Below are 54,388 nucleotides of genomic sequence, written 5' to 3'. Positions count from 1 at the left end.
AGCCCCCACCCTGCCGCCACCCGCGCCGTTGAGCAGCCGCGAAGCCATCGCCAAGGCCGCACGCCTGAGCAGCAGCCAGGTCGGAATGATCGAAAAGATCCAGAAACAGGCCGCACCGGAATTGGTGGCAGCCGTGAAGTCGGGCGTGATCTCGATCAACACCGCAGCTGCCGTGGCCACGCTGCCGGCCGAGGAGCAGGTCTCGGCCGCGAACGCCGGCAAGGACGAGCTCAAGCAGGCCGCCAAGCGCGTGCGCGAGTCGAAGAAGAAGCCGCGTGAGGAGTCCGCCGAAGCGCATTCGGACGACGAACAACAACAAGCCAGGCCGGATGCGGTGCAGGCGCTGGAACAGCGCGTGGCCGAACTCACAGCCGAGAACGAGGCCCTGCGCAAACAAGTGGCCGAGCTGCAGGCCCGGCTCGGCCACTGAGCCCAGCAGCCTGCTACGGCTGGATTTCGCTGATCTTCGCGCCCGACAGCGAGACGCCGGCTTCCAGCCCCACGTTCGTCATCACGAAGCCCACCACGGGCTGGCGCAGCGTGTTGGTGTCGATGCTGCCGTTGGCCCCGATGGTCGCGAGCGCCACAGTGGCGTCAGCGCCCGCTGTCCAGCCCTTGCTGCTGCGGAACTTGTCCAGCGCCGCCTGCGTGGTGAACAGATAGATCACCGCCTTCGATTGCGCACCCGCCTGGAAGCCCACCGACCCGGCGGTGGTGCTGTAGTACGACTGCGTGCGCCCGTTCACGCGCAAGGCGCCCCGGCCGTATTCAGCGCCCACGCCCAAGCTGGCCCCCATCACGGCAGGAAACACCAGCACGCCGCTCGACTTGGCGACCAGCTCGCGTGAGCCTCTCACGGAGTCATACAGCTTGGACAGCGAGGCATCGACCTGGGCGTCGATGGAAGTGCGCGAAGACGCGCTGCTGGACTGATCCTGCGGTCGCGTGGTGGTGCACCCGACAAAGGCCAGGCTGCACGCCGCCACGGCGGATGAAAGCGCCAGCATGCGGAAGTTCATGGTTTTCATGACGAAATCCTTTGCAAAAAACATGAGTCGGCGAAGAAATCTCTGCCTTCGACAGCAGATTTGCTCATGCTAAGTCTGCAAAACCGGCACAAATCGGGTTGGAGACATCGGCCTACGCAAGGTCACGGCATCGGCGAACGGTGGTGCGCCCGGGGCCGGCCTGGAGGCGGCCCAAACGCAATGTTCGTGCAATGCAGATTCATAGCATCGCAGCGACCCCACTTTGCGCACTCCCATGACATTCGACCTCGCAAGGCCGTCGCGCCACCCAGGCGCCGGTAGCACCCGCCGCCTTGAACTGCTGGACTCGCTACGCGGCTTCGCGCTGTTCGGCGTACCTCTGTTCAATCTGCGCAGTTCTTCACTGCTCGAATTCATCGTGACGTCGATCGCGCTGCTCGCCCTGCTCTTCGGCCTGGGCTTCGCGATGGAGGCGGTGCGACCTGGGGAGAAGCTCAACTCCATACGCCTGCTCGTTCGACGCATGCTGCAGGAGTCTGTCGCCCACCGGCGGCTCTGGGTTCGCCTGTTGAAGGTGGCGCTCGTCGTCAGCGTGGTCGCGACCGCGCTGATGGTGTTGTGGAGCCCCGACGGTGCGGGCATCTGGGCGATGCGCCTGCTGCACCAGATCGCGCTCAGCCTGTTCTGCATGGCGGCCTTCGTGCTGCTGTTCCAGCAGACCCGCTGGCGGCACTGGTTGCGCAAGCTCGCGCCCATGGGGTGCATGGCGCTGACGAACTGGCTCGCGCAGGCACTGCTCGGGCTGGGCCTGTTCTACGCCCTCGGGCCGAGTTTCGGCTTCTTGTTGGGCATCGCCGTGCTGCAGGCGATGCTCAGTTGCTGGTGGCTGGCGCGTTGGTCATCCGGGCAGGCGGGCCGGCCGAACACGGCCCGCCCCCTTCGCCAGCAACCGCTCAGGGCAGAACCGTAATGCGGTTCGTCGCCGGTGGTGTCAGCGGGCTGTTCGCCTTGATGTAGGCCTCCAGGGCGTCTACGTCCTGATCGCCGCCGAGCGTGTCCGTGCCCTGGTTGAAGACGGTGAAGTTGTCACCGCCGGTAGCCAGAAAGCTGTTCATCGTCACGCGGTAGCTGGTGCCGTCAGCCATCGCGGTTCCGTTGAGCGACAAGTTGCTGATGCGCGAGCCAGCGGGCGCCGAAGTGCTGTAGCTGTAGGTGAACCCTGCGGAGGGCAGCAGCACCTTCGGCGCGGCCACGGTGTTGGAGCCGCTGTTGAACTGCTGCTCCAGCACGGCCTTGATCTGCGCGCCGGTCATGGTCTTCACCACCAGGCTGTTGCCGAAAGGCTGCACGGCGAAGATCTGGCCGTAGGTCACGCTGCCGTCGCCGGCGGGCGCGAGGTCGGCGCGCACGCCGCCCGGGTTCATGAAGGCGATCTGCGCGGCGCCCTTGCCGGCCGGGCTGGTCGCTGTCAGCTGTGCGTCGGCTATCAGGTTGCCCAGCACGCTTTCCTTCGACGCGGTCTGCGTGCGCGTGGCCGTTGCGGTGAGCGAGCCCACCACGCGCTGCACCAGCGGTCCGGCGATGGTGAGGTACTGGTTGATGAGCGCAGCCACTTCCTGGTTCTTGTCGAAGGTCGGGTACTGGTCGGTCAGCGCGACGGTGGTGGTGCCGCTGGTGTAGGCCTCGCCCTGCACGATCACGTTGTCGGCCGCCTTGGCCGTCACCTTGCGCGTGCGGGTGTCGATGGTCAGGTTGATGTCGGTCAGCAGCGTGCCGTACTGGCCGGCGCTGGTCAGCAGGAAGGGCTTGGCCGGGTTGGTCTTGCCGTAGTCGCACACGTACGAGCGGTGCGTGTGACCCGAGATCACGATGTCGACCGAGGTGTCGAGCTTGTTGAGGATCGGCAGGATGTCGCCGCTCAGGCCGGCGCAGCTCTTGTCGTTGTAGCCCACGGTAGTGGTGCCGCCTTCATGGATGACGACGACGATGGCGTCCGCGCCCTGCGCCTTCAGCTGCGGGATCAACGCGTTGGCGGTGTCGGCCTCGTCCTTGAAAGTCAGGCCCGCGACGCCGGCCGGCGTCACGATGTTCGGCGTGCCCTTCAGCGTCATGCCGATGAACGCCACCTTCACTGTGGCGCCGTCCTTCGTGAAGGTCTTCATGCCGGTGGCGGGGAACAGCGTGTTGCCGTCGCCCTTCACGGTGTTGGCCGCGAGAAAGCCGAAGTTGGCGCCCGGAAAGCTCTTGTTGACGCGGCAGGGTTCGAGCGCGGTGTTCTTCGCGCAGCCGCCGTTCTTCATGCGCAGCAGTTCGGTCTGGCCCTTGTCGAACTCGTGGTTGCCGACCGCGTTGAAGTCGATCTTCATCGCATTCACGGCTTCGATGGTCGACTCGTCGAGGAACAGCGCCGAGACCAGCGGCGAGGCGCCGATCATGTCGCCGGCCGATACCACCGCGTTGTTCGAGTTCTTGGCCTTCAGCGAAGCGATGGCCGAGGCCAGGTAGGCCGCGCCACCGGCGGGCACCGGCACCGTGCCGCCGCCCTTGGCAGGCGCATTGATCGACAGCTTCGGCGGCTCGAGGTTGCCGTGCAGGTCGTTGAAGGCGATGAGCTTCACGTCCATGGTGCCAGGCACGGCGGGCGACGCCGGCGGCGGGTTGGTTGCCGCGGGCGGTGGCACGAAAGGAATGAAATTGTTTGAGTTGTCGCTGCCGCCGCAGGCAGTCAGGGTGGCGGCCACCACGCCGGCAACGGCAAGGCGCTTGAACGATGGATGCCTGGGAACCTCTCTCCTCTGTTTTGAATGCAGCGGATGCTGGGGACAGCACATGACGGTGCCGTGAAGGCCCCTTGAACCCGCAAGGAGATCGCCCGCTCAGGGCAGGAGCACGAGACGCATCGCAACGCCAGGGCCGAAGGCGGCCTGCAGCAGCGCATTTGCCTGCACACTGCGCTCGTCGGTCAGCGATTGCACGGCGAGCCAGCCCTCGGTCGGCCGCCGCTGCAGGTGCCAGCCTTCCTGCCCAAGGAGGATGAGCCGGGCGAGCGATGCGGCATCGGCCACCGGCAGCGCCGCGGGCGTGATGTCGAGCCAGTCGGTCACCTGATCGCTCTCGCCACCCAGGCGCGCGGCTGCGCCGTCCGCCAGTGCGTGCTGCGTGGCGACGTCCTGCACCGCGCCCTGCAGCACGATGCCGCCGCCGTGCCAGCGGATTTCGAGCGATGGGGCTGCATCCGCCATGCGAGCCTGCGCATCGCTGCCGGCAGTCAGTCGCCACGCGACGGCTGCCGCCAGGATCGCCAGGCAGGCCACCGACACAGCAACAAGAATTCTGAAACGCTTCGTCATTCGAGGCGCGAGCGTGCCACGCCGCGCGTTACGCCGATGTGACGGCGCTTCCGATGGACGTTCGCCTACACGCATCGCCGCAGCGCGATACCCCACGAGTCGCCATATCCGATACGCTTGAGGCCCGCCCCCGCATTCCCCAACATCCCGAGGAACGAAACCATGGCAGCGAACGCGAAAGTCACAGGAAATGTCGAATACCGGGCCGGCGACGGCCCCCTGATCCTCATTCCCCAAGGGCCGATAGAGGTCCAGTTGGCGCCCGACAGCGCCGTGCTGAGTTGGGGCGATGGCGGCAGCACGCAGACGACGGCGATTCCCATTGCCGAATACCAGCGCTATCTGAGCGAAGGTGTGATCGAACCCGACTGAAGCGGCGCATAAATGCGCCACCAAATAAAAAACGGCCCCTAGGGGCCGTTCTTGTTTCTGCATTCGCAGCTTCTTACTTCTTCTTGGCAGCCACGGCCTTCTTGGCGGGTGCTGCGGCCTTCTTCGCTGCTGCGGGCTTGGCAGCCACTGCCTTGCTGTCGGCCTTGCGCTTTGCAGCCTTCGGGTCCACGGCGGCCTTGAAGGCAGCGCCCGGCACGAACTTCGGCACCTTCTGTGCGGCGATCTTGATCTTGGTGCCGGCGCTGGGGTTGAAGCCCGAGCGTGCGGCGCGCGCCACTTGCTTGAAAGTGCCGAAGCCGACGATCTGGACGGGGTCACCCTTCTTCACTGCGGCGACGATCGAGCCGGTAACGGTCTCGAGAATGCGCGCGGCTTCTGCCTTGCTGACGTTGTGGGCGGTGACGATTTTTTCGACGAGTTCGATGCGGTTCAACTGAGTTCCTATTAGGTTTGATTTCGCCATGTTGCCTATGGCGGCGCAGCACGAATACAAGCTGCAAGCGGGGCGGAGTTTATTCGACTGCGAGAGCCCGGATGTAACGCGGTCGCTTCAGGCCTTCATCGATCAGTCTTCGATGAGGCCTTCGGCCCGCATCGCAGCGCGCACGGAGGGGCGTTTTGCAACCAGTTCCATGTAGTGGCCTATCGCCGGCCATGAGGAAAAATCGAGTCCCGCATGACGGCCGAGGCGCAGGATCGGATAGAGGTACGCATCCGCGACAGTGAAGTGTTCGCCGAGGATGTACGGCCCCGGCTGCACCAGCGATGCGATGCGATCGAAGGCGCGTGTGTCCGCGATCAGGCTGTGCTTGTAGCTTGCCGGCACGTCGGGATCGAACATCGGCGCAAAGCCTTTGTGCAGTTCGGTGGCCACGAAGCTCAGGGCTTCGGCCAGGCGATAGCGGGCCATGGTGCCGGCAGCCGGCGCAAGCCGCGAGGCTGGCGCGAGATCGGCGAGGTATTGCAGCACGGCAAGGCCTTCGGTGAGCACCGCGCCGTCGTCGAATTCGAGCGCGGGCACCTTGCCCATGGGGTTGATCGGCAGATAGCTCTGTCCGGTGGCGGGCAGCGTCTTGGTCTCGAGGTCGACGCGGACCATCTCCGCGGTCAGACCAGCCTCGCGCAGCACGATATGCGGGGACAATGAAGAAGCACCGGGGCTGTAGAAGAGTTTCATGATCGGCTCCTGTTGGTGGTCAGACGGGGTTGTGTTGACGTGATCGATGTGCACGCCACGAATGGTGGCCGCGAGGGGCTTCATGAAAAAGCGGGTTGAGGGCACAAGATTGATGAGCCGGACTCACGAGTTGCCAATCTCGGAGGCCGATGCGCGCGTATTCGTGACCGTGGCCGATGCGGGCAGCTTCACCGCCGCAGCGGCACTGCACGCGATGACGCCATCGGCCGTGAGCAAGGCCATTGGCCGGCTCGAAAGCGATCTCGGCGTGCAGTTGCTGGCGCGCACGACGCGGGCCTTGCATCTGACCGAGGAAGGCATGGCGTTTCACGAGCGTTGTGCGCGGGCCTTCGACCTGCTGGCCGAAGCGGCGGAAGAAGCTGGCGCGGGCACGCGCGCGGTGGCCGGCACGGTGCGCATGGGGTTGCCGCCGCTCTTCGGAACGTTTCTCGTGGCGCCGCTGCTACCAGCACTGCTCGCGCGGCATCCGAAGCTGCGCATCGAGATCGTGTCGACCATGCGGCTGTCAGACATCTTCGACCTGGGACTGGATGTCGCGATCGCGGTGGGCGCCCTGCCCGACTCGAGCCTTGTGGCACGGCCGCTTGGATACGGTCAGTTCGTCACCGTTGCGGCACCTGCCTGTTTCAAAGAGATGTCGCGGCCATCACGGCCCGAAGAGCTTCTTGAGCATCGATGCATTGCCTACACGCGGCCAGATGGTCGCGAGGATCCGTGGAATTTCAAGACGTCGGAAGGCCCGCTGCAGATCGAGCCACGAGCCGCAGTGCGGTCGGACGACATGCACCACCTCGCGGCAATGGCGGTGGCCGGGTTGGGCATCGCGCACCTGCCGATGTTCGTTGTGGGCGAGCACCTCGCCAATGGCCGGCTCGAAAGATTGCTGCGAGACTTCGAGCCCGCGCCAAAGCTCGCATCACTGGTCTATCCCGCGAGCCGGGCGATGCCTCGGCGCGTGCGCGTCTTCATCGACTTCCTGCTGTCGAACGAGCAGCAACTCGCAGGCGTGACACGCCCCGAAGCAGCAAGATGAAGTAATTGCGTGGGGAAGCCAGAAAGTGAAAAGCCCTTGCAACTCATTGAGCTGCAAGGGCTTCTGACTGGCGGAGTGGACGGGACTCGAACCCGCGACCCCCGGCGTGACAGGCCGGTATTCTAACCAACTGAACTACCACTCCTGGTAGACAACGTTCGCTCGTTTGACGGAGCCAAGTGTTGCCACTTGTGCCTGCTTCACCGAAGTGAAACTGGCGACCCTACGGGGATTCGAACCCCGGTAGCCACCGTGAAAGGGTGGTGTCCTAGGCCTCTAGACGATAGGGTCAAAACCTTGGACGTGCTGCGATCAGCACTTCATACCTTCTCGACACTTTGATGGTGGAGGTAAACGGGATCGAACCGATGACCTCTTGCATGCCATGCAAGCGCTCTCCCAGCTGAGCTATACCCCCGTGTGGGTGTCGAGCCTCGAATTATAGCCCGATTTTTCAGGCCTTTTTCAATCGCTCGATAACTTTTTCGCGGGAAAAAATTTCGAGCACTGAATCGAGGGACGGTGTCTGCGATGTTCCCATCACAAGCACTCGTACTGGCATCGCTAACACCGGCATTTTCAATGCATGTGTCGCGAGAACTTCTTTGATGATAACTGCGATCGAGGCCTTATCCCAGGCAGCCGTCGTCAATTTTTCTGCGAGCGTTGCGATCGCTGGCTTCACTGCATCAGTGATGTGCTGCGCGCGATCGGCATCGCTCACGTTGATGTCCGCATAGAACGCCGCAGCCCAGTCGGCCAATGCCACCGTGGTGTCGCAACGGTCCTTGAACAGCGCGCAGATCGCAGGCAAACGCTCGTCGGCCGCAATGCCACGCTTTTGCAACTGTGCTGCAACAAGCGGTGCGAGTTCGTCGCCGCTCTTCGCCTTGATGTACTGCGCGTTGACCCATGCGAGCTTGGCTGCATCCCACTGCGCGGGGCTCTTCGACAGGTGCGAACCGTCGAACCAGCTCACCATCTGTTCGCGCGTGAAGAGCTCGTCGTCGCCGTGGCTCCAGCCGAGACGCGCGAGGTAGTTGAGCATCGCTTCGGGCAGGTAGCCGTTGTCTTCATAGGCCGTGACGCTCACGGCGCCGCGGCGCTTCGACAGCTTCTGCCCGTCGTCGCCGAGGATCACGGGCACATGGCCGAACTCGGGCAACGGTGCGCCGAGCGCACGGAAGATGTTGATCTGCCACGGCGTGTTGTTGATGTGCTCGTCGCCACGGAACACGTGCGTGATGTTCATGTCCCAGTCGTCGACTACCACCGCGAAGTTGTAGGTGGGCACACCATCGGGCCTCAGGATGATGAGGTCGTCGATCTCGCGATTGTTGATGGTGATCTCGCCCTTGACGAGGTCGTTCCACGTCACGTCGCCTTCGGGCGGATTGCAGAAGCGCACCACGGGCGGCACGCCTTCGGGCACGGGCGGCAGCACCTTGCCCGGCTCGGGGCGCCAGCGGCGGTCATACAGCGTCTTTTCGCCGCGTGCGCGTTGCGCCTCTCGCATCTCATCGAGCTCGGCCGGCGTGCAGTAGCAGTGGTAGGCCGTGCCGGCCGCGAGCATCTGCGCGATCACTTCGCGATACCGCTCCAGGCGCTGCATCTGGTAGATCGGGCCTTCGTCGTAATCGAGGCCCAGCCAGTGCATCGACGCGAGGATCTGGTCGGTCGAGTCCTGCGTGGAGCGGGCCACGTCGGTGTCTTCGATGCGCAGCACGAACTCGCCGCCGTGGTGGCGCGCATAGGCCCACGAGTAGAGCGCAGTGCGGGCCGTGCCCAGGTGAAGAAAGCCGGTGGGAGACGGTGCGATGCGGGTGCGAACTTTGCCGGTCATGAATCAATCAGGTTGTCAGGGTGCTCAGGCCGCGCTGCAGGTCGGCCGTGATGTCGTCGATGTACTCGAGGCCGACCGCGAGGCGGATCAGCCCCTGGCTGATGCCTGCGGCCTGGCGCTGCACTTCGGTGAGGCGCCCGTGCGAGGTCGTGCCGGGGTGCGTGATGATGGTCTTGGTGTCGCCAAGGTTGGTCGCGATGCTGACCACGCGCGTGCTGTTGATCACGTGGAAGGCATTGGCGCGCGCCGTCTCGGGGTCGTTGCCGACCACGTCGAAGGACACGACCGCCCCGCCCTTCCCCGCCTGCTGGCGCATCGCCAGTTCATGCTGCGGATGCGAAGCGAGCCCCGGGTAATAGACGCGTGCGATGCCCGGCTGCGCTTCGAGCCATTTCGCAACGGCCAGTGCGTTCGCACATTGCGCCTGCATGCGGATGCCCAGCGTTTCCATGCCCTTGAGCACGACCCACGCATTGAACGGCGACAGCGCCATGCCGGCGGTGCGCACCACGGGGCCGAATACGTCGACGATGAGCTTCGATGGCCCGCAGATCGCGCCAGCCATCACTCGGCCCTGGCCGTCGAGGTACTTGGTGCCCGAATGGATGATGAGATCGGCGCCCAGTTCAGTGGGGCGCTGCAGCGCCGGCGTGCAGAAGCAGTTGTCTACGGCCAGGAGCGCGCCCGCGCCGTGTGCCAGATCGGCGAGCGCCCGGATGTCGCACACCTCGGTCAGCGGATTCGTCGGCGTCTCGGCAAACAGCAGCTTGGTGTTGGGCTTCAGCGCCGCGCGCCATTCCGCCACGTCGGTCTGCGAGACGAAAGTGGTTTCAACGCCGAACTTGGCGAACTCCTTGCCGAACAGGTTCAGCGTGGAGCCGAACACCGAGCGCGAGCAGATCACGTGGTCGCCGGCCTTCAGCAGGCCCATGCACATCATGAGGATCGCGCCCATTCCCGTCGAAGCGCCAATTGCCGCCTCGGTGCCTTCGAGCGCCGCAAGGCGCTGCTCGAAGCTCGCCACCGTCGGGTTGGACGTGCGCGAATAGGTGAAGCCCGCTTCGGTGCCTGCAAAGCGGCGCGCCGAGGTTTCGGCATCAGGCTGCACGAAGCCGCTCGTCAGGAACAGCGCCTCGGAGTGCTCGCCGTGCTGGCTCGGCGCCAGCCCGGTGCGCAGCGCGAGCGTGTCGCGATGCAGTCCGGGCGGCAGGGTTCGTTCGTCGGTCACTTCTTGGGCTCTTATTCGCTGTGGTTGGGGAGCGCGAGACGCGAAGAATCTTCTTCGGTCTCTTCGACGCGGGGACGGTTGCCGTTCATGCGCGAGATGGCGTCGGTGTCGATGTCGCCGGTCACGTACACACCGTCGAAGCACGAGGCGTCGAAGCCGTCGAGCTTGGGGTTGAGCGAGCCAATGGCGCGCTTCATGGCGTCGACGTCCTGGTAGATCAGCGCGTCGCAGCCGATCAGTTCGCGGATTTCTTCAATGGTGCGGTCGTGCGCCACCAGTTCGTCCTTGGTCGGCATGTCGATACCGTAGACGTTGGGGTAGCGCACCGGCGGCGCGGCGCTGGCCAGGTAGACCTTGCGGGCGCCGGCGTCGCGCGCCATCTGCACGATTTCGCGGCTGGTGGTGCCGCGCACGATCGAGTCGTCGACCAACAGCACGTTGCGGCCCTTGAACTCGCTGGCGATCACGTTGAGCTTCTGGCGCACCGACTTCTTGCGCACGCCCTGCCCCGGCATGATGAAAGTGCGGCCGACGTAGCGGTTCTTCACGAAGCCTTCGCGGTACGGCACGCCCAGCAGGTGCGCGAGCTGTGTGGCGCTCGGCCGGCTCGATTCGGGAATCGGGATGATCACATCGATCTGGTTCGGCGGCACGGTCGACACCACGCGCTTGGCCAGCGTTTCGCCGAGGTTCAGACGCGCCTGGTAGACCGAGATGCCGTCGAGCACCGAGTCCGGACGCGCGAGGTACACGAATTCGAAGATGCAGGGGTTCAGCGTCGGCGCTTCGGCGCACTGCATCGAATGCACGTTGCCTTCGAGGTCGATGAACACAGCCTCGCCCGGGTTGATGTTGCGTTCGAACACATGGCCCGAGCCTTCCAGCGCGACCGATTCGCTCGCCACCATCACTGTGCCGTCAGCGCTGCGGCCCATGCACAGCGGGCGAATGCCGTAAGGGTCGCGGAAAGCGAGCAGGCCGTGGCCGGCAATCAGCGACACCACGGCGTACGAGCCGCGCAGGCGCTTGTGCATGTTCTTGACCGCGGCGAACACTTCGGCCGGGTGCAGCGGCACGCCGCGCGAAGAGCGCTCGAGTTCGTGCGCCAGCACGTTGAGCAGCACTTCGGAGTCGCTCTCGGTGTTGGTGTGGCGGTGGTCCGTGGAGAACAGCTCCGAACGCAGCGCATGCGCGTTGGTCAGGTTGCCGTTGTGCACGAGCACGATGCCGAACGGCGCGTTCACGTAGAAGGGCTGGGCCTCTTCCTCGCTGTACGCATTGCCGGCGGTCGGGTAGCGCACCTGGCCCAGGCCCACATTGCCCGGCAGCGCACGCATGTTGCGCGTGCGGAACACGTCGCGGACCATGCCCTTGGCCTTGTGCATGAAGAACTTGCGTTCGAGCAAGGTCACGATGCCAGCGGCATCCTGGCCGCGATGCTGCAAGAGCAGCAGCGCGTCATAGAGCAGCTGATTGACGGGTGCGCTGCTGACAACGCCGACGATTCCACACATGAACGATTCCTCTCAGGGCAGGTAGCTTGCCAACTTTTCAGGCAGCGAGGGTTTGAGGCCCTGCAATGCCGCATCGAGAACAATGGCGCTGCGCGACTCGTGCCACCAGGCACTGTCGCTCAACACCAGCAAATGAACAACGACGGCCAGCACGAGCAGGGCCACCGCACCCCGCGCCGCTCCGAACGCTGCTCCCAAAATCCGGTCCACCGGCCGCAGACCCACGACCGTGATCAACTTGCGCGTGAGCGCGGCCACCAGGCCCACGCTGAACACCACCGCCACGAACACCAGCACGAAGGCCAGCGGATAGCGCCACGCCCCCTGCGGATCGCCGAACGGCAGCCATGCCGCCACACCGGAAGCCAGCCACTGGGCTGCAATGAAGGCTGCCACCCAGCCGATCAGCGAAATCACTTCGAACACCAGCCCGCGCATCAGGCCGAACAGCATCGACACCCCGATGAGCGCGACGGCAATCCAGTCGAGCAAGGCCACGGCAACAGCTGGCGACGGCTCTTACAACGTGAGGATCGCGGCCGACAAAGACAAGCCCTTGACCTTCTCCGCCGCGCGGTCGGCCTCGGCACGTGAACTGAAGGGGCCGACACGCACACGCGTGCGTTCGCCGTCGGCAGTCTTCGCCACGTGCACATAGGTCTTGAGTCCGGCTTTTTCGAGCTTCTGGCGCACTTCGCGCGCCTTGTCGGCATCGGCGAAGGCACCCACCTGCACCACGAAGCGGCCACCTTCATCGGAAGCGGCGGGCTTAGCAGCAGTGGTGACGGGCTTGCCTTCGAGCAGCGCACGGGCTCGGGCGCCGTCGTCCGAGGCGGCCGACTTGGGCTTCGCTTCGGGCTTGGGGTCCGGCTTGGCTTCGGGCTTCGGCTTGGGCTCTGGTTTGGGTTCCGGCTTGTGTTCGGGCTTCGGCTCCGGTTTGGGCTCGGGCTTGGGCTTCGGTTCAGGCTTGGGCTCGGCGGCCGCGACGGGCGGCGTGCTGGGCACGGGCTTGCCGGAGTCGATCACCGTGCCGTCGGCGGTCTCGGTGATCATGCCGCCGGACGAGGGCGATGCCGAGGCCACGCGCGAGCTGCTGTTGTCGGGTGCAACCGGCGCGGTGCTCGTGGCGGGTGCCGGCGTGGCGGGCACGGGCAGCGGCTTGACCTTGTTGCGGTCGGGAATCTCGATGGGAATGTCGACCGACACGGGGCGCGGCTGCGTATCGAACAGCAGCGGGAAACCGATCACGCCGAGCAGCACCAGCACCGCTGCGCCGAGGAGCCGGTGGCGCGCACGCCGACGCATGGTTTCGACACTTTCCGCGGGGACAGCGGCCGGGGCGCTGCGTCCTTCGTTGCCTTGTGGGCCGCGCGTGCGGAACTTGAAAAACGCCATGAAGTTCGATCCCTGAAGGAGTGCAGCGAGGTGGTGCCAGATGGTATGGACAGCCCGACGATCAGCCGCCTGGCAGCAGGTGTTTGGCTTGCAGCCGGGGGGTGCCGTTTTCGAGCACGCCACCCACGGTGAAGAACGATCCGAAGACCACGATTCTATCAGCGGGCCCCGCCTGCTCGATGGCTGCGCGCAACGCGTCCATCGGGCCCGCGTACACGCTGCCCGAGGCATCGGTGCGCGTGTTCTGCGCCTGCCAGCTGGCCAGCAGGTCGGCCGCCTTGGCCGCGCGCGGGGTGGGCAGGTCGGTGAAGTACCAGCGGTCGATCAGCGGCCCGATGCGCGCGAGGATCGGTGCGAGATCCTTGTCGGCCATCACGCCGAACACGCCATGCGTGGTGGGGTAGAAGCCCATCGCATCGAGGTTCTCGGCCAGCGCGGCCACGGCATGGGCGTTGTGCGCCACGTCGAGCACCAGCGCCGGTTCGCCCGGCACGATCTGGAAGCGGCCCGGCAACTCGACCATCGCGAGCCCGTTGCGCACGGCTTGCGCCGTGATCGGCAGTTGCGGGCGCAGCGCTTCGAGCGCCGCAAGCACGCCGGCCGCATTGATGAGCTGGTTGGCCCCGCGCAACGCCGGATAGGCCAGCCCGCTGTAGCGCCGCCCACGGCCCGACCAGCCCCACTGCTGCTTGTCGCCCGACACGTTGAAGTCGGTTCCGAAGCGCCAGAGGTCGGCGCCGATGGCGTTGGCATGGTCGATCACGCTCTGCGGCGGCATCGGGTCGCTCACGATGGCGGGCTTGCCCGGGCGCAGGATGCCGGCCTTCTCGAAGCCGATGCTTTCGCGGTCGGGTCCGAGGTATTCCATGTGGTCGAGGTCGATGCTGGTGATGACCGCGCAGTCGGTGTCGATGATGTTGACCGCGTCGAGCCGCCCGCCCAGGCCGACTTCGAGGATCGCCACGTCGGGCTTTTCCTCGATCATGCAATGCAGGATGCCGAGCGTGGTGAACTCGAAGTAGGTCAAGGGCATGTCGCCGCGCGCCTTCTCCACCACTTCGAAGCTTGCTATCAGTTTGGAAGCATCGACAGCTTCGCCCTTGAGCCGCAGCCGCTCTTCGAAGCGCACCAGGTGCGGCGAGGTGAATACCGCCGTGCGGTAGCCCGCGTGCGTGAGGATCGATTCGAGCATGGCGCAGGTCGAGCCCTTGCCGTTGGTGCCCGCCACCGTGATGACGGGGCAGCCGAAGCGCAGGCCGAGGCGCTGCGCCATTTCTTTGGCGCGCTCGAGCCCGAGTTCGATGTTCTTGGGATGGAGTTGCTCGGCGCGCGCGAGCCAGTCGTTAAGGGTTTCCATGGAGGCCGGCATTGTCGCCGACCCGCCGCTCGGGGCATCATCGCGGCCATGACAACCCTATACGGCATCCCGAACTGCGACACCGTCAAGCGCGCCCGCACCTGGCTCGATGAACATGGCGTGGCCTACACCTTCCACGACTTCAAGAAACAGGGCGTGCCCGAAGCCGAGCTCGACCAGTGGCTGAAGAAGCCCGGCTGGGAGGCCCTGGTCAACCGCAAGGGCACCACCTGGCGCAAGCTGGACGACGCCACCCGAGAAGGCGTGGTCGACGCCGGTTCGGCCCGCGCCGTGCTGCTGGCCAACCCCAGCCTGATCAAGCGGCCGGTGGTCAACTGGGGCCCGAAAAAGCCCGTTACGACAGGGTTCGACGCCGAATCCTGGGCTGTCAACGCCGTGTAAACCCCGGAACCCGACCTACAGCCCGGCGTCAAACCGCGATCTGCAGGAGAGACACACCATGAACAAACTCGTTTTTCGCACCCTCGCCGGCATTTCCGTGGCCGGCACGCTGGCCGCGGGCACCGGCGTCGTGCACGCCCAGCAGAACCAGGTGGTCCAGGCCCGGGTGATTTCCGCCACCCCGATCCGCGAAACGACCGGCAGCGACGTGAACTACAACGTCACCTACGAGTACAACGGACGCCAGTACACCACCCGCATGAACAGCCAGCCCGGCGCGACCATTCCGATCCAGGCCAGCGGCTACGGCGTGACGACCTCGCCGGTGGCGCCGCAGTCGCAGGTGCAGACCTATCCGGTCGAGGCCAACAACGGCGGCTACGCCCCGCAGTCCGGAGGCTCTCCCTGGGACAACGTGGTGCCCGAACCGGGCGTAGTGGTCTCCAACGCCCCCGCCCCGGTCTACCAGCCGGCGCCGGTATATGCCGATCCGGTCTACGTGCAGCCGGCCTATGCGTACCCCTATGCCTATCCTTACGTCTACCCGCCGGTCGGCATCTCGCTGAACCTCGGCTATTCGCGCGGTTGGGGCGGCGGCTACCGTGGCGGCTGGGGTGGCGGATACCGCGGCTGGCACCGCTGAGCCACCAGCCGGCGGCCCATGCCGCCCGAGCCCCTAAAATCGAGGACTTTTCCAACCCTTGACGGGTGCGCCGCTGGTGCGGTGCGTCCTCGATTTGCCGACCGCCCAGGCGCCGGCGCCACCCAATGACGACGACTACCGACACTCTGAACAGCGCCGCAGTGGCCACCAAGGCCAATGTGTACTTCGACGGCAAATGCGTGAGCCACAGCCTCACGCTCGCAGACGGCACGAAGAAATCGGTCGGCGTGATCCTGCCGTCCACCCTCACCTTCAACACCGGCGCCCCCGAGATCATGGAAGGCACCGCCGGCAGCTGCGAATACCTGCTGTCGGGCACCAGCGAATGGGTGGCCTCGGGCCCCGGGCAGAAGTTCAGCGTGCCGGGCAACTCCACTTTCCAGATCCGCGTGAGCGGCGAGCCCTACAGCTACATCTGCCACTTCGGCTGAACCGCGAACCCGGGAAACCTGACATGTCGACCATCCTCCAAAACGTTCCCGCCGGCCAGAAAGTCGGCATTGCCTTCTCGGGCGGCCTGGACACCAGCGCGGCGCTCCACTGGATGCGCAACAAGGGCGCGATCCCCTACGCCTACACCGCCAACCTCGGCCAGCCCGACGAGCCCGACTACGACGAGATCCCGCGCAAGGCGATGCTCTACGGCGCCGAAAATGCCCGCCTGATCGACTGCCGCGTGCAGCTGGCCAACGAAGGCATCGCCGCCCTGCAGGCCGGCGCCTTCCACGTGACCACCGCCGGCGTCACCTACTTCAACACTACGCCGCTGGGCCGCGCCGTCACCGGCACGATGCTGGTGTCGGCCATGAAGGAAGACGACGTCCACATCTGGGGCGACGGCAGCACCTACAAGGGCAACGACATCGAGCGCTTCTACCGCTACGGCCTGCTGACCAACCCCAACCTCAAGATCTACAAGCCCTGGCTCGACCAGGTCTTCATCGACGAGCTGGGCGGCCGCGCCGAAATGTCGGCGTTCATGCAGAAGGCCGGCTTCGCCTACAAGATGTCGGCCGAAAAGGCCTACTCGACCGACTCGAACATGCTCGGCGCCACGCACGAGGCCAAAGACCTCGAGCACCTGAACAGCGGCATCCAGATCGTGCAGCCCATCATGGGCGTGGCCTTCTGGAAGGACGAAGTCGAAGTCAAGCGCGAACCCGTCTCGGTGCGCTTCGAAGAAGGCGTGCCCGTTGCGCTGAACGGCGTTCGCTACGCCAACCTGGTCGACCTAATCCTCGAAGCCAACCGCATCGGCGGCCGCCACGGCCTGGGCATGAGCGACCAGATCGAAAACCGCATCATCGAGGCCAAGAGCCGCGGCATCTACGAGGCACCCGGCCTCGCGCTGCTGTTCATCGCCTACGAGCGCCTCGTGACCGGTATCCACAACGAAGACACCATCGAGCAGTACCGCGACAACGGCCGCCGCCTCGGCCGCCTGCTGTACCAGGGCCGCTGGTTCGACCCGCAGGCCATCATGCTGCGCGAAACGGCGCAGCGCTGGGTGGCGCGCGCCATTACCGGCGAAGTGACGGTCGAACTGCGCCGCGGCAACGACTACTCGATCCTGAACACCGAATCGGCCAACCTGACGTACAAGCCCGAGCGCCTGAGCATGGAAAAGGTCGAGGGCGCGTTCACGCCGCTGGACCGCATCGGCCAACTCACGATGCGCAACCTCGACATCGTCGACACGCGCGAGAAGCTCGCGATCTACACCCGGGTCGGCCTGCTGTCGTCGGGCGAAGGCGCTTCGCTGCCGAAGCTGGCCAACGACGGCGACGCAAGCTGATCGCCGCTCTCTGCCTCCCGCGAGGCAGAAACGACAACGGGCCCCTCGGGGCCCGTTTTTCATTGGTGCGCTGCGAAGCTCAGTCCCCGCCGCCTCCGCCGCAGCCTCCTCCACACCCGCCACCGCCGTCGGACGAGCCGCCCCCATCGCCGGAGCCGCCGTCACCGCCACTGCTCGACGACTCGCTGCCGCCGAACCCACCGGCATCACCCGCGCTTCCACCATCCGACGAAGACGATTCCCCGAAGCTGGTGCCGCATTGGGCGTCCGAGCCGATGTACCGCTCGACCGCCCGGCAGTCGGGCACGTAGTGAAAGCCGCCGTCGATCGCGAACTTGACGTCCAGCGCGAACAGCAGCGGCAGGCGCGCCGGCTTGCGCGGATCGATGCTTTCTTCCTTGCAGGCCCAGTACCAGGTGCGGCGCAGGCCGTCGTTGCGCCGGGCATCCTTGCCCAGCACCTCGGCCGGGCTGTGGTGCAGCATGCCGCCGAAGGCCGCCTTGCACCAGTTCTGGTAGCCCTGCGTGTGCAGGATGAACTCGTGCCAGGCCGTGTCGACCACCTTCGAAGGCATCGCCACGAACTTGCGCTCGCTGCGCAGGTGCGCCATGAAGAACTGGCGCAGGCCGCGCAGCACCAGCTCGGCGTCGCGCCGGCTGAGCTGCGGATGCGCCTCGCACAGCTTGCCGACAAGGAATGGCGGCAGCCGCGCTTCGCGGATGAACTGGCGCCGCAAGCTGGTTTCGAGGAACTTGAGCACCGCCGAGAACAGCAGCGCCACCACAATCACGGCCACCACCGAACCCCAGCGGCGCGAGCCCAGGAACAACGCAAGCAGCGCAATGAGCGGCACCGCCCGCCGGGCCCATAGCAGCGCGCCGATGCGGCGGCGGAAATTCAGGTGCAGGAAGTCGAGATCCATGCTGCCGTCAGACCACCACCGGCTCCGGCTCCAGCCGGATACCGAAACGCTCGTACACGCTGGTCTGGATGGCCTTGGCCAGGGTCATCACCTCGCCGCCCGTCACCGGGTTCTCGCGGCCGCCGCGGTTGACCAGCACCAGCGCCTGCCGCTCGTACACGCCAGCGTTGCCCACCGACTTGCCCTTCCAGCCGCAAGCATCGATGAGCCAGCCGGCTGCCAGCTTGATGCTGCCGTCGTCCATCGGGTAGTGAACGATCTTGGGGTCGCGCGCGATGATGTCCGCGCATTGCTCGGGCGTGACGGTCGGGTTCTTGAAGAAGCTGCCGGCGTTGCCCAGCACGCGCCAGTCGGGCAGCTTGGCGCGGCGAATCGCGCAGATCCAGTCGAAGACGTCTTGAGCGCTCGGCGTGAAGTTGCCGGTTTCCTCCATCTTTCGTTCGAGATCGAGGTAGCCGACCACGGCCTTCCACGGCTTGGGCAGGCGAAATCGCACGCGAGTGATCACCGCCCTGCCCGCCAGGCCGAAGTCGTTCGGGCCGCTGCGCACGTGCTTGAAGACCGAGTCGCGGTAGCCGAAGGCGCATTGGGCGGCGTCGAGCGTGAAGCTGCGGCCGGTTTCCAGGTCGAAGGCGTCGAGCGAATCGAAGCGGTCTTGCAGCTCGACTCCGTAGGCGCCGATGTTCTGCACCGGAGAGCCGCCCACCGTGCCCGGAATGAGAGCCAGGTTTTCAAGCCCCGGGTAGCCGTTGCGCACCATCCACTCGACGGCGTCGTGCCAGATCTCGCCGGCACCGGCCTCGACGATCCAGGCGCGCGGCGTTTCTTCCACCAGCCGCAGGCCCTTGATCTCGATCTTCAGCACCAGCGGCTTGACGTCGCCCGTGAGCACGATGTTGCTGCCGCCGCCCAGCACGAACCGGGGCGCGTCGCGCCATGCCGGATCGGCGCGCAGCGCGACCAGGTCGGACTCGCCCGCAATGCGCGCCAGATGCTGCGCACGCGCGACGATGCCGAAGCTGTTGTAGGGCTGCAGCGGGACGTTGGACTCCACGATCATGGGAGAATTGTCGCATCCAGCACCAGTGAATTCAGGAGAGAGTCCATGCCGTCCTTCGATACCGTCTGCGAGCCCAACCTGCCCGAGGTGAAGAACGCGGTCGAGAACACCGCCAAGGAAATCGGAACGCGCTTCGATTTCAAGGGCACGGCCGCCGCCGTCGAGCTCAAGGACAAGGAGATCACCATGATCGGCGACGCCGAGTTCCAGCTCGTGCAGGTGGAAGACATCCTGCGCAGCAAGCTCACCAAGCGCAGCGTCGATGTACGCTTCCTCGACAAGGGCGACGTCCAGAAGATGGGTGGCGACAAGGTCAAGCAGGTCATCAAGGTCAAGAGCGGCATCGAAAGCGAGCAGGCCAAGAAAATCACCCGCATCGTCAAGGACAGCAAGCTCAAGGTGCAGGCAGCCATCCAGGGCGACGCGGTGCGCATCACCGGCGCCAAGCGCGACGATCTGCAAGCCGCCATGGCACTCATCAAGAAGGACGTGCCGGACATGCCGCTCACGTTCAATAACTTCCGCGACTGAGCGGGCTCCCTTCATGAAAGCCCTCGTCGTCGCAGCGCAGCTGCTGGCTGTCGCTGCCGTGGCGCATGCCGCCGGCTCGGTCACCCTGACCGGCAGCATCGGCAGCCGCGCGATCCTGATCGTGAACGGCAACCCGCCCAAGACGGTGGCGGTCGGCGAGAGCTACCAGGGCGTGAAACTGCTCTCGCTGCAGGCCGAACAGGCCGTGGTCGAACTCGACGGCAAGCGCGTCAGCCTGCGCATGGACACGCCGGTCAGCATCGGCGGCGGTGGCAGCTCAGGCGGGGGCGGAAACCGTGTCGTGCTGTCGGCCGACAGCCGCGGGCATTTCATGACGCAAGGCGCCATCAACGGCCGGCCGGTCACGTTCATGCTCGACACGGGTGCGACGTCCATCGCGCTCTCGGCCGACGACGCCCAGCGCATCGGGCTCGACTACAGCAAGGGCCAGCGCGTCATGATGAACACCGCCAACGGCACGACTTCGGGCTACAAGCTGCGGCTGCAGTCGGTGCGCGTGGGCGACGTCGAGGTCTACGACATCGACGCCATCGTCTCGCCGCAGGCCATGCCCTTCGTGCTGCTGGGCAACAGCTTCATCAATCGCTTCTCGATGCGGCGCGACGCGGACCAGATGGTCCTCGAAAAACGCTATTGATTGAGCGTCAGGCCTGCGCGGCCGTCACCACGATCTCGATCTTGTAGGCCGCATTGGCCATCTTGGCCTGCACGGTGGCGCGCGGCGGCGTGTTGCCGGCCGGAATCCAGGCGTCCCACACCTCGTTCATCGCCGTGATGTCGGTGATGTCCGCCAGGAAGATCTGCGTCATGAGAATGCGCGACTTGTCGCTGCTGGCCTCGGCCAGCAGGCGATCGACCATGCCCAGCACCTGCGTGGTCTGGCCGCGGATGTCCTGCGAGGTGTCGTCAGGCACCTGGCCCGCGAGGTAGATGGTGCCGTTGTGCACGGCCGTCTCCGAGAGACGGGGGCCGACGTGGAAGCGGGTGATGGAGGCCATGGTGTTCTTTCTTCAGTCCTGTTTCTTCTTGGAGCCGAGCTTCGACTCCGTGCCGGCCGCGAGCCGGCGGATGTTTTCGCGGTGCCGCCAGATCAGCAGCAGGCTCATGACGATGAGCGCGATCAGCACTGTGCGGTCGAGCGGCCACGCGATGCCGCCGCCGATCAGATAGTAGGCCGGTGCGAAGAAGGCCGCCACCAGCGACGACAGCGACGAGTAGCGGAAGAAGACGGCGATGATCAGCCAGGTGGCGCCAGTGGCCAGCCCCAGCCAGGGCGCGACGCCCACTAGCACGCCTGCCGCCGTAGCCACGCCCTTGCCGCCCTGGAAGCCGAAGAACACCGGATACAGGTGGCCAAGAAACGCTGCCAGGCCGGCCAGGGCGGCAACGCCCTCCCCCAGCCCCCACTGCGCGCCGAACCGGTGAATCAGGAACACCGGCACCCAGCCCTTGATAGCGTCGAGCAGCAGCGTGGCCAGCGCCGCACCTTTATTACCCGAGCGCAGCACATTGGTGGCGCCGGGATTCTTGCTGCCGTAGCTGCGCGGATCGGCCATGCCGAGCGCCTTGCTTACGATGACCGCGAAGGACAGCGAGCCGATCAGGTACGACGCCACGATGGCGATGAGGGAAGGCAAGTTGAAACTCAAGACGGCACTCCGCGGGGATGGTTGTTGTTCTATTCGGCGACGAGCGCCTGGGGCGGCGATTGGATCACAACATACTGCTTGCGAAACTCGAAGCCGCGGTCGGGCCACTGTGTCACATAGGCGCGCAGGGCCTCGGCGCCGGCGGGCCAGTCCTCGCCGTTGACGCGGCAGTCGGCCTGCACTTCGCCCTCGGCGTCGCGCGCGGCGTAAAGCCGCAAGCCGTAAACGCCGTCCGATTCGATCTGCGGCTTGAAGGCGTCCCAGGTATTGGTGAACAGGCAGCAGGGGCAGAACGGGTGCTCTTCCTCAACCTCGGCCGCCGGCAGCGCCGCCCGGTGCGCCACGGGGCCGAACAGCACGCGCCGCTGCCGCCCCTCCTTCCAGCTCATGTCCATCGACGTGCAGTGGACGAGTTCACCGCCCAGCGCATCCTGGAACACAACCAGATCGACCTGCGCCCACAGGTCGAACCCGCGGGTCAGGGCCTGCTCGGTGGTTTCGCCGCCCGAATGCTGGTACTCGAAGACGCCCTGCGGCAAGAGTCCGGCATGGGCCACCTCGATGGTGCTGGAGGTGCGCACGCTGCCGTCCTCGGCGCGCGAGTAGCTCAGGATCTGCGGCAGCAGCCAGAGTCCGTCGGACAGCGTGACCCAGCCATCGCGTGCGAGCGCGGCGGCCTGGCCGCGCGCCAGCAGTGCGTCGCGCAGCAACGCCGACAGGTCGAGCGATTCGGTCCATTGGCGCTCGTCGTTGCGAAAGGCAAGTGCGAACGCCGTGCCCTGGCCCGGGTTGCCAGCGGCTCGCAGGGGAAAGAAGTCGGAAGACGAGGATGTCGCCATGGCGCCGGCTATTCTGCCAGCGCACACTGCACGGGCTTCGCGCCCAGCAACCCCACGCACACCCGCGGATCGATGCCGATCAGGTAGCCGCGGCGCCCGCCGTTGAGCACGATCCTCGGCAGTTCGAGGATGGTCGATTCCACATACACCGGCATCTCGCGCCGCGTGCCGAACGGCGAAGTACCGCCCACCATGTACCCGCTGTGCCGCTGCGCCACCTCGGGCTTGCAGGGCTCGACCGACTTGGCGCCGATCTGCCGCGCGAGGTTCTTGGTCGACACCGTGCGGTTGCCGTGCATCAGCACGATCAGCGGCTTGGCGTCCTGGTCCTGCATGACCAGCGTCTTGATGACGGTGAACGGGTCGAGCCCGAGCATCTCGGCGCCGCGCTGCGCACCGCCGTGCTCGACGTACTCATAGGGGTGCTCGGTGAAGGTGATCTTGTGCGCGCGCAGCAACTGGGTGGCGGGCGTCTCGGAGGTGTGAGTGCTTTTCTTGGCCATCTCGGTGGCAACTGCGGGTTCAGGATCGCTTCAGAAAACCTGGTGTTCCACGGCAAAAAATCTGCCGTACTACATTGAATTCCGTTCCAGCCATGCAGCATACGCCAGCCCCGGTGGCCACGGCTTCGTTCTACCTCGGGCTGGTGCTGGCCGTGGTGGCGATGCACGCGGCGGTGCTCTGGCTGCTGCTGGTCGCCACGCAGCCGCACGGCCGCGAGACCGCCCCGGTGAAGCGAATGGTCATGGAGGTGGTGCAGGTCGAAGCCCCAGTGAAGGCCGTGCCTCCCGCACCGCGGGAAGCGGCGCCGCAAACCACGACTGCGACCACACGCGCGACAACCACGCGCATGCCCCGAACTGCTCGCGGCAAGGCGATCACCGTCCCCGCTACGCCAGCCACACAGCCGCCGCAAGCCACGACAACCCCCGCGCCGCTGATCCTTCATTCGGAAAGCACCCGCCGCGCCCTGCGCGACATCGGCCGCGAGCGCTCATTCGCGGAACGCGCCGGCCAGAACCTCAACGGCACCCCGCGCTCAGCCTTTGATTCCAGGTTGAGCGCAGGCGTCGCAAGCGCTGCACACGGCGACTGCATGAAGGGCCAGTTCAAAGGCGGCAACATGGGCCTGCTGAGCCTGCCAGCCCTCGCCCTGGCCGCCGCCCAGGGCGAATGTGGCCGTTGAATTACGCAGCAGGGTCGCGAATCTCCCAGCGGATCTTGTCGATCTCCGCCAGGATTTCCGCCGACAGCGTGGTGCCGTACACGTCCAGGTCTTCTTCCAGCTGCGCCACCGAGGTCACGCCGATGATCGTGCTCGCCACCTGCCACTTCGTGTAGCAGAAGGCCAGCGCCAGCTGCGTCGGCGTCAGGCCGTTGTCGCGGGCCAGCTGGTTGTAGCGCTTGGCCGCGCGCAACGAATCGGGACGTCCCCAACGCTGCTTGCGCACCGATTCGTAGCTCGAAATCCGCGCGCCCTTGGGCGCATCCGGCCCTTCGATACCGCTCTGGTCGTACTTGCCCGTCAGCAGGCCGAAGGCCAGCGGCGAATACGCCAGCAGCGACACGCCCAGCCGGTGCATCGTCTCGTCCAGCGCGTTCTCGTGGCCGCGGCTGATGAGGCTGTACACGTTCTGCACCGTCGCCACGCGCGGCAGCCCGTGCTGCTCGGCCAGCCGAACGAATTCGTGCACGCCGTACGGCGTTTCGTTCGACAGGCCGATGGCGCGCACCTTGCCCGCCTTCACCAGCTTGCCCAGCGCCTCGAGCTGCTCGAGGATCGGCGTCTTCGAGGTTTCCTTCGCCGGGTCGTAATACATGTTGCCGAACAGCGGCACGTGACGCTCCGGCCAGTGGATCTGGTAGAGGTCGATGACGTCCGTGCGCAGCCGCTTCAGGCTGGCGTTGCACGAGGCTTCGATGTCGGCCGCCGTCATGCCGCTGCCTTCGCGCACCCAGGGCATGCCGCGCGACGGGCCGGCCACCTTGGTCGCGACCACCAGCTTCTCGCGCGCACCGGGGTTGGCGGCGAACCAGTTGCCGATGATGGTCTCGGTGACGCTGTAGGTTTCCTTGCGCGTGGGCACCGAGTACATCTCGGCGGTGTCGATGAAGTCGACGCCGCGCTCGAGCGAGCGGCTCAGGATGGCGTGGGAGGTGGGCTCGTCGACCTGTTCGCCGAAGGTCATCGTGCCAAGGCAGATCGGGGTGACGTGCAGGTCGCTTTGACCGAGTTGGATCTTTTTCATGCGCGGGATGCTACCGCCCCGCCCCACAGCCTGCTGGCCGCCCCATCAAAACCCGAGCGTTCCGCCCCCGCCCGCTGTCCTGTGCCGGACTGCGTCAGCACAAAGGCCTCTTTATCATCGACGCCCATGTACCAAGCCCTCCGCCCCTCCCGCAGCGAATTCGTGCCCGTGCGCAACCTCAGCTACCACGTGCGCCTCTGGGGCCAGCCCTCCGACGAGCGCCCGCCGCTCGTGCTGGTGCATGGCTGGATGGACGTGGCCGCATCGTGGCAGTTCGTGGTCGATGCGATGGAGGAAGACCGCTTCATCATCGCCCCCGACTGGCGCGGCTTCGGCCTGACCGACGGCGGCGGCGTCGACAACTACTGGCTCGCCGACTACCTGGCAGACCTCGAGTGGCTGCTCGACCATTACGCAGGCGAAGACGACAGTGCCCGGCAGGTCGACCTCGTCGGCCACAGCATGGGCGGCAACGTCGTAATGCACTACGCCGGCGTGCGGCCCCAGCGCATCCGCCGCTTGGTCAATCTCGAAGGCTTCGGCATGCCCGCGCGCAAGCCCGATGAAGCGCCCGCGCGCTACGGCCAGTGGATCGACGAGCTCAAGCGCCTGCATCGCGGCGAGATGGCGCTGGCCGGCTATTCGGCCGTGGACGGCGTGGCGCGCCGCCTCATGAAGACCAACCCCCGCCTCACGCCCGACAAGGCCAACTGGCTGGCCAGCCACTGGTCGGTGAACCACGCGCAGCCCGACGGCAGCGAACGCTGGCAGATCCTCGGCGAGGCGGCGCACAAGATCGTCAACGCACACATCTTCCGCGTCGACGAAACGCTGGCGCTCTACGCGCGCATCACCGCTCCGTTGCTGATGGTCGAGGCATCCGACGACAGCCTGAAAGACTGGTGGAAGAACCGCTACACGCTCGACGAATTCCACGAACGCCTGAGGTCGGTTGCCAACAGCCGCATCGAGCGCCTCGAAGACGCCGGTCACATGCTGCACCACGACCAGCCGCAGCGCGTGGCGCGGATGATCGAGGAGTTCCTCGCGAACTGAGCCGCCTCAGGCGCGGCGCGATTCGCTGTCGAGGCTCGCCATCTGCGCCGCCGCATAGCGGTCGCCGGCCGCGGCACCCTTCGGCACCGCGCGCTCGATGGCCGCGAAGTCGTCGACCGCAAGCTTCACGTTCAGCGCGCCCAGCGCTTCTTCCAGCCGCGTGCGCTGCCGCGCGCCGATCAGCGGCACGATGTCGTCGCCCTGCGCCGCCACCCATGCAATGGCAATCTGCGCGACGGTGACGCCCCTGGCCTCGGCAATCTTGCGCAGCGCATCGACCAGCGCGAGGTTGCGGTCCACGTTCTCACCCTGGAAGCGCGGGCTGTGCGCCCGGAAATCCTTCTCGCCCGCCGCATCCTTCTTCCAGTGCCCGCTGATCAGGCCGCGCGAGAGCACGCCGTACGCGGTGATGCCGATGCCCAGCTCGCGGCAGGTCGCAAGGATGTCGTCCTCGATGCCGCGCGAGATCAGCGAATACTCGATCTGCAGGTCGCAGATCGGGTGCACGGCCGCCGCCTTGCGGATGGTCTGCGAGCCGACTTCCGACAGGCCGATGTGGCGCACGTAGCCCGCCTTCACCAGGTCGGCGATGGCGCCGATGGTGTCCTCGATGGGCACGTTCGGGTCGAGCCGCGCCGGGCGATAGATGTCGATGTGGTCCACGCCCAGGCGCTGCAGCGAGTAGGTGGCGAAATTCTTCACCGCCGCGGGCCGCGCGTCGTAGCCGACCCAGCCGCCGGCCGGGTCGCGCATGGCGCCGAACTTCACGCTGACCAGTGCGGCGTCGCGCTGCGAGCCTTTGAGACCCTTCAGCGCTTCGCCGATCAGCATTTCGTTGTGGCCGCTGCCGTAGAAGTCGCCGGTGTCTAGCAGCGTGATGCCCGCGTCCATCGCGGCATGGATGGTGGCGATGCTTTCTGCGCGATCCGAAGGGCCGTACATGCCCGACATGCCCATGCAGCCGAGACCGAAGGCGGAGACCTTGGGGCCGTTCATGGCCTCGGTGCCGAGTTGAAGTGTGTTCATTGCAGTGTCCTTTCTGACTTTTTGACTGTGGCCGGTCGCGATTGCGAACGCCATGGCGCTAGTCTGGAAGGAATCGGCCCGTTCGATAATCCGTCCGGCAGCGCACGGGTTGTGCAGAAAAACGCACAATCCCGCCATGACCGATCCCGATCTTTCCGATCTCGGCGCCTTCGTTGCCGTGACCCGGGCGCGCGGCTTTCGCGGCGCCGCCACGCTGCGCGGCGTATCGCCCTCCTCGCTCAGCGAGGCCATGCGGCGGCTCGAAGCGCAGCTTGGCGTGCGCCTGCTGAACCGCACGACGCGCAGCGTCACACCCACCGAAGCCGGCCAGCGGCTGCTGGACCGCATCTCGCCCGCGCTCGACGACATCGCGGGCGCGCTCGACACGCTCAACAGCTTTCGCGACAGCCCCACCGGCACGCTGCGGCTGAACGTGCCGACAATCGTGACGCAGCGCGTGCTGCCGCCGCTGGCCAGCCGCTTCCTGGCGGAGCACCCGGGCATCACGCTGGAGATCACGACCAACGACACCTTCATCGACGTACTCGCCGCGGGCTTCGACGCCGGCATCCGCTACGACGAGAGCATTGCGCGCGACATGATCGCCGTGCCTCTGGGCCCTCGCACGCAGCGCTTCGTGGCCGCGGCGTCGCCTGCCTACCTGGCGAAGCACGGAACGCCCAGGCACCCGGCCGACCTGCTGCAGCACGCCTGCATCGCCCACCGTTTCCCGAGCGGCGTGCTCGCCACCTGGGGCTTCGTGCGCAAGGGCAAGGCCGTCAAGATCACGCCGGCAGGGCCGCTGATCGCGTCGATGCTCGACCTCGAACTGCACGCCGCCGAGTCGGGCCTGGGCCTGATCTACACCTTCGACGAATACCTGCGGCCCTCCATCGACCGCGGCACGCTGGTGCCCGTGCTCGAAGACTGGTGGCAGAGTTTTTCGGGGCCGTTCCTGTACTACCCGAGCCGTACGCACATGCCTGCGCCGCTGCGCGCGTTCGTCGACTTCCTGAAGAACGAAGGCCAGCCCGCCTGATATTTGCCGAGCGGATATAGAAGCGCACGAATCTTCGTTCGCGCCGCAGGCACCGCGACCTAGAGTGCGCAGCTCCCTCTTGCCTCCCGGAGTTGCCTGTCATGCGCTTTTCTTCGCGCGCGCCCTCGCTGGCGCGCTGGTCCGCCCCACTGCTCGGCGGCCTTGCCCTGAGCCTGCTTCTTCAGGTTTCCGCCCACGCCGCCGACCTGCGCGTGGGCTTCATGCCCGGCCCGTACCGCGATGCCTTCACGAACGGCATCGAGCCCCAGCTGAAGAAGCTCGGCTACACCGTCAAGTACGTCGAGTTCAGCCAGGGCGTGCAGCCCAACGACGCAGTCGAGCGCGGGCAGATCGACGCCAACATCTTCCAGCACACGCTGTACCTCAACGCCACCAACAAGCAGCAGGGCTTCGACCTCGTGCCGGTGGTGCATGTGCCGACGCCGCCGATGGGCCTGTACTCGCAGCGCCACAAGTCGCTCGACACGGTGCCCGACGGCGCCACGGTCACGCTGCCTTCGGACCCGGTGAACGCGGCGCGCGCGCTCAACATCCTCGCGGCCGTCGGCTGGGTCACGCTCAAGCCGGGCGTGAGTCCGCTGGCCGTGTCGGAGCGCGACATCGCCAGCAACCCGAAGCGCCTGAAGCTCGTGCCGCTCGAAGCCGCGCAGGCCCCGCGCTCGCTGGCCGATGCCGACATCGCGGCCGTGCAGGGCAACTTCGCGGTGGCCTCGGGCCTGAAGCTCACCGATGCGCTCAAGCTCGAGAACATGACGCTGCCCTACGTGAACGTGGTGGCCGTCAAGCGCAGCAACGAGCAGGCCCAGTTCGCAAAAGACATTGCGGCGGCCTACCAGTCGGCCGAGTTCCAGCGCTTCTTCAGGGCCAACCCGACATGGGCCGGCTACCGGCTGCCCGACTACTTCTCCCAATGAGCCTTTCGACCAGCCCCAAGCCCCGGCAACTGCACCTCAACGTCAACATCCTGCATTCGGGCTTCGTGCCCTCGGCATGGCGCCTGCCGGAGAGCGATCCGCGGGCCTTTGCCGACATCCGGCACTACATCCGCACGGCGCAGATCGCCGAGGCGGCCAAGCTCGATGCGGTGTTTCTCGCGGACAACGCGGCCATCGTCGACCAGATCAACTTCCGCCCGATCACCGCACTGGAACCCACGGTGCTGCTGGCCTGCGTGGCCGCGGCCACCACGCACATCGGCCTGATCGCCACTGCCTCGACGAGCTACAACGAGCCCTACAACATCGCCCGCCGCTTCGCCACGCTCGACCATGTGAGCGGCGGCCGCGCGGGCTGGAACGTGGTGACCACGGCCGACCTGCCCTCAGCACGCAACTTCGGCCTCGACGCCACGCCCGACCATGCGAAGCGCTACGCACGCGCCTCGGAGTTCACCGACATCGTGAAGGCGCTGTGGGACAGCTGGGAGGACGACGCCTTCATCGGCGACAAGGCCACTGGCAGTTTCATCGACACGGCCAAAGTGCACGCCATTGCGCATCGCGGCGAGCACTTCGCGGTGCAGGGGCCGCTGAACCTGCCGCGTCCGCCGCAAGGGCACCCGGTGCTGGTGCAGGCCGGAGCATCTGCCGACGGGCGCGAGCTGGCGTCGCGCCATGCGGAGGCGGTGTTCTCGGCCTCTCAGTCGTTCGAGGAATCGCTGGCCTACGCGCGCGCGCTGAAGACACGCGCCGCCGAACTGGGCCGCGGCCCCAACGCAGTGAAGGTGCTCGCGGGCCTGACCACCATCGTCGGCAGTACCGAGGCCGAAGCCCGCCGCCGGCGCGACGAGCTGGTCGACCTGATTCCGTGGGACTACAGCCTGACGCGCATCGCCGGAACGCTGGGCATTGCGCCCGACCGCCTGAAGCTTGACGAGCGCCTGCCTGAAGACCTTCCGTTGCCAGGCAATGGCAACGGCAACCACACCTTCTTCAATGCAGTGGTCGCGGCGGGCCGCACGCACGGCTACACGGTGCGGCAGTTGATTCGCGAACTGGCGGGCGGCGGTGGACACCGCGTGATCGTGGGCACGCCGGAGCAGATCGCGGACGACATCGAGCGCTGGTTCAGGGCCGGTGCGGCCGATGGGTTCAACCTGATGCCCGATGCGCTGCCGCATGGGCTGCAGGATTTTGTCGACGGCGTGGTGCCGATCCTGCAGAAGCGCGGGATCTTTCGCACCGAGTACGAAGGCCGCACGCTGCGCGACCATCTGGGGCTGGCGCGGCCCGCTGGTCGAGCGGCGCAACAGCGGCTGGCGGCCTGAGACCGGCCGCGCCCTTCACTCTTCGTCGGCGTCGTTACCCGTAAGGGACAGCACTTCTTCGACGAAAGCTTCGAACAGCGGCAGCGCGGCAGGCAAGCCGTCGAGCGACTCAGCCTCGCCTGCATCGAAGAAATGCGGCTTGCCAGCCGGCATGGCAGCCCACTCGCCAGCTTCCAGCAGCAGCCCCAGGTAGCCGTCGGCAGTCGGCACGTAGAACAGCCCCGCGCTGTCGAGCACGCGCTGCCCCTTCTTCTTGCCACGCCCCCAACTCACGCCCTGCCCGGCCAGGTGTTCGGTGATCCAGCCGTCGCACACATGCGTGTCGCGCCAGCTTCCCTGAGCATCGAATACGGCCAGAACGGGCATGGGAGTCCTTTTCTTGCGGGAAGAGTTATTGCAGGAAGCTGGGCTTGGCGTAGCCCTGGAACTTGCTGTCGACCACTGCCTTGAACTCCTTCGAGCGGTAGGCATCGGCGATGTCCTTGGCCCACTGGGTGTTCTTGTCGGCGGTCTTCACGGCGACCACATTCAGGTAGTAGTCGGGCGTTTTCTCGAGCACCACGGCCTCGGTGAGCTTCAGGCCCGACGAGATCGCGAAGTTGCCGTTGACGATGGCGTACTCGGTGTCGCCCAGCGAGCGCGGCAGTTGCGCAGCTTCGAGCGGAATGAACTTCAGCTTCTTCGGGTTCTCGGCCACGTCCTTTTCGGACGCGCGCAGCGGATCGATGCCGGTCTTGATGGTGATCAGCTTGTTCTGCTCCAGCAGCACCAGCGCGCGGGCCAGGTTGCTCGGATCGTTCGGCAGCGTCACGCGGTCGCCTTCCTTCACGTCGGCCAGCGTCTTGCGCTTGGTCGAGTACACGCCCATGGGCGCGATCGGGCCTTGCACCAGTTCGGCGAGGTCGAGCTTCTGGTCGGCCGCGAACTTCTTCAGATAGACCTGATGCTGGAAGAAATTGGCGTCGAGCGAGCCCTGGGCCAGCGCCAGGTTGGGCTGCACGTAGTCGTTGAACTCGACCAGCTTCACCTTGTAGCCCTTCTTTTCGAGGATGGGCACGATGCCGGCCTTGAGCTGGTCGGCGTTGGAGCCGGCGGTGCCGCCGATCACGAGGTTCTTCTTGGCGGGGTCTTGCGCGTGGGCCTGCAGCGAGAGGCCGCCGAGGGAGACGGCAGCCAGGGACAGGGCGAGAACGGAACGGCGCAGGAATGCGGTTTTCATGAGATAGGGAAAGCAGGGAAGAAAAGAGAAGGAATCAACGCTTGTCGAGCCTGCTTGCCGTGGTGTTGCCCACGAATTGCAGGATCTGTACCAGCACCACGAGCAGCGCCACGGTGAGCACCATCACGTCGGTCTGGAAACGGTAGTAGCCGTAGCGGATGGCCAGGTCGCCGATGCCGCCGCCGCCCACCACGCCGGCCACCGCCGAGTACGAGAGAAAGCTCACGGCCAGCACGGTCAGTGCCAGCACCAGCCCCGAACGGGCCTCGACCAGCAGCACGCGCCAGACGATCTGCAGCTCGGTCGCGCCCATGGCATGCGCCGCCTCGATCACGCCGCGCGGCACTTCGCGCAGGCACTGGTCGACCAGCCGGGCCAGGTACGGAATGGCCGCGAACGACAGGGGCACCGCGGCCGCCAGCGGCCCGATCGACGTGCCCGCGATCACCCGCGTGAAGGGCACCAGCGCCACCAGCAAGATGATGAAAGGGAACGAACGCACCGTGTTCACCAGCCAGTTGAGCACCAGGAACGCGGGCTTGTTCTCCAGCGACTGGCCGGGGCCCAGCAGGAACAGCAGGATGCCCAGCGGCCCGCCGATAAGCACGGCGGCCGACAGGCCGATGGCCAGCATCATGAAGGTCTGGCCGGTGGCGACCCACAGTTCGGGGAGGATGGGGGCGATGTTCTCAAACATAGGCCAGCTCCTGCGCGCCGAGCTGCGAGGGCGGGCGCGGCGAGTAGGGTTCGCGCGCCTCGCGTTCGCGGCGGCGCACCAGTTCGTCGATTTCGCGGCCCAGCGCTGTCTTGCGCTCGACGCTCGGAGCGTCGACCGCGAACTGCTCCACCAGCCGGCCCTTTTCTAGGATGGCCACGTTGCGGCACAGCACCTCGACCACCGAGAGCTCGTGCGTGACGATCACGATGGTCACGCCGATCTTCTGGTTGATTTCGCGCAGCGTTTCCAGCAGCGAGCGCGTGGTTTCGGAGTCGAGCGCCGAGGTGGGCTCGTCGCACAGCAGCACCTGCGGGCGCGGCGCCAGCGCGCGGGCAATGGCCACGCGCTGCTTCTGGCCGCCGGAGAGCTGGGCCGGGTAGGTGTCGATCTTCTCGGCCAGGCCCACGAGCGCCAGGCATTCGCGCACCCGCGCGTTGATTTCGGCCTTCGAGTGGCGGCCGTGGATCTTCAGCGGGAAGGCCACGTTGTCGAACACCGTCGCGTTCTGCAGCAGGTTGAACTGCTGGAAGATCATGCCGATGTTCTGGCGCGTATCGCGCAGCTCGCGGCGCGAGAGCGTGGTGAGGTCGCGCCCGCCGACGAAGACCTGGCCCGAATCGGGCCGCTCCAGCAGGTTGATGAGGCGCAGCAGCGTCGATTTGCCGGCGCCGCTCTTGCCGATCAGGCCGAACACGTCGCCCTGCTGGATGTCGAGCGACAGCGACTGCACGGCGTCGAACACCTCGCCGTTGGGCAAGGCGAAAGACTTCTGCACCGATTGAAGACGGATGACTGGCGCCGCGTGATTGCCGCGGCCCGTGTCAGGCGTAGGGTGGGTCATGGAAAAGAAGCGCAGCCCGCGCAAAGGCAGGTCGCGGAGGTTCGCAAAAAGGTGCCGAGTATGAAAAGAAACGCAGCGAAAGGGAACGAACAAAAAGGATGCTGTTTATACGCATATACGCATAAGGAAATCCTGTAGCGGGCAAGACACGCCATATCGATATGCGCATTGGTTCGTTCCCAAACGCTGGCGGCAATGCCACATTCGCGCCTTCTTTTTTTGATTTCGCGCAACGACATGCATACCTCTTTCCGCCGCCGCACCCTCGCCCTTGCCACGCTGGCCGCCGCCCTCTTCGCCGGCAGCGCCGCCTTCGCGCAGGACAAGAACACGCTCAAGGTCGGCGTCTCCGTCGGCAACGGCGAGCAGATCTTCGAGGTGGTCAAGAAGGTCGCCGCCAAGGACGGCCTGAACATCCAGGTCGTGGTGTTCAACGACTACCAGTTGCCCAATGCGGCGCTGGCCTCCGGCGACCTCGACGCCAACGCCTTCCAGCACCAGCCCTTTCTCGACAACCAGAACAAGGCGCGCGGCTTCGACATCGTGCCCGTGGGCCTGACCATCACCGCGCCGCTGGGCTTCTACTCGCGCAAGATCAAGTCGATCGACCAGCTGCCCGATGGCGCCTCGGTCGGCATCCAGAACGACCCGTCGAACGGCAACCGCGCGCTGTTGCTGCTGCAGCAGGCCGGCCTGATCACGCTGAAGCCCGAGGCGGTGAAGAACAACACGGCCACGCCGCTGGACGTGGTGACGAACCCCAAGAAGCTGAAGCTGGTGGCACTCGACGCGGCCCAGCTGCCGCGCTCGCTCGACGACCTGACCATTGCCTCCATCAACAACGACTACGCCGAGAAGGCCGGCCTGTCGCTGAACAAGGACGCCGTGATCAAGGAATCGCCGAAGAGCCCGTACGCCAACCTGATCGCCGTGCGCCGCGCCGACAAGGACAAGCCCTGGGCCAAGCGCCTCGTGGCCGCTTACCAGTCGCCGGAGGTAAAGAGCTTCATCGAGACCCAGTTCAAGGGCTCGCTCGTGCCGGCGTTCTGATTTCGGGTCTTGCGCCTTCCCCCAGAGGGGAAAGGCGCAATACAGGGGCACTCCCTGGCTGGCTGGCGGACCGTGAGAAAATGCCCGGTTTCCCCGAACACAGTCAGGACACCCCATGGACGCAGAACAGATCAACCAAATCGGCGCAATGCTCGCGGACCTGAGCGTCCGTACGGTCGATTTACGGAGGTATCTTTGACTACGATGCCAAAGCCGAACGTCTGAGGACGGTCAACGCATCGCTCGAAGATCCGAACGTCTGGAACGACCCGAAGAAGGCCCAGGAACTGGGCAAGGAAAAGAAGTCGCTTGACGACGTGGTCGTCACGCTCGACCGGCTCACCAACGGGCTCTCGGACAACACCGAACTCTTCGAGATGTCGAAGGAAGACGGCGACATGGACGGCCTGCAGGCCATTGCCGATGACGCCGCCACGCTCGAAGCCGACATCAAGCAGCTCGAATTCCGCCGGATGTTCAACAACCCGGCCGATCCGCTGAACGCCTTCGTCGACATCCAGGCCGGCGCCGGTGGCACCGAGGCCTGTGACTGGGCCAGCATGCTGCTGCGCCAGTACCTGAAGTACGCCGAGCGCAAGGGCTTCAAGACGCAGATCGAAGACGAAACACCCGGCGACACCGCCGGCATCAAGGGCGCGACCATCAAGGTCGAGGGCGACTACGCCTTCGGCCTGCTGCGCACCGAGACCGGCGTGCACCGCCTGGTGCGCAAGTCGCCGTTCGACTCGTCGGGCGGCCGCCACACGAGCTTTGCCAGCATCTTCGTGTACCCGGAAATCGACGACTCCATCGAGATCGAGATCAACCCGGCCGACGTGCGCACCGACACCTTCCGCGCCAGCGGCGCGGGCGGCCAGCACATCAACAAGACCGACTCGGCCGTGCGCCTGACGCACATTCCGACCGGCATCGTGGTGCAGTGCCAGGACGGCCGCAGCCAGCACAGCAACCGCGACGTGGCGTGGAAGCGCCTGCGCTCGCGCCTGTACGACCACGAGATGCGCAAGCGCCAGGAAGAGCAGCAAAAGCTCGAAGACAGCAAGACCGACGTGGGCTGGGGCCACCAGATCCGCAGCTACGTGCTGGACAACAGCCGCATCAAGGACCTGCGCACCAACGTGGAAGTTTCGGCCACGCAGAAGGTGCTGGACGGCGACCTCGACGTGTTCATCGAAGCCTCTCTCAAGCAGGGCGTGTAAAACCGATGAGCCTGAAAAGCCTGAAGGATGGTGGCAAGGTCGAAGCCTTCATCTTCGACATGGACGGCACCATGATCGACTCCATGCCCTGGCATGCGCGCTCGTGGGTAGAGTTCGTGGCGCGCCACGGGCTGAAGCTCGACGTGAGCGACATCCTCGCGCGCACCACGGGCCGCACCGGCACCGAGTGCATGCGCGAGCTGTTCGAGCGCGAGCTCTCCGACGAGGAGTGCCAGGTGCTGGTGCACGAGAAGGAAGAGATCTACCGTGCCATGTTCAGCGACAACTTCACCGAAGTGGCGGGCTTCACGGCCTTTGCCAAGGCCGCCGTTGCACGCGGCCTGAAGGTGGCGGTGGGCACTGCGGGCGACAAGGGCAACATCGAATTCGCCATGTCGCGCCTGAAGATGGACCCGCTGCCGCTGGCCATAGTGGGCGGCGACGAAGGCTTCACTGGCAAGCCTACGCCCGCCATTTTTCTCGAAGCCGCGCGCCGCATCGGCATTGCGCCCGAGCGCTGCATCGTCTTTGAAGACGCACCCTTCGGCATAGAAGCCGCCCGCCGCGGCGGCATGCGCGCCGTGGCCGTGTGCAGCACCCATACCGCCGCCGAGCTTGCCGGCCCCCATGTGATTGCCGCGGTTCGCGACTACAACGAACTCGCCCATTCGAATTTTCTGGAGACACTCGATGCTGCTACGTGACGCTCAAGGGCAACCCATTGCCATCCGCCGCGAAGACTATGCCGCCCCGGCGTACTGGATCGACACCGTCGACCTCACCTTCGACCTCGACCCCGCCAAGACCCGCGTGCTCAACCGCATGCAGATGCGCCGCAACCCCGACGTGCCGGTGCAGCCGCTGCGCCTGGACGGCGACGAGCTGAACCTGGCGCGCGTGCTGGTCAACGGCCAGGGCGCCTCGTTCCGCATGGAAGGTGAGCAGCTCGTCATCGACGGCCTGCCCGACGCTTTCGAGCTCGAGATCTTCACCACCTGCTGCCCCATCAAGAACACCAAGCTGATGGGCCTGTTCGTGAGCGAAGACACCTTCTTCACGCAGTGCGAGGCCGAGGGCTTCCGCCGCATCACCTACTTCCTCGACCGTCCGGACGTGATGGCGATGTACACCGTCACGCTGCGCGCCGCCAAGGCCTCCTACCCGGTGCTGCTGTCGAACGGCAACCTCGTCGAACAAGGCGAACTGCCCGAAGGCCGCCACTTCGCAAAGTGGGTCGACCCCTTCAAGAAGCCCAGCTACCTGTTCGCCCTGGTGGCTGGCAAGCTGGTAGCGCGCGAGCAGCGCATCAAGGCGCGCAACGGCAAGGAGCATCTGCTGCAGGTGTACGTACGCGCCGGCGACCTCGACAAGACCGAGCACGCGATGAACTCGCTCATCAACTCGGTGCTGTGGGACGAAACCCGCTTCGGCCTGCCGCTCGACCTTGACCGCTTCATGATCGTTGCCACCAGCGACTTCAACATGGGCGCCATGGAGAACAAGGGCCTGAACATCTTCAACACGAAGTACGTTCTGGCCAACCAGGCCACCGCCACCGACGCCGACTACAGCAACATCGAAAGCGTTGTCGGCCACGAGTACTTCCACAACTGGAGCGGCGACCGCGTGACCTGCCGCGACTGGTTCCAGCTTTCGCTGAAGGAAGGCCTCACCGTCTTCCGCGACCAGGAATTCAGCCAGGATTTGTGCGCCGACGCCTCGGCCCGCGCCGTGAAGCGCATCGAAGACGTGCGCGTGCTGCGCACCGCCCAGTTCCCCGAAGACGCGGGCCCCATGGCCCACCCGGTGCGGCCCGACAGCTACATCGAGATCAGCAACTTCTACACCGTCACCATCTACGAAAAGGGTGCCGAGGTGGTCCGCATGATGCAGACGCTGGTCGGCCGCAAGGGCTTTGAAAAGGGCATCACGCTCTACTTCGAACGCCACGACGGCCAGGCCGTGACCTGCGACGACTTTGCCCAGGCCATTGCCGACGCCAACCCCGAGTCGGAACTGGCACGCCTGCTGCCCCAGTTCAAGCGCTGGTACAGCCAGGCCGGCACGCCCCGCCTTGCGGCCCACGGCGTGTACGACGCGCAGAACCGCAGCTACACCCTGAGCGTGGTGCAAAGCTGCCCGCCCACGCCGGGCCAGCCGACGAAGGAGCCCTTCGTCATTCCGCTGAACATTGGCCTGCTCGACGCCAACGGCCGCGAACTGCCGATGCAGCTCGAAGGCGAAAGCGACGTGACCCGCGGCACCCGCACCCTGGTGCTGTCGCGCGCCGGCGAGCAGATCACCTTCGTGGGCCTCGACGCCGAGCCCGTGCCTTCCATCTTGCGCGGCTTCAGCGCGCCGGTGATCCTCGACTTCGAGTACACCGACGCCCAACTGCTCACCCTGCTGGCCAACGACCCCGACCCGTTCAACCGCTGGGAAGCCGGCCAGCGACTGGGCCTGCGCGCCGCGCTGCAAGGCATTGCCGCACTGGCCACCGACACCACGCCGGTGCTGAACGACGCGTACATCGACGCCATGCGCAGCGTGCTGCGCAACCCGCAGCTCGACGCCGCCTTCAAGGAACTGGTGCTCACGCTGCCGTCGGAAACCTACATTGCCGAGCAGCTCGACGTGGTCGACCCGCAGCGCGTGCACCTTGTGCGCGAAGCCATGCGCGCCCAGCTGGCCACCGCCCTCTTTGCCGACTGGCAGTGGGCTTATGAAGAGAACCACGACACCGGCGCCTACAGCCCCGACCCGACCTCGTCGGGCCGACGCGCGCTGGCCGGCATGGCGCTCAACTTTCTGTGCCTGGCGGCGCGCGCCTCGGGCGACGTCGTATGGCCGGGCAAGACGCTGCAGCGCTTCAAGGACGCGGGCAACATGACCGACCGCTTCAACGCGCTCAACGCGCTGGTGTCGTCGGGCAACACCCTGGCGGCGCAGGCACTGGCGCGCTTCCATTCGATCTTCAAGGACGAGGCACTGGTCATCGACAAGTGGTTCTCGCTGCAGGCCGGCGCCAGCGACCGCGGCGGCGACATCCTGCCGCTGGTCAAGCAGCTGATGAAGCACCCCGACTTCTCGCTGAAGAACCCCAACCGCGCGCGCAGCGTGATCTTCAGCTACTGCAGCGCCAACCCCGGCGCATTCCACCGCCCCGACGCGGCCGGCTATGTGTTCTGGAGCGAGCGCGTGATCGAGCTCGACGCCATCAACCCGCAAGTGGCTGCACGCCTCGCGCGCGCACTCGACCGCTGGAGCAAGCTGGCCGAGCCGTACCGCAGCGCCGCGCGCGAAGCCATCGCCCGCGTGGCCGCCAAGCCCGACCTGAGCAAGGACACGCATGAAGTGGTGACCCGCGCCCTGGCCGGAAACTGAAGCAACCGAACCCCACAAGACACATGGCTCAACAAAAGATTTCCCTCACCCGCTACCTCGTCGAACAGCAACGCGCCGACGGCCTCATTCCCGGCCAGTTGCGCCTGCTGCTCGAAGTGGTCGCGCGCGCCTGCAAGAGCATCAGCCAGGCCGTCAACAAGGGCGCGCTGGGCGGCGTGCTCGGCACGGCCGAGAGCGAGAACGTGCAGGGCGAGATCCAGAAGAAGCTGGATATCATCGCCAATGAAGTGCTCATCGAGGCCAACGAATGGGGCGGCCACCTCGCGGCCATGGCCAGCGAGGAAATGGACAGCATCTACGTGGTGCCCAACCGCTACCCCCAAGGCGAATACCTGCTCATGTTCGACCCGCTCGACGGCAGCAGCAACATCGACGTGAACGTCAGCATCGGCACCATCTTCAGCGTGCTGAAGAAGCCCGACGACCACCCCGGCGTGCAGGAAGGCGACTTTCTGCAGGCCGGCACCCAGCAAGTGGCCGCCGGCTACTGCATCTACGGCCCGCAGACCACCCTGGTGCTGACCGTGGGCAACGGCGTGGCCATGTTCACGCTGGACCGCGAGCAAGGCAGCTTCGTGCTGACGCAGGAAGACATCCAGATTCCGGCCGATACGAAGGAATTTGCCATCAACATGAGCAACATGCGCCACTGGGACGAGCCCATGAAGCGCTACATCGACGAATGCCTGGCCGGCAAGGAAGGCCCGCGCGGCAAGGACTTCAACATGCGCTGGATTGCCAGCATGGTGGCCGACGTGCACCGCATCCTGATGCGCGGCGGCGTCTTCATGTACCCGTGGGACAAGCGCGAGCCCGAAAAGGCCGGCAAGCTGCGCCTGATGTACGAGGCCAACCCCATGAGCTGGCTGGTCGAACAGGCCGGCGGCGCGGCCACGAATGGCAAGCAACGCATCCTGGACCTGCAGCCCACCAAACTGCATGAGCGGGTGAGCGTGATGTTGGGTTCGCGTAACGAAGTTGAGCGGCTGACCCAGTACCACGCCGAGAAGGCGTGATTTCTTGGCTATAATCTGAGGCTTCGCCGGTGTAGCTCAGTCGGTAGAGCAGCTCATTCGTAATGAGAAGGTCGGGTGTTCGATTCATCTCTCCGGCACCAAATCAAAAGCCCCGCTATTTTTTCAATAGCGGGGCTTTTTGTTTGTGGGTCCTGAAATTGAGCCTAGTCGCCGTTCGCAATCAAGCAGGCCCTGCTGACTCAATAGCCTGAAGTCTTTCCATCAGCGTCAGATTCTTTGTCCGCGCGTGTTCGCCGTAATGCACCTCCCGATGACAAGCGGGGCAAAGGGCGGCAACAAACTGCGGATGATCGGGTCCTCCATCAGACACCCGTGTGGTGTGGTGCGGCTCCAGATAGGGAAGACCCCCGTTTCGACGAAACGGCGCAGGTTGCTCGCAAAGTTCGCACTTCCCTGCTGCGCGCAAAAGCACGTAATCACGCACTGCTCGGCTGCGCTCGTAGACGGTGCGACTTCCCTCTTTGCCGTTTTGTGAGCCATCGACCTTAGAGGCGGCAATTGCCCTATTTCTGGACTCTTGAAGCGTCAGATCTTTAGCACGATCGTCCACTGCTGAAGCGAGTTCCAACTGCTCGAGGCGAGCGACCGGTACAAGCCGAAAAATGATCGCGTTGCGAAGAATGCCTTCGACATCAGGCGCACGAACCCAGTCGTGCCCGTGATAGACGAATTCCCCAAGGTACTTTTGCCCCTTGCCTTTGCCAATGGTCCGAAACAAATGCAGCGCTTTTCCTCTGACTGAGTGATCGCGCACCGCCATGTTGCCTCGGACAAACCTCATGTCGCTCTTCTGGCCTTCACCCGAAAAAAAGAAGGTGCCTTCGTCATCGAATCGGTCTTCGTAGCCATAGCGTTCACCGCTATCCCCAGTGAACAAGAACGTCACCGGAGCTTGCGCAGAGTCAGAAATACCGCCTTGCCGACCGCCTCCGAACGGAATGTTGAGATCAGGCCAACGCTGATAGGTTTTTCCCAAGACAAAAGATGGGAGCTCTTCAGCAATCGAAAGCGAGGGGAACGCTGGCTTGCTTGCCACGTCATTTCCCTGAGAAATTGATTCGCGCCGCCCAATTCGGCACGAGAACCGCATCTCTGCAGCGCCTACAACGAGCTGGCCTTCTGCGATTTGCCCCGAAATAGCCGAACATCACTCACCCTTACAGTTAACGATTGGCGACATACTTTAACGTCAATCGATTTGGGCAAGTCACAATTTCAGGCTACCTCGGCAACTATCGTTTCTCCTCCGCATCTGCCAACACGGGGATCACCAGAAAGCTCGCACCATCGGGTGACTATTTCGTTTGGCAACTGTGAAATGGCGACGACCTCGCTAGATACACTTGTTTCGTCGTCGAAATCCCGATGTCTGCTCTCGTTTTCAGCACGAGCAGACCGGCCAGCCCGTAACCCGTTGACAAAGGGCAACAGGAGAGCCCCACATGACCGATCTAACTGATGCGGCACTCGGCGTCACGCTCGTCGACGTCGCGCCACTGGCCGCCCGCTTGGAGCAATTCGCTGTTGAGCGCGACTGGGCTCAATTCCACTCCCCCAAAAACTTGGTCATGGCCCTGACCGGCGAGGTCGGCGAACTGAATGAAATCTTTCAGTGGATGCCGGAAGAAGCGTCCAAAGAGGCTGGCCGAGACCCACAAACGGCGCAGGCCGTACAAGAAGAGCTCGCGGACGTCCTGCTCTACCTCGTTCGCCTGTCTTCCGTTTTGGGCGTAGACCTCGACGCCGCCGTCCAACAAAAGCTGAAAGCCAACGCCCTGCGCTACCCCGCAGACAAGGTGCGCGGCAGCAGCAAGAAGCACAGCCAGCCTGAAGCTGGCGAGTCTGGGAAGGATTGACGTGATCGTCTACGAGGCCGACAAGAAGCAATTTCTCAGCGACAACAACGACAGGGACATCGAAGACGTCATCCTCGCCAAGTACTTCAGTGCTACCGGCCGCAAGGTGCCGGCGGCGGAGATGAGGTCATGGCGCGATTCGCTCGGGTACATGTCGAAAGTGCTCAGCGACTCTGAAATTCCGAATGATGTCGGAGTGGCCGTCGAGCTTCACATCCCGCAAAGCTCCAAGCGCATCGACATCAGCCTGACCGGTCGAGGTCACGACGACTCGAAGAACGTCGTGATCGTCGAGCTCAAGCAATGGGACAAGGTAAAGCCTTCGATAAAGGACGCACTGGTCAACACCTACCTCGGCGGCGGACACCGCGAGGTCGTTCATCCTTCGTACCAAGCGTGGTCCTATGCCTCTCTGATGGAAGGCTTCAATGAAGCCGTCTACTCCGGTGGCATCTCCGTCCAGGCTTGCGCCTACCTGCACAACTACGAGCGCGACGGCGTCATCGATTCGGCCCACTACGCCGACTACATCGCAAAGGCACCGCTGTTCCTGCGCGGCGAAACCGAGCGAAGCTTGCTGCGCACCTTCATCAAGCAGCACATCAAGTTCGGCGACCCGAGCGTGCTCTATGAACTGGCAAACGGCCGTATCAGGCCATCGAAGGCGCTCAGCGACAGCCTTGCTGGTCTGCTGAAGGGAAACGCCGAGTTCATCTTGATCGATGACCAGAAGGAGGTCTACGAGCACATCCTGGCCGCAGGCCGATCTGCATCGAGTGCGAACCCCAAGGTGGTGATCGTCGAAGGCGGCCCGGGAACTGGCAAGACCGTTCTCGCCATCAACGCTCTGGTCACCTTGATGGGTGCCGGCTTGAACTGCAAATACGTTTCGAAGAATGCTGCGCCGAGGCGCGTCTACGAAACCAAGCTTGTCGGCACGATGAAGCGCACGCACTACGCCAACCTCTTCACAGGCTCAGGCGGCTTCATCGACACGCCCGCCGACCAGTTCGACGTGTTGATCGTGGACGAGGCGCACCGCTTGAACGAGAAGAGCGGCCTGTACGGCAATCTCGGCGAGAACCAGGTCAAAGAGCTCATTGCCGCCGCCAAGTGCACCGTGTTCTTCATCGATGAAGACCAGCGCGTGACGCTGAGCGACATCGGCAGCAAGAAGACCATTCGCGACTTCGGCATCGGTAAGGGTGCCGAGGTGTCGGAGCACGAGTTGGCCTCGCAATTCAGGTGCAGCGGCTCGGACGGCTACATCGCTTGGCTCGACGACACGCTCGATGTGCGAGAGACCGCCAACAAGACGCTCACGCCGGCCGAGTTCGACTTTCAAGTCTTCGGCACGCCCGACGAATTGCATGCATCGATCAAAGCAAAGAACACGACCGGCACCGCACGCGTGGTCGCCGGCTATTGCTGGCCATGGACCAGCAAGAAAGACCCGAAGGCCTTCGACATCGTCATCGGTGACTACCGCAAGCGCTGGAACCTCGACGTCGACGGTAGCTTGTGGATCATTGCGCCGAACTCGATCAACGAGGTGGGCTGCATTCATACCTGCCAGGGCTTGGAGGTGGACTACATCGGGGTCATCATCGGGCCGGATTTGATAGTTCGCGACGGGTGCGTCGTGACAGTGCCAGAGGCACGAGACCGATTCGACAAGACATTGCGCGGCCACAAGTCTCGATTCAAGGCCAATCCCAAAAATGCCGCTGCAGAGGCGGATCTCATCATCAAGAACACCTACCGCACGTTGATGACGCGCGGCATGAAAGGGTGTTACGTCTACTGCAGCGACGAAGAGACCGCGAGCTACTTTCGCAACCGGCTGTCACCCGGCGCGCTCGCTGCGGTCCAGCCATGAAGATCAGCGGCGGGCAACAACGCCTGCCGGCTGATGGCCTCAGGCTTGGTGCTGATCCATCGCGTTGGGCTTCTTCAGAAGCTCCTGGACAAGTCGGGCAATGTCGTCCACCAGATCGGAGGCAAGCCACATGATGTTGTCCCGATGCCGCTCCCCAATTCCTTCGAGCCATTCACTCCAGTCCCCATGACAGCAACTCAGCAGAGATTGCAATTGGGTCAACTTGTTCTCAAGAGTGCCTGACGCGTCCTGCTGGCGGGTTACGTCGTCGGAGGTGGGCGTGTTTTGCCCGGCGATAATTCGATCAGCCATTTTGATGTGCGCCTTCCAAGGTAATGCACGTTGATTGGTCAGACGGCCATGGTGTTAGCGCACCTTGGCCGTCGCCTTTTGTGCCTCACATCGACATCGCTGCGGTGTGCATCGATGTCCCGCCGTGAGGCGCGGCGGACCTTCAAATGTATGGGAGAAGCGCGCTGGCGGACGCTTCCATGCAGTGAACAAATTGGGGATCGCGTCGACTTTGAGCGCATCACCGTGATCGTTGCTGCACTCGACGATGCGCAAGCTCAGGCCTTGATCTGCTTGGCCTTCGCACGACTCCTGTAGCGCAACGTGGGCAGGCAGACATCAGTCGCAGAACGCTGCGAGCCCCATGCCCTGTGCTTTCGCCCGGGTCAAGATCGCGTGCATCGACTTGAAGGCCGCAATCTGCCCACGTTGGGCACCAGTTTCAGGAGCGTTGGCGGTGAATATCTCGAGCATGGCCACAACCTGCTCTCCACGCAGCAGCGAATCCTCGAAGTACTTGAGGTCGGCGCCTTTCTGGATGCATCTGTCGAAGAGGGCCGCGAGTGAGCGATGCACATCCAGATCGACGGAGCCCGCATGCTCGAGGCCACGCGGGTCTTTCGGCAAGTGCCTGCAGGCCGGTTCGACGAAGTAGAGGTCGAGCATTCGGCACCCTATCGAGGCATCCGCTTCGCCAGTTCGGCGCGGGTCAGGTCCAGGCCGTCGGCGTGTGTTGCCAACGGCACGCGAAGCGTCTTTTCCAGGCACTTGAGCCACTGGAAGAAACCGACGGTGTGCGCTTCGTCAGCCTCAGTCATCTCAAAAATTCCGTTGCTCGCATGCGATCGCTGGACGAGTTCGATGAGCGAGATGAACGACTCCAGATCTTTCGCAATGTCGGCAGTGTCCAGTGCGCGTATATCGCGGATCAGGCTCAGCTCTTCCTGCATCGGCATCACGGTTGGCCGCACTGCCCAATGTGCCAACAGCTTGCCGGGGGTCATCGCGGTCATGGGCCTACAGGCTCTCGAAGAAGTAGGCCAGCACTGTGTCGTCGACGAATCCCTTGTCGAACATTTCGTCCGAAAGAGACCGCGCGGCATCATCGAAGGAAATCTGATCGAACTTCCGGTCTTGCAGCACCTTCACGAACGGTGCACACAGCTTGGCAAGCGCCGCGTGGTCGACAGCAAGCTGCCTCACACCGCCGGTCATGACGTACGGCAAGACTACGAAAACGCGCAGGTCGAAGCGGACATAGAACCGCGCCTGCATTTCCTTGCTGAACTCGCAATCGATCAGGTGTGAGTAGCGATCATTTTCCGGGCCATGCACCGTCACGCGCGCCTTGTTCGCGCTGAAGGCTTCACGCAGGGCGTCCAGCTCGGGCGTTGCCTCGTCCGGCAGCGGCGCAAATTCTCTGGCTGCTGCGACGGCTTCAAGTTTTTGAATCGTCTGTGTCATTGAGGAAATTGCGTCACCCACGTTTTTCACGGCACGTGGCTGGCGGGCTACTTCACCAGCCGCCGTTTCACCGGAGGCGGAAGTTCCCCGCCGCACTATTGAGCCACTCCTGCTGAGCAGGAATGTGCGCCGCAAGTCCTTCCAGGAATGAAGCAAAGCGCTCGAAGACCTTCACGGCCTCGGGATCCTCGGAGGTATGGCCCCACCCCGTGGTGTGGGAGTCTTCGAGCTGGTCCAGTATCTTGAAGAAAACCTCGCTGCGCGCGATGTCATCGGGCTCGAGCGCCATCACGCCAAGCATGAAGCGCACCTCGCCCCCCACGGAAAGCAGTGAGGGCGCGTTCTGCAGGTCTTCGTACAACAGGTCGATCGATTTCATGGACTGCAGGCCTTCATGGGTCAGGTGACCTTGTGGTCGGAATGTGAGTTCCATTCCTGCCAAGGCATCGTGCTTCGCCCCGACAGGCTCAGTCGCTGAACGCCACAAGCCCCGCGCCTTTGCCGACCGCTCCTTCGAAGATGCCGCGCATTTCGTCGAACGCCGCAAGCGCCTGGCGGTTGCCGCCAAGCTCTCCCACATTCGAAGTGAAGATTTTCAGCAGCGTTGCAACCTGTGCGGGTTTCAGCAGGGAATCTTCGAAGTACTTGAAACTTGCGCCGGCCTTGCTGCCCTTGTCGAACAACACGGCCAGCGAACGGTGCGCATCGAGTTCGATGGAGCCCGCCAGTTCCAGGCTGCCCGGGTCTTCGGGCATGTCCGTGGTGGAGGGGTCTGTGTAGTAGATGTCCAGCATAGTCAGTCCAGCGGGTGGAAGGTTCGAACGGTTCCGTCTTCGTTGACGGTGGCGCGATAGCGTTTGTATTGTCCGTCGTACTTCAGCCGGGACTCGAACACGGCCTTCCCCTCGTAGCTCGACTCCTTGCCGTGCTTGAGCGTCTTGCCCAGCAGCGAGGAAATCTCTCCCTGGCTCATGCTGGAGCTGAACTTCGATTTGTTGGGGAACCGCGCCGGATCGACGTGCCGGTCGTAGATGTGCTTCCACCCCGACGTGGCATTGCCCTGCTCCAGCGTGAAGTTGCGGCTGCCCCTGTTGAAGCCGACCGGCCGTGCAAGCGTCTCGCCGCAGATCCAACCCAGCGGGTCGATCCACCGGATGGGGTTGGGAGAGTAGCTGTGCAGGTTGTCGCCACCCGCAAGCCCGATGGGGTCAGGGCTGATGAACCGCCCGATGTCCGGGTCATAGAACCGGAAGGTGTTGTAGTGCAGCCCCGTGTCCCGGTCCAGGTACTGTCCCTGGAAGCGCAGGTTCTGCTCGATGGCCTGGGGCGCCGTGCCGGTCGATGCAACAGCCCTGCCGTTCAGCGCCGTGACTTCCCACTGCTCGGTAACGGTCGCGCCCCATGTCCTGTAGCTCGCGCGCCAGCACAGCTGGCCTTCGTTGTTGCTCAGTTCTTCCGGCAGGCCGGCGGTGTCGTTGTGAAAGTGAAAGACCTGCGCCGTGGTCGATGCCGAGGTGGGCTCGGCCTTCGCGTCAAGCCGCGCGACCGGTACGTGGCTTTCGGGCTCGTACACGTAGCTCACCACCTGCGAGCCCCTGCGCTCCTCTATCAGCCGCATCCCCTCCCAGATGAAGTGCGTGCTGCCGAACGCATCGTGCTTCGCCACGCGCCGCCCCATGGCGTCGTAGTCGAATCGCGTGAGTTGCGTGGTGGCTTCGGGCGTGCCCGGGCGGCGCGTGGTGTGCACGGCCATGAGGCGGCTTTCCTCGTCCCACTCGAAACGCTGCTCGGTGTGCCTGCCCGACCGCTTGCGCACCAGCCGGCCGTGGCCGTCGTAGCTGTAGCGCTTGTCCTCGAACACACGCACGAGGTTGTCGCGCACATAGCCGGGCGCGGTCGATGATGCATCGAGCAGGTTGCCCGCGGGGTCGTAGGCGAAGCGTTCGCTGTTGGCGGCAGCCGCGCTGCGCAAGGTCTCCTCGATGCGCCCGGTAGCGTCGTACCGGTGCCCTGTCGTGCCTTGCAGCGAATGCCGGCTCTGCCGCAGCTCGCCCACTGGGTCGTAGCTGTATTCCTTCATCAGCCCGTCGAGCAGGCGCGCCCCGGGCGTGCCGGCGCTGTCGATGGCCTGGCGCCAGCTCGGGTCTTGCGTAGTGAAGGCTGTGTCCAGCCCGCCGGCCCGGCACCACGATGCGGCGCGCCGGCCCAGCGGGTCGAGCGCGAAGCGGGTGTGCAGCGCGCCCTGGCTGCGCGCCACTTCGCGGTGCAGGTCGTCGCGCTCGATGTCGCTGATGAGCTGGTGCACCGCGGGTGCATCGCCGCGCTGCTGCGACAGGTTGATCTGGTGCAGGTGGCCGGAGCCGTAGTACAGGTAATTCAGCACACGCTGCACGCCTGGCTGCGACGCGATGGCGGGCAACACGGTCTGCGTGCGGTTGCCCAGTTCGTCGTGCGCGTGGTGCAGGGTGTGCGTCTCGCCGGTGAGCTCGTCGATGGCGGTTTCTTCGATCAGCCGGCCGAGCTTGTCGTAGGCGAAAACGGTGCGGTGCAGCGTGCGCGCTTCGCCGCCGGTGCCGGGTTGCGGCGCCTCCAGCTTGACCGCCTCGGTCAGCCGATCGAGCTGGTCGTAGCTGTAGCGGTAGTGGTGGCTCTGGGTGCGCTTCCCGATGAGGCGACCCACGGCGTCGCGCAGCAGTTCGGTGCGCAAGGGCCGGCTCGCGGCAGGCCGTTGCCCGATGCCGTCGTGCAGCGCGAGGTCTTCGTCGCCGATGCCGGGCACATGGGTGATGCACACCGGCCAGCCGTTGGCGTCGTATTCCACCTGCACACGCGTGCCGCCCACGCGGCGCTCTTCCACCACGCGGTCGGCGGCGTCGCGCACGAACTCGAAGTGCAGGCCGTTCTCGTTGACGAGCGACTGCAGGCGCTGGGCGCTGTCGTAGTGCCACGCGATGCGGCGCCCCTCGGCGTCCTGCCGCGTCAGCGGCTGGCCACGCAGGCCGAGTGCGAATTGCGTGCTGCGGCTCAGCGCATCGGTGGCGGCCACGATGCGGCCGGCCGCGTCGCGGCGGAACGACTGATGGCTCTGGTCGGGGAGCGACACCGACAGCAGCCGCCCCATGGCGTCGTGGGTCAGCCGTGTGCGCTGGCCCGCGGCGTCGGTCACGGTCTGCAGGTGGCCCCAGCCGTCGTAGGTGTAGCGCGTGGTCTTGCCGGAGCAGTCGGTCAGGGAGAGCAGTTGCGCGCACTCGTTCCAGGCCATGCGGTTGGTGCCGCCCTTGCCGTCGGTAACGACGATGGGCAGGCCTCGCCTGTCGTAGGCGTACTCGGAGGTGTGGCCCAGCGGGTCGGTCTCGCGCACCAGGTTGCCCTGGTCGCTGTAGGCATAGGTCCAGGTGCTGCCGTCTGCAAGGGTTTCACGCCAGCGCTCGCCGAACTCGGTCCAGCCTGTGCTCTGCGTGCGGCCCAGCGCATCAGTGCGGCTGCTCATGAACCCCATGGGGTCGTAGGTGCAGCGCGTGGTGGCGCCGCCCGGCTCGGTGATGGCAACGAGCTGGCGCAGCTCGTTGTACTGCGCATGCCATTGGCGGCCGGCCGCGTCGATGTAGTCGGTGACCTGGTGGTCGGCGTTCCAGTGCCAGGCGAATCCGCGGCCGAGTTGGTCGATGACCAGGGTCTCGCCCAGCGCCAGCGCGTCGTCCGCGGGGGGCGTCATGCGGCGCACGGTGTAGCTCTCTCCGTCGTTTGTCCAGTGGCGGGCCACGTGCGCGTCGCCGGCCGAGCCACGCCACTCGTAGCGGCACTCCAGCCCCGCCGCGTCGGCGTGGAAGCTCATGAGGCCCTGGGCGTCGTAGCCGAAGCGGCGCACCACTACGCCATTGCGGTCGGTCACGTCGAGCAGGCGGCCTTCGGCGTCGTGCCTGTACGCCACCAGCAGGCCCGGCAGCTCGCCGGGTGCACCGGCAGCCAGGCGCACTGCCCCCAGCCGGCGGCTCTCGCCCGCGTAGTCGAGCGCAAGCAGGCGCCCGGTGCTGTCGGTCAGCTCGCTCAGCCGGCCCAGCACATCGTGGCGCAGGTCGATGAAGTTGCCGTTGCGGTCCTCGAGCCGCGCGAGCTTCAGCGTCTGCGTGCGCGGCAGTTCGGCGGAGGGTGGCTCGAACATGAAGAACAGCCCGCCCGGCACGTGAATGAAGTAGTGGCCGCCTTCGGAGCGGCACAGGTCCAGGCCGTCGCGCAGGCTGTATTGCCGAGTACCGGGCTCGATGTCTGGCAGCACCATCGGCCGGCCCTGCTCATCGATGAGCGTCACGGTGGGCTGTCCGGCGGCGTCATTGCCCAGCCGCAGCTCCATCGCATAGGGCAGGCTCCACCCCTGCCCCAGCGCGCCGTCGCGGCGAAGGTCGTGGCTGCTGTAGAAGCGCTGCCACGCAATGGGCAGCGGGCCGGGCAAGCTGAAGTCGAGCTCGCTCTCGCCACCCAGAAACTTTCCGCCCGTGGCCGCATGCACCGGGTTGCCGAAGGAGCTGACCATGCCGTGGATGCCCATGCCCAGCCCCACCGCGCCTTCGATCAGGCAAGGCAGCGCGTTCTTGCCCTGCCGCGCGAGCTTGGGCAGGCAGCGCAGGCCGCGGTAGATCATGACCAGGTTGAAGATGGTCACCAGCACCTTCGAGATGAGCGGCACCTCGTCGGCCACCTCGCGCACGCGTGCGGTCGGTCCACCGATGAAGACGGTGGGCGAGCCTTCGCTCACCTTGGCGCCGCACTCGGTGTGGTCGTCCTTGCGCGAGGCCACACCCATGTTGACGAACACGGTCTCCGCGCCCTCGGCAAGAAGGATCTGTGGCGAGTCTTTCTTGCAGCTCACGGTGTCCATCGGCATCTCGGGCGAGGCGCGCGCCGCGCCTATGGCCTTGTTGTCGATGAACACGTCCGACGAGCCGCTGGTGATCATGCCGGTCACGGTGAGGGTCTCGGGCACCAGCGCATCGGCAATCGACTCGCCCAGGCTCGCGCCGACATACCCGCCGACCATGCGCGCGCCCACCACCACAGCGCCCGCCACCAGCGGCCCCGCAAGCCCCCCGGTGCCGACCACGGCGGCCGCCGCCACGCCCACCGCGAAGCCAACGGCGATGCCGCCGATCAGCCCGCCCGCGAACTTGGCCCAGAAGCGCGCGTGCGCGTTGGTGTGGGCAATGGGGTCGTGCAGCCGGGCGGCGGGTTTACCGGCCATGGGTCGTCGTGGCCTTCAAGGTGTCAGGCCCTGGGCTGAAAGCTCTCGAGCGTGCGCCGCCACAGCGCGAGCGCCTCTGCGTCGAACGGCACGGGGCTGCTGGCCGTGAGGATGAGCACGGCCTTGCCGGTGGCGTCCTGCGGCAAGAGAAACACGGCCTGGCGCTGGTGCAGCGCCTGCCCGTTCTGCTTGAACTGCGTGGCGAGCTCGATGGCGCGCAGGCTCGCAATGGCGGGCCCCACGGCGATGTCGGTGCGCGACACCTCCTTCAGCTGGCTCACCTGGCGCGTCAGGTCGTTCATCTGCCGCGTGACGAACTGCGCCAGGCTCTCCTGCGCGCGCAGCGCATCGCGGCTCACGATGAGCGTGGTGCCGGAGCCATCGGGCATGGCCAGCACGTTCATCGAGCGATCGATGCGCCCATCGTCCGGCACGTCGAACTGGCCTTCCTGGATGTGGTACTTCATCAGGCTGCTTTCTTCCGGGTTTGTTCTATGCGGGGTCGAAAGCCACGAAGGCCAGGCAGTCGGGGTTGCGCTCGGTGAAGCCGAACGACAGCCGGCCCCAGCCGAGCGTGGCCGCGAAGGTGCTCGCTTCGTCGAGCGAACGGCCGCGCGGCACGTCGATGAGTTCCAGTGCGGCGTAGTGCTGGCGCACTTCGGCCATCGGCACGCAGCGCCCCTTCAGCTCCAGCACCAGGAAGCCCTGGCTCGCGTCTTCGCGCTTGATGCGCAGGTCGATGCGCGCAAGCTCAGCGCCATCCGCCAGGCGCACCGGCGTACCTTCGAAGAACCGGAACGCGTCGCCGCCCGCGGCATGCGTGTCGCTCAAGGTGGTCGACAGCGTGCGGCCGACCTTCTGCGTGGAGAACGGCAACTGCGCCGCCAGCGCATCGATGGCCTGCCAGAGCGTCATGGTCGTGGCTTGCCGGTTCATGGATTCAGTGCTTGCCGGCATATTTCTTGTCGTAGGAGTTGCCGTAGTACTGCGTGTACTGCTCGCCGGTGGTCGATGTGGTGAGCGTGCCGTAGTACTTGCCGGCCGCGGCTCTTGCGGCCTCCCGGGTACCACCCTTCACCATGCCGTTGTAGGCCTCGTTGAAAGCCTCCACGTTCGCGGGGTTCGCGCCCTGGAGGATGTCGACCTTGGCCGCGCGCCAGACTTCACGCTGCACCTGGATCTGGTTCAGTGCGGCCTCGCCCTCGGAGCTGAGCATGCTGTTGACGAACGCGGTCTTCGAGGAAATATCGGGCTTGAAGCGGTATGAATAGACCGCGTGCCCGACCTCGTGCGACAGCGAGGCGGCGGTCTTGTACGGGTCGCTCGCGTAGTCGCCGTCGATCACGATCTTCCTGACACCCGGATTGGTGTTGGCATACGAGCCCCCGCCCGCTGGGCCGTAGCTGACATTCCATTTCTCGCCCTGCAGGAACTTGATCTGCCTCTGCAGCGTGGGCGACCTCGCCGCAATGGCGTCGACACCTTTGCCGAGGCCGGTGGTGACGTAGCCCGGCGGCGCGGCTGCGGGCACAGCACGCTCAGATGCCTCTGCCGACGTGGCAGCAGCAGCGGGCGTCAGGGGCACGCCGTCTTCCACCACGGCTTCCTCGCTCTGGCTGCCGATGGGCGCATCGCAGTTCAAGAAGATCTTGCTGCCGCGCTGGTCGAGCTCGCCCGTGAAGTTGACGAGGCCCTTCACGCCGTTGATGTTCACCGTGCCGTCGGCCAGCAGCACGATGGACGACTTGCCGCAGATCAGCGAGATGCTGGTCTTGCCGGTGACGAACACGTCCTGGTCGGCCGCCTGTATCACGACCGACTTGCGGCCTGTGATGTTGGCGTTGCTCTCGGTGGAGGTCATCGAGGCGTCGGTCTTCGACACCAGGTTGACGGCGCCCGCGCTGGCATGCGAGACGATGTCGCCGCCCGACACCACGTTGACCTGCCCGCCTTCGCTCACCTGCGTGAGCATGCCGCCGGTAACGAGCTGCGTGAGCTGCGCGCCGGTGGTCAGCGTCATGGCCGAAGTGGCGCGCATCGACACGCTCTGCCCCGAGCTCACGACGATAGGCTTGGGACTGATCATGGTCTGCCCCTCGGGGCTGACGATGGAGACCACGGGCTTGTCGATCTTGCGCGAGAGGTCGAGCATCTGCTGCGCGTCGGCCATGGCGGGGTCGGGGTTGTCCGAGACGCCGGCTTCCGGCGTGCCGCCCGCGGCCAGCGCCGCCACGGCCTGCGAAACGCCGCCCGCGGCCTGCACACCCTGCACCAGGCCCATCAGCGTCTGGTTCTTGCCCTGAGCCATCGACCCGACCAGCGCCTTGGTGGCCGCGATGGCCTGGCCCGACGCCTGCATCAGCGCATTGCTCTGCGCCAGCGTGGCGCCCATGTGCTCGTGGCCGTCGGGGTTGTCGCGCGAGACGCGTTGCGCGTAGTCCTGCGTGTAGGTGGTCAACAGCAGGCCCTTGTCCGCGCGGATGGAGCCCCACTCGTTGGTGCGCAGCTCGAAGCCATAGCTGCGCTGCACGCCCGAGCCCTGGTTCATCAGGTAGCCCATGTGCAGGTGGGTGTTGCCGTGGTCGGTCGACAGCTCGATGTGCTCGGTGCCGCGGCTGTCTTCGAAGCGCAGCATGTGCTTGCCGCCGCCGCCCTTGCTCCAGTTCGTCTGGAAGCCGGTCTGCGTCTTGTGGCGCGGCAGCTCCCACGGCGGCATCTGCGCGGCGTTGTAGACACAGCCGGTGACGATCGGATAGTCAGGGTCGCCGTTGAGAAAGTCGACGATCACCTCCTGTCCGATACGCGGGATGTGCATGGCGCCGTAGTTGCTGCCAGCCCAGGTCTGCGACACGCGGATCCAGCACGACGAGTTCTCGTCGCGCCGGCCATAGCGGTCCCAATGGAACTGCACCTTGATGCGGCCGTACTCATCGGTGTGAATCTCTTCGCCCGCGGGGCCCACCACCACCGCGGTCTGCGGTCCGGTGGTGCGCGGCCTGGGCGTGATGCGCGCGGGGCGATAGGGCGCGCTGTCGGGGAGCACCTCGAAGGTCTGGCGATAGCTGGTGCTGCTGGTCGATTCGCTGTAGGCCGCGTCCGCCGCGCCGACCACGCGCAGCGCGTTCTCCTGGAAGTCGTAGGTCACGGCCTCGATCAGGTAACGGCGGTTGTCCTCGGCGTTCGGATGGCGCGCCAGCTCGAACAGGTAGCCCGGTGCCATGTGGCGCAGGTTGCCTTCGGCGCTCACCAGTTCGCGGCGCCCGGCGAGCTGCTCCAGCCGCAGGCGTGCATAGTTCTCGCCGTCACCCAGCTCGGTGTAGCCGCCGGGCCAGTCGTAGATCTCGAAGTCGTCGCGGCTGTGGCCGGCCGGCTGCTGGCGCACTGTGTCAATCTCGGCGTTGGGCTTCTTGAAGTCGTAGTCGTCAGCGGCGAAGTTGCCCGAAGCGATGTCTTCCGAATGGCTCCAGCTGTCGATGAAGTCCTGCTCGAGGATCTGCGCGGCCAGCACCCCCGCGTGGTACGGCACCTTCACCGGACCGCTGGGCAGAGGGGCGTGCGAATCCGCGCCGTCGCACAGCACCAGCTGATGGCTGCCCTGCGCGTGCGAGAAGAAGTAGTAGATGCCCTCCTGCTCCATGAGCCGGCTGACGAAGTTGAAGTCGCTCTCCGAGTACTGCACGCAGTAGTCCCAGGTGCGGTAGTTGCCGCTCAGGCGCGCGTCGATGGCATAGCCGTAGGGCGCGAGCACCTCCTGCAGGATCTGCGGTGCCGTCTTGAACTGGAAGATCTTGAAGTCGGAGCGACGCGTGGCGTACCACAGCCAGGGGCGCAGCGTGGCCTCGTACACGCACATGTCGCCGTCGTCCTTGCCCACGTAGGCAAAGCGCGTGACCTGTCCACTCAGGAAGCGCTTGCCGGCGCCGCCGAGTTCCGTGGCGAGGTTCACCTCGATGCTCATGTCCTCCCCCAGCATGCGCTTGGGCTGGATGTTGGGCATGTCGCTGATGAGCCGCACGCGATGCTCGAACAGTGCGGAGATGCGCTCCTGTCCCGTCATCGAGCGGAACTTCAGGCGCTCGCCCAACACGCTGTGGGCGATGAAGCTGCGGGTCATTCCTGGAAGGCTCCCTGGTCAATGCGAGCCCGGCGCGTGCCGCAGAAGCGTGCAACGCGCCCGGCAAAGGGAACTCATGCTTCCTTGTTTTCCTTGATGTTCCAGCCCAGCACCGTCTCGGCGCCCTTGCCGCCCTTGTCGGTCTGTTCCCAGTACTGCTGCTTCACCTTCGCGGCCTGGAAGGCGTACTGCACGAACACGGCGTCCGAACCCTGCTC

General features: G+C 65.3%; 56 protein-coding genes, 4 tRNA genes and 1 pseudogene (1 of these 61 cut by a window edge). 23 read left to right on the top strand and 38 right to left on the bottom strand.

What is annotated here, in order from left to right; translation table 11 throughout:
* Positions 1-430, top strand: the 3' portion of a protein-coding gene (locus tag BLW48_RS18910; RefSeq protein WP_093176898.1) for a ParB N-terminal domain-containing protein. 416 nt of this gene lie to the left of the window's left edge; only the last 430 of its 846 coding nucleotides appear in the window; the start codon falls outside the window, past its left edge; it ends in the stop codon at positions 428-430.
* 13 nt (positions 431-443) lie between these two features.
* Here the strand turns inward: BLW48_RS18910 and BLW48_RS18905 are convergent, their stop codons facing one another.
* The gene (locus BLW48_RS18905; RefSeq protein ID WP_093051892.1) at positions 444-1,028 is read right to left on the bottom strand and encodes a BPSL1445 family SYLF domain-containing lipoprotein; all 585 of its coding nucleotides are present in this window, start codon (positions 1,026-1,028) and stop codon (positions 444-446) included.
* Positions 1,029-1,263: 235 nt separating this feature from the next.
* Between BLW48_RS18905 and BLW48_RS18900 the strand changes: the two genes are divergently transcribed.
* Positions 1,264-1,959 (top strand): DUF418 domain-containing protein, encoded by a 696-nt coding sequence (locus BLW48_RS18900; RefSeq protein ID WP_093176897.1) that lies wholly within the window; start codon positions 1,264-1,266, stop codon positions 1,957-1,959.
* On the opposite strand, the gene BLW48_RS18895 is transcribed toward BLW48_RS18900, so the two are convergent.
* Together BLW48_RS18895 and BLW48_RS18890 are read right to left on the bottom strand one after the other, a co-directional pair.
* Entirely contained in the window at positions 1,943-3,820 is a 1,878-nt protein-coding gene (locus BLW48_RS18895; protein WP_093176895.1) for a bifunctional metallophosphatase/5'-nucleotidase, read from the bottom strand. The genes BLW48_RS18900 and BLW48_RS18895 overlap by 17 nt on opposite strands.
* Before the next feature lie 45 nt (positions 3,821-3,865).
* Positions 3,866-4,339: a hypothetical protein gene (locus BLW48_RS18890; protein WP_093176893.1), complete on the bottom strand. Its 474-nt coding sequence runs from the start codon at positions 4,337-4,339 to the stop codon at positions 3,866-3,868.
* Positions 4,340-4,501: 162 nt separating this feature from the next.
* Between BLW48_RS18890 and BLW48_RS18885 the strand changes: the two genes are divergently transcribed.
* Positions 4,502-4,711 carry a hypothetical protein gene (locus BLW48_RS18885; protein WP_093051663.1) on the top strand — a complete coding sequence of 70 codons (210 nt, stop codon included), beginning with the start codon at positions 4,502-4,504 and terminating at the stop codon, positions 4,709-4,711.
* A gap of 73 nt (positions 4,712-4,784) precedes the next feature.
* Here the strand turns inward: BLW48_RS18885 and BLW48_RS18880 are convergent, their stop codons facing one another.
* Together BLW48_RS18880 and gstA are read right to left on the bottom strand one after the other, a co-directional pair.
* A complete protein-coding gene (locus BLW48_RS18880) occupies positions 4,785-5,165 on the bottom strand; it encodes an HU family DNA-binding protein (RefSeq protein WP_093051666.1) in 381 nt (126 codons plus the stop codon).
* Positions 5,166-5,297: 132 nt separating this feature from the next.
* Entirely contained in the window at positions 5,298-5,909 is a 612-nt protein-coding gene (gene gstA / locus BLW48_RS18875) for a glutathione transferase GstA (RefSeq protein WP_093176892.1), read from the bottom strand.
* A gap of 112 nt (positions 5,910-6,021) precedes the next feature.
* On the opposite strand from gstA, the gene BLW48_RS18870 reads away from it, so the two are divergent.
* Positions 6,022-6,963, top strand: coding sequence for a LysR family transcriptional regulator (locus BLW48_RS18870; RefSeq protein ID WP_177142358.1), 942 nt, complete (start codon positions 6,022-6,024; stop codon positions 6,961-6,963).
* A 68-nt stretch (positions 6,964-7,031) separates the two neighbouring features.
* Here the strand turns inward: BLW48_RS18870 and BLW48_RS18865 are convergent.
* From BLW48_RS18865 to folC, 9 genes are all read right to left on the bottom strand, one after another.
* Positions 7,032-7,108, bottom strand: a tRNA-Asp gene (locus tag BLW48_RS18865).
* A 70-nt stretch (positions 7,109-7,178) separates the two neighbouring features.
* Positions 7,179-7,254: transfer RNA gene (locus BLW48_RS18860), tRNA-Glu, on the bottom strand.
* A gap of 51 nt (positions 7,255-7,305) precedes the next feature.
* A tRNA-Ala gene (locus BLW48_RS18855) sits at positions 7,306-7,381 on the bottom strand.
* Between the two features lie 36 nt (positions 7,382-7,417).
* A complete protein-coding gene (gene gltX, locus BLW48_RS18850) occupies positions 7,418-8,806 on the bottom strand; it encodes a glutamate--tRNA ligase (RefSeq protein WP_093051675.1) in 1,389 nt (462 codons plus the stop codon).
* A gap of 7 nt (positions 8,807-8,813) precedes the next feature.
* Entirely contained in the window at positions 8,814-10,034 is a 1,221-nt protein-coding gene (locus BLW48_RS18845; protein ID WP_093176888.1) for an O-succinylhomoserine sulfhydrylase, read from the bottom strand.
* An 11-nt stretch (positions 10,035-10,045) separates the two neighbouring features.
* Positions 10,046-11,548, bottom strand: coding sequence for an amidophosphoribosyltransferase (gene purF, locus BLW48_RS18840; protein ID WP_093051681.1), 1,503 nt, complete (start codon positions 11,546-11,548; stop codon positions 10,046-10,048).
* Between the two features lie 12 nt (positions 11,549-11,560).
* Positions 11,561-12,046, bottom strand: a complete 486-nt coding sequence (locus BLW48_RS18835) for a CvpA family protein (RefSeq protein WP_093176887.1) — start codon at positions 12,044-12,046, stop codon at positions 11,561-11,563.
* 21 nt (positions 12,047-12,067) lie between these two features.
* On the bottom strand, positions 12,068-12,943 hold the full coding sequence (locus tag BLW48_RS18830; protein WP_093051687.1) for an SPOR domain-containing protein: 876 nt from the start codon (positions 12,941-12,943) through the stop codon (positions 12,068-12,070).
* A 61-nt stretch (positions 12,944-13,004) separates the two neighbouring features.
* Positions 13,005-14,312 (bottom strand): bifunctional tetrahydrofolate synthase/dihydrofolate synthase, encoded by a 1,308-nt coding sequence (gene folC / locus BLW48_RS18825; protein ID WP_093176885.1) that lies wholly within the window; start codon positions 14,310-14,312, stop codon positions 13,005-13,007.
* Between the two features lie 36 nt (positions 14,313-14,348).
* Here folC and BLW48_RS18820 point away from each other — a divergent pair, with 36 nt between their 5' ends.
* The 4 genes from BLW48_RS18820 (at position 14,349) to argG (ending at position 17,161) form a co-directional block, all read left to right on the top strand.
* Positions 14,349-14,702: an ArsC family reductase gene (locus BLW48_RS18820; RefSeq protein WP_093176884.1), complete on the top strand. Its 354-nt coding sequence runs from the start codon at positions 14,349-14,351 to the stop codon at positions 14,700-14,702.
* 58 nt (positions 14,703-14,760) lie between these two features.
* Positions 14,761-15,345 carry a glycine zipper 2TM domain-containing protein gene (locus BLW48_RS18815; RefSeq protein WP_093051696.1) on the top strand — a complete coding sequence of 195 codons (585 nt, stop codon included), beginning with the start codon at positions 14,761-14,763 and terminating at the stop codon, positions 15,343-15,345.
* A gap of 125 nt (positions 15,346-15,470) precedes the next feature.
* A complete protein-coding gene (locus tag BLW48_RS18810) occupies positions 15,471-15,797 on the top strand; it encodes a pyrimidine/purine nucleoside phosphorylase (protein ID WP_093051699.1) in 327 nt (108 codons plus the stop codon).
* 23 nt (positions 15,798-15,820) lie between these two features.
* The gene (argG, locus tag BLW48_RS18805; protein WP_093176882.1) at positions 15,821-17,161 is read left to right on the top strand and encodes an argininosuccinate synthase; all 1,341 of its coding nucleotides are present in this window, start codon (positions 15,821-15,823) and stop codon (positions 17,159-17,161) included.
* A gap of 79 nt (positions 17,162-17,240) precedes the next feature.
* On the opposite strand, the gene BLW48_RS18800 is transcribed toward argG, so the two are convergent.
* Both BLW48_RS18800 and murB read right to left on the bottom strand, forming a co-directional pair.
* Positions 17,241-18,083 carry a glycine-rich domain-containing protein gene (locus BLW48_RS18800; protein ID WP_093051705.1) on the bottom strand — a complete coding sequence of 281 codons (843 nt, stop codon included), beginning with the start codon at positions 18,081-18,083 and terminating at the stop codon, positions 17,241-17,243.
* Positions 18,084-18,090: 7 nt separating this feature from the next.
* Positions 18,091-19,143 (bottom strand): UDP-N-acetylmuramate dehydrogenase, encoded by a 1,053-nt coding sequence (murB, locus tag BLW48_RS18795; protein ID WP_093051708.1) that lies wholly within the window; start codon positions 19,141-19,143, stop codon positions 18,091-18,093.
* A 45-nt stretch (positions 19,144-19,188) separates the two neighbouring features.
* Between murB and BLW48_RS18790 the strand changes: the two genes are divergently transcribed.
* Together BLW48_RS18790 and BLW48_RS18785 are read left to right on the top strand one after the other, a co-directional pair.
* The gene (locus BLW48_RS18790; protein WP_093051716.1) at positions 19,189-19,674 is read left to right on the top strand and encodes a YajQ family cyclic di-GMP-binding protein; all 486 of its coding nucleotides are present in this window, start codon (positions 19,189-19,191) and stop codon (positions 19,672-19,674) included.
* Positions 19,675-19,687: 13 nt separating this feature from the next.
* Positions 19,688-20,332: a retropepsin-like aspartic protease family protein gene (locus tag BLW48_RS18785; protein ID WP_093176881.1), complete on the top strand. Its 645-nt coding sequence runs from the start codon at positions 19,688-19,690 to the stop codon at positions 20,330-20,332.
* 7 nt (positions 20,333-20,339) lie between these two features.
* Here the strand turns inward: BLW48_RS18785 and BLW48_RS18780 are convergent, their stop codons facing one another.
* From BLW48_RS18780 to BLW48_RS18765, 4 genes are read right to left on the bottom strand one after another with little or no spacing between them, the layout of a single operon-like run.
* On the bottom strand, positions 20,340-20,693 hold the full coding sequence (locus BLW48_RS18780) for a RidA family protein (RefSeq protein WP_093176879.1): 354 nt from the start codon (positions 20,691-20,693) through the stop codon (positions 20,340-20,342).
* 12 nt (positions 20,694-20,705) lie between these two features.
* Complete coding sequence (gene plsY / locus BLW48_RS18775) at positions 20,706-21,344, bottom strand: glycerol-3-phosphate 1-O-acyltransferase PlsY (protein WP_093051725.1); 639 nt, start codon at positions 21,342-21,344, stop codon at positions 20,706-20,708.
* A 29-nt stretch (positions 21,345-21,373) separates the two neighbouring features.
* Positions 21,374-22,183: a DUF6348 family protein gene (locus BLW48_RS18770; RefSeq protein ID WP_093176877.1), complete on the bottom strand. Its 810-nt coding sequence runs from the start codon at positions 22,181-22,183 to the stop codon at positions 21,374-21,376.
* Positions 22,184-22,191: 8 nt separating this feature from the next.
* Positions 22,192-22,686 (bottom strand): aminoacyl-tRNA deacylase, encoded by a 495-nt coding sequence (locus tag BLW48_RS18765; RefSeq protein ID WP_093176875.1) that lies wholly within the window; start codon positions 22,684-22,686, stop codon positions 22,192-22,194.
* A gap of 92 nt (positions 22,687-22,778) precedes the next feature.
* Here BLW48_RS18765 and BLW48_RS18760 point away from each other — a divergent pair, with 92 nt between their 5' ends.
* Entirely contained in the window at positions 22,779-23,369 is a 591-nt protein-coding gene (locus BLW48_RS18760; protein WP_093176874.1) for a hypothetical protein, read from the top strand.
* 1 nt (position 23,370) lies between these two features.
* On the opposite strand, the gene BLW48_RS18755 is transcribed toward BLW48_RS18760, so the two are convergent.
* Complete coding sequence (locus BLW48_RS18755; RefSeq protein WP_093176872.1) at positions 23,371-24,432, bottom strand: aldo/keto reductase; 1,062 nt, start codon at positions 24,430-24,432, stop codon at positions 23,371-23,373.
* Positions 24,433-24,558: 126 nt separating this feature from the next.
* Between BLW48_RS18755 and BLW48_RS18750 the strand changes: the two genes are divergently transcribed.
* Positions 24,559-25,488, top strand: a complete 930-nt coding sequence (locus BLW48_RS18750; protein WP_093176870.1) for an alpha/beta fold hydrolase — start codon at positions 24,559-24,561, stop codon at positions 25,486-25,488.
* Between the two features lie 6 nt (positions 25,489-25,494).
* Here the strand turns inward: BLW48_RS18750 and BLW48_RS18745 are convergent, their stop codons facing one another.
* Complete coding sequence (locus BLW48_RS18745; protein ID WP_093176869.1) at positions 25,495-26,514, bottom strand: aldo/keto reductase; 1,020 nt, start codon at positions 26,512-26,514, stop codon at positions 25,495-25,497.
* 136 nt (positions 26,515-26,650) lie between these two features.
* Here BLW48_RS18745 and BLW48_RS18740 point away from each other — a divergent pair, with 136 nt between their 5' ends.
* The 3 genes from BLW48_RS18740 (at position 26,651) to BLW48_RS18730 (ending at position 29,840) form a co-directional block, all read left to right on the top strand.
* On the top strand, positions 26,651-27,553 hold the full coding sequence (locus BLW48_RS18740) for a LysR family transcriptional regulator (RefSeq protein ID WP_093176867.1): 903 nt from the start codon (positions 26,651-26,653) through the stop codon (positions 27,551-27,553).
* 101 nt (positions 27,554-27,654) lie between these two features.
* Complete coding sequence (locus tag BLW48_RS18735; protein WP_093176865.1) at positions 27,655-28,488, top strand: MetQ/NlpA family ABC transporter substrate-binding protein; 834 nt, start codon at positions 27,655-27,657, stop codon at positions 28,486-28,488.
* A complete protein-coding gene (locus BLW48_RS18730) occupies positions 28,485-29,840 on the top strand; it encodes an LLM class flavin-dependent oxidoreductase (RefSeq protein ID WP_093176864.1) in 1,356 nt (451 codons plus the stop codon). The genes BLW48_RS18735 and BLW48_RS18730 overlap by 4 nt, the downstream gene beginning before the upstream one ends.
* Before the next feature lie 15 nt (positions 29,841-29,855).
* Here the strand turns inward: BLW48_RS18730 and BLW48_RS18725 are convergent, their stop codons facing one another.
* From BLW48_RS18725 to BLW48_RS18710, 4 genes are read right to left on the bottom strand one after another with little or no spacing between them, the layout of a single operon-like run.
* A complete protein-coding gene (locus BLW48_RS18725; protein WP_093176862.1) occupies positions 29,856-30,206 on the bottom strand; it encodes a cupin domain-containing protein in 351 nt (116 codons plus the stop codon).
* A 25-nt stretch (positions 30,207-30,231) separates the two neighbouring features.
* Positions 30,232-31,059, bottom strand: coding sequence for a MetQ/NlpA family ABC transporter substrate-binding protein (locus BLW48_RS18720; RefSeq protein ID WP_093176861.1), 828 nt, complete (start codon positions 31,057-31,059; stop codon positions 30,232-30,234).
* A 34-nt stretch (positions 31,060-31,093) separates the two neighbouring features.
* On the bottom strand, positions 31,094-31,756 hold the full coding sequence (locus BLW48_RS18715; protein ID WP_007835547.1) for a methionine ABC transporter permease: 663 nt from the start codon (positions 31,754-31,756) through the stop codon (positions 31,094-31,096).
* On the bottom strand, positions 31,749-32,618 hold the full coding sequence (locus tag BLW48_RS18710; protein WP_093177195.1) for a methionine ABC transporter ATP-binding protein: 870 nt from the start codon (positions 32,616-32,618) through the stop codon (positions 31,749-31,751). The genes BLW48_RS18715 and BLW48_RS18710 overlap by 8 nt, the downstream gene beginning before the upstream one ends.
* A gap of 237 nt (positions 32,619-32,855) precedes the next feature.
* On the opposite strand from BLW48_RS18710, the gene BLW48_RS18705 reads away from it, so the two are divergent.
* From BLW48_RS18705 to BLW48_RS18680, 6 genes are all read left to right on the top strand, one after another.
* On the top strand, positions 32,856-33,668 hold the full coding sequence (locus BLW48_RS18705; protein WP_093051901.1) for a MetQ/NlpA family ABC transporter substrate-binding protein: 813 nt from the start codon (positions 32,856-32,858) through the stop codon (positions 33,666-33,668).
* Positions 33,669-33,783: 115 nt separating this feature from the next.
* Positions 33,784-34,888, top strand: a protein-coding gene (prfB, locus tag BLW48_RS18700) for a peptide chain release factor 2 (RefSeq protein ID WP_097198623.1) whose coding sequence is annotated in 2 segments (ribosomal slippage) — positions 33,784-33,864 and positions 33,866-34,888 — 1,104 coding nt in all. Because the reading frame shifts where the segments join, the coding sequence is not laid out codon by codon here.
* A 5-nt stretch (positions 34,889-34,893) separates the two neighbouring features.
* On the top strand, positions 34,894-35,592 hold the full coding sequence (locus BLW48_RS18695; RefSeq protein ID WP_093176859.1) for an HAD family hydrolase: 699 nt from the start codon (positions 34,894-34,896) through the stop codon (positions 35,590-35,592).
* Positions 35,579-38,272: an aminopeptidase N gene (gene pepN / locus BLW48_RS18690; RefSeq protein WP_093176858.1), complete on the top strand. Its 2,694-nt coding sequence runs from the start codon at positions 35,579-35,581 to the stop codon at positions 38,270-38,272. Before BLW48_RS18695 ends, pepN begins: the two co-directional genes overlap by 14 nt.
* A 23-nt stretch (positions 38,273-38,295) precedes the next feature.
* Complete coding sequence (locus BLW48_RS18685) at positions 38,296-39,309, top strand: class 1 fructose-bisphosphatase (RefSeq protein WP_093051765.1); 1,014 nt, start codon at positions 38,296-38,298, stop codon at positions 39,307-39,309.
* Between the two features lie 25 nt (positions 39,310-39,334).
* A tRNA-Thr gene (locus BLW48_RS18680) sits at positions 39,335-39,410 on the top strand.
* Between the two features lie 80 nt (positions 39,411-39,490).
* Here the strand turns inward: BLW48_RS18680 and BLW48_RS18675 are convergent.
* Complete coding sequence (locus BLW48_RS18675; RefSeq protein ID WP_256216824.1) at positions 39,491-40,366, bottom strand: HNH endonuclease; 876 nt, start codon at positions 40,364-40,366, stop codon at positions 39,491-39,493.
* A 406-nt stretch (positions 40,367-40,772) separates the two neighbouring features.
* Here BLW48_RS18675 and BLW48_RS18670 point away from each other — a divergent pair, with 406 nt between their 5' ends.
* Together BLW48_RS18670 and BLW48_RS18665 are read left to right on the top strand one after the other, a co-directional pair.
* Positions 40,773-41,186 (top strand): nucleotide pyrophosphohydrolase, encoded by a 414-nt coding sequence (locus BLW48_RS18670; RefSeq protein WP_093077923.1) that lies wholly within the window; start codon positions 40,773-40,775, stop codon positions 41,184-41,186.
* Between the two features lies 1 nt (position 41,187).
* Positions 41,188-43,065: a DUF2075 domain-containing protein gene (locus BLW48_RS18665; protein WP_093176856.1), complete on the top strand. Its 1,878-nt coding sequence runs from the start codon at positions 41,188-41,190 to the stop codon at positions 43,063-43,065.
* A 39-nt stretch (positions 43,066-43,104) separates the two neighbouring features.
* Here BLW48_RS18665 and BLW48_RS18660 read toward each other — a convergent pair whose 3' ends face one another.
* The 11 genes and pseudogenes from BLW48_RS18660 to BLW48_RS35835 form a co-directional block, all read right to left on the bottom strand.
* Positions 43,105-43,377 carry a hypothetical protein gene (locus tag BLW48_RS18660; protein WP_093176855.1) on the bottom strand — a complete coding sequence of 91 codons (273 nt, stop codon included), beginning with the start codon at positions 43,375-43,377 and terminating at the stop codon, positions 43,105-43,107.
* Between the two features lie 318 nt (positions 43,378-43,695).
* Positions 43,696-44,022 carry a hypothetical protein gene (locus BLW48_RS18655; RefSeq protein ID WP_093176853.1) on the bottom strand — a complete coding sequence of 109 codons (327 nt, stop codon included), beginning with the start codon at positions 44,020-44,022 and terminating at the stop codon, positions 43,696-43,698.
* An 8-nt stretch (positions 44,023-44,030) separates the two neighbouring features.
* A complete protein-coding gene (locus BLW48_RS18650; RefSeq protein WP_097198616.1) occupies positions 44,031-44,369 on the bottom strand; it encodes a hypothetical protein in 339 nt (112 codons plus the stop codon).
* Between the two features lie 4 nt (positions 44,370-44,373).
* The gene (locus BLW48_RS18645; protein ID WP_093176850.1) at positions 44,374-44,820 is read right to left on the bottom strand and encodes a hypothetical protein; all 447 of its coding nucleotides are present in this window, start codon (positions 44,818-44,820) and stop codon (positions 44,374-44,376) included.
* Positions 44,821-44,887: 67 nt separating this feature from the next.
* On the bottom strand, positions 44,888-45,199 hold the full coding sequence (locus BLW48_RS18640) for a hypothetical protein (protein WP_218137511.1): 312 nt from the start codon (positions 45,197-45,199) through the stop codon (positions 44,888-44,890).
* Positions 45,200-45,287: 88 nt separating this feature from the next.
* A complete protein-coding gene (locus tag BLW48_RS18635; RefSeq protein WP_093060053.1) occupies positions 45,288-45,614 on the bottom strand; it encodes a hypothetical protein in 327 nt (108 codons plus the stop codon).
* Positions 45,615-45,616: 2 nt separating this feature from the next.
* Positions 45,617-50,056: an RHS repeat-associated core domain-containing protein gene (locus BLW48_RS18630; RefSeq protein WP_093176849.1), complete on the bottom strand. Its 4,440-nt coding sequence runs from the start codon at positions 50,054-50,056 to the stop codon at positions 45,617-45,619.
* Between the two features lie 23 nt (positions 50,057-50,079).
* Entirely contained in the window at positions 50,080-50,523 is a 444-nt protein-coding gene (locus BLW48_RS18625) for a DcrB-related protein (protein ID WP_093060049.1), read from the bottom strand.
* A gap of 25 nt (positions 50,524-50,548) precedes the next feature.
* Positions 50,549-50,992, bottom strand: coding sequence for a hypothetical protein (locus tag BLW48_RS18620; RefSeq protein ID WP_093176847.1), 444 nt, complete (start codon positions 50,990-50,992; stop codon positions 50,549-50,551).
* 4 nt (positions 50,993-50,996) lie between these two features.
* Entirely contained in the window at positions 50,997-54,170 is a 3,174-nt protein-coding gene (locus tag BLW48_RS18615) for a type VI secretion system Vgr family protein (RefSeq protein WP_093176845.1), read from the bottom strand.
* Positions 54,171-54,244: 74 nt separating this feature from the next.
* A pseudogene (locus tag BLW48_RS35835) lies at positions 54,245-54,388 on the bottom strand (type VI secretion system tube protein Hcp); the annotation flags it as partial.

Origin of the sequence: Variovorax sp. YR266 (assembly GCF_900107295.1) — a bacterium.
Classification (GTDB): domain Bacteria; phylum Pseudomonadota; class Gammaproteobacteria; order Burkholderiales; family Burkholderiaceae_C; genus Variovorax.
The sequence above is the reverse complement of the archived record's forward strand: the minus strand, read 5'-3'. Positions and strand labels throughout refer to the sequence as shown.

Coding starts and splice junctions, on each gene's coding strand:
- BLW48_RS18760 (WP_093176874.1), top strand. CDS start 22,779: ATGCAGCATACGCCAGCCCCGGTGGCCACGGCTTCGTTCTACCTCGGG.
- BLW48_RS18895 (WP_093176895.1), bottom strand. CDS start 3,820: ATGTGCTGTCCCCAGCATCCGCTGCATTCAAAACAGAGGAGAGAGGTT.
- BLW48_RS18905 (WP_093051892.1), bottom strand. CDS start 1,028: ATGAAAACCATGAACTTCCGCATGCTGGCGCTTTCATCCGCCGTGGCG.
- BLW48_RS18900 (WP_093176897.1), top strand. CDS start 1,264: ATGACATTCGACCTCGCAAGGCCGTCGCGCCACCCAGGCGCCGGTAGC.
- BLW48_RS18655 (WP_093176853.1), bottom strand. CDS start 44,022: ATGCTCGACCTCTACTTCGTCGAACCGGCCTGCAGGCACTTGCCGAAA.
- BLW48_RS18800 (WP_093051705.1), bottom strand. CDS start 18,083: ATGGATCTCGACTTCCTGCACCTGAATTTCCGCCGCCGCATCGGCGCG.
- BLW48_RS18815 (WP_093051696.1), top strand. CDS start 14,761: ATGAACAAACTCGTTTTTCGCACCCTCGCCGGCATTTCCGTGGCCGGC.
- BLW48_RS18705 (WP_093051901.1), top strand. CDS start 32,856: ATGCATACCTCTTTCCGCCGCCGCACCCTCGCCCTTGCCACGCTGGCC.
- BLW48_RS18810 (WP_093051699.1), top strand. CDS start 15,471: ATGACGACGACTACCGACACTCTGAACAGCGCCGCAGTGGCCACCAAG.
- BLW48_RS18730 (WP_093176864.1), top strand. CDS start 28,485: ATGAGCCTTTCGACCAGCCCCAAGCCCCGGCAACTGCACCTCAACGTC.
- BLW48_RS18820 (WP_093176884.1), top strand. CDS start 14,349: ATGACAACCCTATACGGCATCCCGAACTGCGACACCGTCAAGCGCGCC.
- BLW48_RS18770 (WP_093176877.1), bottom strand. CDS start 22,183: ATGGCGACATCCTCGTCTTCCGACTTCTTTCCCCTGCGAGCCGCTGGC.
- BLW48_RS18725 (WP_093176862.1), bottom strand. CDS start 30,206: ATGCCCGTTCTGGCCGTATTCGATGCTCAGGGAAGCTGGCGCGACACG.
- BLW48_RS18630 (WP_093176849.1), bottom strand. CDS start 50,056: ATGGCCGGTAAACCCGCCGCCCGGCTGCACGACCCCATTGCCCACACC.
- BLW48_RS18710 (WP_093177195.1), bottom strand. CDS start 32,618: ATGACCCACCCTACGCCTGACACGGGCCGCGGCAATCACGCGGCGCCA.
- BLW48_RS18740 (WP_093176867.1), top strand. CDS start 26,651: ATGACCGATCCCGATCTTTCCGATCTCGGCGCCTTCGTTGCCGTGACC.
- BLW48_RS18715 (WP_007835547.1), bottom strand. CDS start 31,756: ATGTTTGAGAACATCGCCCCCATCCTCCCCGAACTGTGGGTCGCCACC.
- BLW48_RS18870 (WP_177142358.1), top strand. CDS start 6,022: ATGAGCCGGACTCACGAGTTGCCAATCTCGGAGGCCGATGCGCGCGTA.
- pepN (WP_093176858.1), top strand. CDS start 35,579: ATGCTGCTACGTGACGCTCAAGGGCAACCCATTGCCATCCGCCGCGAA.
- BLW48_RS18745 (WP_093176869.1), bottom strand. CDS start 26,514: ATGAACACACTTCAACTCGGCACCGAGGCCATGAACGGCCCCAAGGTC.
- BLW48_RS18620 (WP_093176847.1), bottom strand. CDS start 50,992: ATGAACCGGCAAGCCACGACCATGACGCTCTGGCAGGCCATCGATGCG.
- BLW48_RS18830 (WP_093051687.1), bottom strand. CDS start 12,943: ATGGCGTTTTTCAAGTTCCGCACGCGCGGCCCACAAGGCAACGAAGGA.
- BLW48_RS18640 (WP_218137511.1), bottom strand. CDS start 45,199: ATGAAATCGATCGACCTGTTGTACGAAGACCTGCAGAACGCGCCCTCA.
- BLW48_RS18790 (WP_093051716.1), top strand. CDS start 19,189: ATGCCGTCCTTCGATACCGTCTGCGAGCCCAACCTGCCCGAGGTGAAG.
- BLW48_RS18625 (WP_093060049.1), bottom strand. CDS start 50,523: ATGAAGTACCACATCCAGGAAGGCCAGTTCGACGTGCCGGACGATGGG.
- BLW48_RS18660 (WP_093176855.1), bottom strand. CDS start 43,377: ATGGCTGATCGAATTATCGCCGGGCAAAACACGCCCACCTCCGACGAC.
- BLW48_RS18685 (WP_093051765.1), top strand. CDS start 38,296: ATGGCTCAACAAAAGATTTCCCTCACCCGCTACCTCGTCGAACAGCAA.
- argG (WP_093176882.1), top strand. CDS start 15,821: ATGTCGACCATCCTCCAAAACGTTCCCGCCGGCCAGAAAGTCGGCATT.
- BLW48_RS18780 (WP_093176879.1), bottom strand. CDS start 20,693: ATGGCCTCCATCACCCGCTTCCACGTCGGCCCCCGTCTCTCGGAGACG.
- murB (WP_093051708.1), bottom strand. CDS start 19,143: ATGATCGTGGAGTCCAACGTCCCGCTGCAGCCCTACAACAGCTTCGGC.
- BLW48_RS18885 (WP_093051663.1), top strand. CDS start 4,502: ATGGCAGCGAACGCGAAAGTCACAGGAAATGTCGAATACCGGGCCGGC.
- BLW48_RS18635 (WP_093060053.1), bottom strand. CDS start 45,614: ATGCTGGACATCTACTACACAGACCCCTCCACCACGGACATGCCCGAA.
- BLW48_RS18785 (WP_093176881.1), top strand. CDS start 19,688: ATGAAAGCCCTCGTCGTCGCAGCGCAGCTGCTGGCTGTCGCTGCCGTG.
- BLW48_RS18645 (WP_093176850.1), bottom strand. CDS start 44,820: ATGACACAGACGATTCAAAAACTTGAAGCCGTCGCAGCAGCCAGAGAA.
- BLW48_RS18735 (WP_093176865.1), top strand. CDS start 27,655: ATGCGCTTTTCTTCGCGCGCGCCCTCGCTGGCGCGCTGGTCCGCCCCA.
- BLW48_RS18890 (WP_093176893.1), bottom strand. CDS start 4,339: ATGACGAAGCGTTTCAGAATTCTTGTTGCTGTGTCGGTGGCCTGCCTG.
- BLW48_RS18670 (WP_093077923.1), top strand. CDS start 40,773: ATGACCGATCTAACTGATGCGGCACTCGGCGTCACGCTCGTCGACGTC.
- BLW48_RS18615 (WP_093176845.1), bottom strand. CDS start 54,170: ATGACCCGCAGCTTCATCGCCCACAGCGTGTTGGGCGAGCGCCTGAAG.
- BLW48_RS18695 (WP_093176859.1), top strand. CDS start 34,894: ATGAGCCTGAAAAGCCTGAAGGATGGTGGCAAGGTCGAAGCCTTCATC.
- BLW48_RS18755 (WP_093176872.1), bottom strand. CDS start 24,432: ATGAAAAAGATCCAACTCGGTCAAAGCGACCTGCACGTCACCCCGATC.
- purF (WP_093051681.1), bottom strand. CDS start 11,548: ATGTGTGGAATCGTCGGCGTTGTCAGCAGCGCACCCGTCAATCAGCTG.
- BLW48_RS18750 (WP_093176870.1), top strand. CDS start 24,559: ATGTACCAAGCCCTCCGCCCCTCCCGCAGCGAATTCGTGCCCGTGCGC.
- folC (WP_093176885.1), bottom strand. CDS start 14,312: ATGCCGGCCTCCATGGAAACCCTTAACGACTGGCTCGCGCGCGCCGAG.
- BLW48_RS18650 (WP_097198616.1), bottom strand. CDS start 44,369: ATGACCGCGATGACCCCCGGCAAGCTGTTGGCACATTGGGCAGTGCGG.
- gltX (WP_093051675.1), bottom strand. CDS start 8,806: ATGACCGGCAAAGTTCGCACCCGCATCGCACCGTCTCCCACCGGCTTT.
- BLW48_RS18720 (WP_093176861.1), bottom strand. CDS start 31,059: ATGAAAACCGCATTCCTGCGCCGTTCCGTTCTCGCCCTGTCCCTGGCT.
- gstA (WP_093176892.1), bottom strand. CDS start 5,909: ATGAAACTCTTCTACAGCCCCGGTGCTTCTTCATTGTCCCCGCATATC.
- BLW48_RS18765 (WP_093176875.1), bottom strand. CDS start 22,686: ATGGCCAAGAAAAGCACTCACACCTCCGAGACGCCCGCCACCCAGTTG.